Annotated in this window: 34 protein-coding genes, 1 tRNA gene and 1 pseudogene; 8 read left to right on the forward strand and 28 right to left on the reverse strand. The window is 44.1% G+C overall.

What is annotated here, in order from left to right; all coding sequences use genetic code 11:
• Window positions 1–514: 514 nt before the first annotated feature.
• From HF992_RS09480 to HF992_RS09560, 17 genes are all read right to left on the reverse strand, one after another.
• Complete coding sequence (locus HF992_RS09480; RefSeq protein ID WP_168549795.1) at window positions 515–1,855, reverse strand: APC family permease; 1,341 nt, start codon at window positions 1,853–1,855, stop codon at window positions 515–517.
• 196 nt (window positions 1,856–2,051) lie between these two features.
• Window positions 2,052–3,245, reverse strand: coding sequence for an acetate kinase (locus tag HF992_RS09485; RefSeq protein WP_168549796.1), 1,194 nt, complete (start codon window positions 3,243–3,245; stop codon window positions 2,052–2,054).
• A gap of 57 nt (window positions 3,246–3,302) precedes the next feature.
• Window positions 3,303–4,259, reverse strand: coding sequence for a class I SAM-dependent methyltransferase (locus HF992_RS09490; RefSeq protein ID WP_168549797.1), 957 nt, complete (start codon window positions 4,257–4,259; stop codon window positions 3,303–3,305).
• A gap of 19 nt (window positions 4,260–4,278) precedes the next feature.
• Window positions 4,279–4,785 carry a competence type IV pilus minor pilin ComGG gene (gene comGG, locus HF992_RS09495; protein ID WP_168549798.1) on the reverse strand — a complete coding sequence of 169 codons (507 nt, stop codon included), beginning with the start codon at window positions 4,783–4,785 and terminating at the stop codon, window positions 4,279–4,281.
• A gap of 10 nt (window positions 4,786–4,795) precedes the next feature.
• Window positions 4,796–5,257: a competence type IV pilus minor pilin ComGF gene (gene comGF / locus HF992_RS09500; RefSeq protein ID WP_168549799.1), complete on the reverse strand. Its 462-nt coding sequence runs from the start codon at window positions 5,255–5,257 to the stop codon at window positions 4,796–4,798.
• A complete protein-coding gene (gene comGE, locus HF992_RS09505; protein ID WP_168549800.1) occupies window positions 5,217–5,510 on the reverse strand; it encodes a competence type IV pilus minor pilin ComGE in 294 nt (97 codons plus the stop codon). Before comGE ends, comGF begins: the two co-directional genes overlap by 41 nt.
• Window positions 5,482–5,922 (reverse strand): competence type IV pilus minor pilin ComGD, encoded by a 441-nt coding sequence (comGD, locus tag HF992_RS09510; protein WP_168549801.1) that lies wholly within the window; start codon window positions 5,920–5,922, stop codon window positions 5,482–5,484. Before comGD ends, comGE begins: the two co-directional genes overlap by 29 nt.
• On the reverse strand, window positions 5,882–6,208 hold the full coding sequence (gene comGC, locus HF992_RS09515; RefSeq protein WP_168549802.1) for a competence type IV pilus major pilin ComGC: 327 nt from the start codon (window positions 6,206–6,208) through the stop codon (window positions 5,882–5,884). The genes comGD and comGC overlap by 41 nt, the downstream gene beginning before the upstream one ends.
• A complete protein-coding gene (gene comGB, locus HF992_RS09520) occupies window positions 6,205–7,275 on the reverse strand; it encodes a competence type IV pilus assembly protein ComGB (protein ID WP_281346981.1) in 1,071 nt (356 codons plus the stop codon). Before comGB ends, comGC begins: the two co-directional genes overlap by 4 nt.
• On the reverse strand, window positions 7,169–8,110 hold the full coding sequence (gene comGA, locus HF992_RS09525; protein WP_168549803.1) for a competence type IV pilus ATPase ComGA: 942 nt from the start codon (window positions 8,108–8,110) through the stop codon (window positions 7,169–7,171). Before comGA ends, comGB begins: the two co-directional genes overlap by 107 nt.
• A 240-nt stretch (window positions 8,111–8,350) precedes the next feature.
• Window positions 8,351–8,704 carry a DUF1033 family protein gene (locus HF992_RS09530; RefSeq protein WP_168549804.1) on the reverse strand — a complete coding sequence of 118 codons (354 nt, stop codon included), beginning with the start codon at window positions 8,702–8,704 and terminating at the stop codon, window positions 8,351–8,353.
• 253 nt (window positions 8,705–8,957) lie between these two features.
• On the reverse strand, window positions 8,958–9,794 hold the full coding sequence (locus HF992_RS09535) for an amino acid ABC transporter substrate-binding protein (protein WP_168549805.1): 837 nt from the start codon (window positions 9,792–9,794) through the stop codon (window positions 8,958–8,960).
• A gap of 144 nt (window positions 9,795–9,938) precedes the next feature.
• Window positions 9,939–10,571, reverse strand: coding sequence for an amino acid ABC transporter ATP-binding protein (locus tag HF992_RS09540; RefSeq protein ID WP_168549806.1), 633 nt, complete (start codon window positions 10,569–10,571; stop codon window positions 9,939–9,941).
• An 8-nt stretch (window positions 10,572–10,579) separates the two neighbouring features.
• On the reverse strand, window positions 10,580–11,221 hold the full coding sequence (locus HF992_RS09545; RefSeq protein ID WP_168549807.1) for an ABC transporter permease subunit: 642 nt from the start codon (window positions 11,219–11,221) through the stop codon (window positions 10,580–10,582).
• Between the two features lie 184 nt (window positions 11,222–11,405).
• Window positions 11,406–15,035 (reverse strand): DNA-directed RNA polymerase subunit beta', encoded by a 3,630-nt coding sequence (gene rpoC, locus HF992_RS09550; RefSeq protein WP_168549808.1) that lies wholly within the window; start codon window positions 15,033–15,035, stop codon window positions 11,406–11,408.
• A 285-nt stretch (window positions 15,036–15,320) separates the two neighbouring features.
• Window positions 15,321–18,887 (reverse strand): DNA-directed RNA polymerase subunit beta, encoded by a 3,567-nt coding sequence (rpoB, locus tag HF992_RS09555; protein WP_168549809.1) that lies wholly within the window; start codon window positions 18,885–18,887, stop codon window positions 15,321–15,323.
• 303 nt (window positions 18,888–19,190) lie between these two features.
• Complete coding sequence (locus HF992_RS09560) at window positions 19,191–21,668, reverse strand: transglycosylase domain-containing protein (protein WP_168549810.1); 2,478 nt, start codon at window positions 21,666–21,668, stop codon at window positions 19,191–19,193.
• Window positions 21,669–21,774: 106 nt separating this feature from the next.
• On the opposite strand from HF992_RS09560, the gene tyrS reads away from it, so the two are divergent.
• Window positions 21,775–23,031 carry a tyrosine--tRNA ligase gene (gene tyrS / locus HF992_RS09565; RefSeq protein ID WP_168549811.1) on the forward strand — a complete coding sequence of 419 codons (1,257 nt, stop codon included), beginning with the start codon at window positions 21,775–21,777 and terminating at the stop codon, window positions 23,029–23,031.
• Between the two features lie 76 nt (window positions 23,032–23,107).
• Here the strand turns inward: tyrS and HF992_RS09570 are convergent, their stop codons facing one another.
• The 5 genes from HF992_RS09570 to rpsB form a co-directional block, all read right to left on the reverse strand.
• A complete protein-coding gene (locus HF992_RS09570) occupies window positions 23,108–25,540 on the reverse strand; it encodes an ATP-dependent Clp protease ATP-binding subunit (RefSeq protein WP_168549812.1) in 2,433 nt (810 codons plus the stop codon).
• A gap of 2 nt (window positions 25,541–25,542) precedes the next feature.
• The gene (locus tag HF992_RS09575) at window positions 25,543–25,998 is read right to left on the reverse strand and encodes a CtsR family transcriptional regulator (protein WP_168549813.1); all 456 of its coding nucleotides are present in this window, start codon (window positions 25,996–25,998) and stop codon (window positions 25,543–25,545) included.
• Window positions 25,999–26,372: 374 nt separating this feature from the next.
• Window positions 26,373–27,815 (reverse strand): FAD/NAD(P)-binding protein, encoded by a 1,443-nt coding sequence (locus tag HF992_RS09580; RefSeq protein ID WP_168549814.1) that lies wholly within the window; start codon window positions 27,813–27,815, stop codon window positions 26,373–26,375.
• A gap of 215 nt (window positions 27,816–28,030) precedes the next feature.
• Complete coding sequence (tsf, locus tag HF992_RS09585) at window positions 28,031–29,071, reverse strand: translation elongation factor Ts (RefSeq protein ID WP_168549815.1); 1,041 nt, start codon at window positions 29,069–29,071, stop codon at window positions 28,031–28,033.
• 67 nt (window positions 29,072–29,138) lie between these two features.
• The gene (gene rpsB / locus HF992_RS09590) at window positions 29,139–29,921 is read right to left on the reverse strand and encodes a 30S ribosomal protein S2 (protein WP_168549816.1); all 783 of its coding nucleotides are present in this window, start codon (window positions 29,919–29,921) and stop codon (window positions 29,139–29,141) included.
• 1,065 nt (window positions 29,922–30,986) lie between these two features.
• Here rpsB and HF992_RS09595 point away from each other — a divergent pair.
• Window positions 30,987–31,472, forward strand: coding sequence for a hypothetical protein (locus tag HF992_RS09595; protein WP_168549817.1), 486 nt, complete (start codon window positions 30,987–30,989; stop codon window positions 31,470–31,472).
• Between the two features lie 175 nt (window positions 31,473–31,647).
• On the opposite strand, the gene HF992_RS09600 is transcribed toward HF992_RS09595, so the two are convergent.
• Window positions 31,648–31,920 (reverse strand): YiaA/YiaB family inner membrane protein, encoded by a 273-nt coding sequence (locus tag HF992_RS09600; protein WP_168549818.1) that lies wholly within the window; start codon window positions 31,918–31,920, stop codon window positions 31,648–31,650.
• Between the two features lie 267 nt (window positions 31,921–32,187).
• Here HF992_RS09600 and HF992_RS09605 point away from each other — a divergent pair.
• Window positions 32,188–32,258, forward strand: a tRNA-Cys gene (locus HF992_RS09605).
• 206 nt (window positions 32,259–32,464) lie between these two features.
• Complete coding sequence (locus tag HF992_RS09610; RefSeq protein ID WP_168549819.1) at window positions 32,465–33,424, forward strand: S66 family peptidase; 960 nt, start codon at window positions 32,465–32,467, stop codon at window positions 33,422–33,424.
• Between the two features lie 60 nt (window positions 33,425–33,484).
• Here HF992_RS09610 and nusG read toward each other — a convergent pair whose 3' ends face one another.
• The 4 genes from nusG to pbp2a all read right to left on the reverse strand — a co-directional run bounded on the left by nusG (window position 33,485) and on the right by pbp2a (window position 36,731).
• Window positions 33,485–34,021: a transcription termination/antitermination protein NusG gene (gene nusG / locus HF992_RS09615; protein WP_168549820.1), complete on the reverse strand. Its 537-nt coding sequence runs from the start codon at window positions 34,019–34,021 to the stop codon at window positions 33,485–33,487.
• Between the two features lie 82 nt (window positions 34,022–34,103).
• Window positions 34,104–34,280, reverse strand: coding sequence for a preprotein translocase subunit SecE (secE, locus tag HF992_RS09620; RefSeq protein ID WP_168549821.1), 177 nt, complete (start codon window positions 34,278–34,280; stop codon window positions 34,104–34,106).
• Window positions 34,281–34,288: 8 nt separating this feature from the next.
• Window positions 34,289–34,441, reverse strand: a complete 153-nt coding sequence (rpmG, locus tag HF992_RS09625) for a 50S ribosomal protein L33 (protein ID WP_168549822.1) — start codon at window positions 34,439–34,441, stop codon at window positions 34,289–34,291.
• A 52-nt stretch (window positions 34,442–34,493) separates the two neighbouring features.
• Window positions 34,494–36,731 carry a penicillin-binding protein PBP2A gene (gene pbp2a / locus HF992_RS09630; protein ID WP_246201286.1) on the reverse strand — a complete coding sequence of 746 codons (2,238 nt, stop codon included), beginning with the start codon at window positions 36,729–36,731 and terminating at the stop codon, window positions 34,494–34,496.
• 164 nt (window positions 36,732–36,895) lie between these two features.
• Here pbp2a and HF992_RS09635 point away from each other — a divergent pair, with 164 nt between their 5' ends.
• From HF992_RS09635 to dusB, 4 genes are all read left to right on the forward strand, one after another.
• The gene (locus HF992_RS09635) at window positions 36,896–37,870 is read left to right on the forward strand and encodes an NAD(P)/FAD-dependent oxidoreductase (RefSeq protein WP_168549823.1); all 975 of its coding nucleotides are present in this window, start codon (window positions 36,896–36,898) and stop codon (window positions 37,868–37,870) included.
• A 23-nt stretch (window positions 37,871–37,893) separates the two neighbouring features.
• Complete coding sequence (locus HF992_RS09640) at window positions 37,894–38,403, forward strand: phosphatidylglycerophosphatase A family protein (protein ID WP_168549824.1); 510 nt, start codon at window positions 37,894–37,896, stop codon at window positions 38,401–38,403.
• 545 nt (window positions 38,404–38,948) lie between these two features.
• A complete protein-coding gene (gene hslO / locus HF992_RS09645; protein ID WP_281346979.1) occupies window positions 38,949–39,821 on the forward strand; it encodes an Hsp33 family molecular chaperone HslO in 873 nt (290 codons plus the stop codon).
• Entirely contained in the window at window positions 39,808–40,818 is a 1,011-nt protein-coding gene (dusB, locus tag HF992_RS09650) for a tRNA dihydrouridine synthase DusB (protein ID WP_168549826.1), read from the forward strand. The genes hslO and dusB overlap by 14 nt, the downstream gene beginning before the upstream one ends.
• On the opposite strand, the pseudogene HF992_RS09655 reads toward dusB, so the two are convergent.
• Window positions 40,807–40,913: pseudogene (locus HF992_RS09655) on the reverse strand (IS30 family transposase); the annotation flags it as partial. The gene dusB and the pseudogene HF992_RS09655 overlap by 12 nt on opposite strands.

Consider the following 40,913-nt stretch of genomic DNA (forward strand, 5'->3'; position numbering starts at 1 on the left):
AGAGGCGAGTGACGAGTCAAAAGCGGTTAGGCTTGAACAAAGTGAAAGAGAGCAGCATAGGCGCTGGCTGGTGTCGTGGGCTTATAGCCCTTATTCAAACCACCCGTTTGACGGGTGGTCATGATTTTGGCTTAATGCGTTTATTCTTGTAGTAAAAAGATATAATCACTGATTGCTTATTCCTGAGGGTGACCAGGTGTTGGATCATAGAACTGTCAATATCATAGAGTCATATCACTCCCTTTTTTCTCAACTTATACATCTTTTATCTATCTTCATAACTTAATTTCATACAAAAAGCACCCCAATTGTTAGATTTTGTGCCTAACTTTTGGGGTCAGTACAGAAAAATCTAACTTTAGGGGCTTTTCTTATGAGAAGGCGATTTTTTCTTTCCAGTTGTCTATTAGTTACATTCCAAATCTGCGCCTAATGGCCACTTCAACAATTTTGGGGTTGCTATATCACTCAAAATCGTTACTCGATGACCAGCAACTGACTCCGATTTTGATTGTCATTTCGTTTTACGATAGAGCCAATAGCCCCAGGCACAAAAGAGCAGGCAAAACAGTTGGAAACAGGCTACCCTTACAAAATGATGGGTCAGACTGCCAATCAGAATCATCAAAGATCCCGCCATAGCCAGCACAGGCGCTAGCAAGCCTGTCAATTTATTCGTAATTTTTCCTTTTAAATAGTGCCTGAGGACCGCCAAATGAAGGAGGTTTAAGGTAACATTGTTGAAGACCAAGGTAATTTCACTGATGTCACTTCCTGGTAACAGATTGAATTTCTGGACCAGATAGTGAATAAAAAGATAGGCAAGCGTCACGATTATCACAGACACCGCGGCAGGAATCGATAGCTGATACTTGAGGTTGAGCTTAGCCATAGCAGGTGATGGTATCCAGCCTCGCTCCGCAAAAGCTTGGGGCAAGCGCATGGTCGCTAAAATCAAACCATTAACCACACCCAGAACCGAAAGCAAGACCACAAGTAGCAAGAGTTTTCCAATCCCTGCTCCAAAGAGCTGAACCCCCGCAAAAGTAATCGCCTTATCCCCCGTAGACATGATAAAGCTTGGACCTAAGAGATTGTTCATCCCATAGAAAAAGAGAAGATAGATACCAAGGATACTCATGGGTCCAATAATAAAGGCGCGTGCTAAATTTTTCTTGGGATTTTTAATTTCTGGCGCAATATTAGCAACAGCTGTCCAACCTTCAAAAGCAAAAGCCAGAGGAACGAGTCCTGCCATCCATCCAATCCCAACAGCATGGGGCTCTACTATCGTCACTGTAGCAGGGATTTCTGGAGTAGGCGTCTGATGAAATAGACCAAGAAATCCAATAAGAATCAGAGGGATCACCTTGATCATGGTTGATAAGGTCTGGAAATATCCCCCTAAATGCCTAGAGTAGATATTCAAGCTTCCAAAAACAATAACATAGGCAGCTCCTAAAAGAATCTGTCCTCCTAACGAAGCATCGATTCCCAAAAATAAAAAGGTATAGATACCCGCTACCCAAGCTACAACGGCTATAACCGTTGGAAAATATAGATAGGCTGTAAAAAAACCAAGTGCTGCGGCAAGACCAGGATTAACATAGGCTTCAAAATAACTCGATAAGCCCCCACTGCCACTATTGCGCTGGGCTAGTTCAGAAAGCGACAAGCTTCCAAATGTCACAGACAAGGAGCCTAAGACAAGAACCAGAATTCCCAAACCCACATGGCCTCCTGTAAACGTCAAGATATCATCTGCCTTAAAGTAAATCCCCGATCCAATAACCACACCGACAATCAGAGCAATCGCCGTCCAGAGGTTATAGGCCTGCTTTGTAATCTTTTCCATAGTGCCCACACTTATTATTCGCTCCATATTATTTGTTAAATTATACACTATTTCGACCCCAAAAGCTAGGCCTTCTAAATATGTAGAACACTCTCACTCCACTAAGGATTTTAAGTTATCCAGTTTACAGATCATCAAAAAGAGACTCTAAACGACTGTGTAACCGTAGAGTCTCTGTTTCAGTTATAATTACCTATTATTGAGCCTTTAAGGCTTCAACATCACGTGCAATGACCAATTCTTCATCGGTTGGAACAACAATAACTTTAACTTTGGCGTCAGCTGTAGAGATAATGCCACTGTTGCCAAAAACATTCTTAGCTGGATCAATATCCAGACCAAACCAGCTCAACTCCTTCACGATTTTTTCGCGGAGTAAGGCATCGTTCTCACCGATACCGGCTGTGAAGATCAGAGCATCTGCACCATTTAACACAGCAAAATATTGGCCGATATATTTCTTCAAACGATCTGCGAACATATCAAAAGCCAATTGCGCTTTTGGATTACCATCTTTCATTGCGGCTTCCAAGTCACGCATGTCATTTGTCAACCCAGAAACACCTAGGATACCTGATTCTTTGTTGAGGGCATTGACAACAGCTGCCGCATCTTCCAAGCCAGGCACATGCTCCACCAAGTATGGGATAATGGCTGGGTCAATATCCCCAGAGCGAGTTCCCATCATAGGACCTGCAAGCGGTGTGAAGCCCATAGAAGTATCCACAGATTTGCCACCAGCAATGGCTGAGAGCGAAACTCCGTTTCCGATGTGGGCTGTAATCAACTTCAACTCTTCAATCGGTTTGTTCAGAATTCTAGCGGCTTCTTGAGACACATAGTAATGGCTGGTCCCGTGAGCTCCGTACTTACGCACTTGATAATCTGTGTAGTATTTATCTGCTAGTGGGTAACGGTAGGCAACTTCTGGAAGGCTAGTATGGAAAGCTGTATCAAAAACGGCCACGCTCACAATATCAGGCAGAATTTCCTTAAAAGCACGAATACCCGCAGCATTAGCTGGGTTATGAAGGGGCGCTAAACTAGATAGTTCTTCAATTTTTGCTAAAACAGCCTCATCAACCAAAACAGAGTTTTTGAAAACCTCACCGCCGGCAACAACGCGGTGCCCAACTCCTGTAATCTCAGAAAAATCAGTAATGATTTCAAAGCGTTTCAAATCATCCAAAAGCAGTTTTACTGCAACCGTATGGTCCTTAATTGATAACGTCTGAGATTCAGCACGGCCATTAAATTTCACAGTTGAGATCGCATCATCAAGACCGATACGTTCTACAATCCCCTTGGCCAATACTGTTTCTTCAGGCATTTGGTATAGTTGCCATTTCAGACTTGATGAACCAGCATTGATTGCAATTGTTTTTGACATATTGTTTCGTCCCCTTCTTCATTTAAAACGTTTGCATCTATTATACCAAAATTTTAGCTATTTTGCACCTTCTCTGCTCCATTTTTTAAAAGCTTCCATAAAGGCCTGCAAAGCCTCCCGATCCTGCAAACTATGCAAAGGATAGACAAAGGTTTCCTGCGCTTTACCAGTCTGTTTTTGGAGGATAAAGAGGGACTTCGCTAGTTCTTTCTTTCCGAAAAAGCCTTCTGGGAGACTAATGACTGCCACAAGCTGGGCTTCGGTCCCCAACCATTGTTTGAACAAGTAACTCTGTGGACTAGTCAAGAGGTCATTAGGCGCCAAAAAGATGCCATAACCATCCGCTTTGAGGTACTTGATTCCCTGAGCCATGAGTAAATGATGGGCGTAAGTATGCCCCTCTGGCGCAGCTAGACGAAAGCGGCTAGCAATCACATCATCAGGATAGTAGCCGATCGGAAGATCAGATAAAATGACATCGGAGGTTTTTAGCAAGTGTGGGCGAATCGCATCCCCTTGAACCAAGCGGAGATCAATCGCCATCACGTCCGCCATACTGGCAGATAAATCAATCAGAAGGTCATCCAGCTCAATCCCTAGATAATCCAAGGTCTTGGAACTATGATTAACCATGGTAAAGGCCAGATTCCCTGTTCCAGAACCAATTTCAATCACCTCCAACTTATCCTTCTCAAAGAGACAATCCAGGATAAAGACCAAAAGTAAACCAATGCTATCTGGTGTGAATTGGTGGTTGTACTGGAGAGGTTCTGACTGATTAAGCTTGATGAATAAAAACTGATAAACCCTGCGCCACTCTTCCTGAGTCAGCTTCAGTTGCCGCAACTTGTCATTATTGGCATTGAGGCCACCATCCTCCAGAAGGGCCTGCTTAGTGTAAGCCATGTTTTGCTCGATCAAGGCGTCGTAGCTGTTGGTCATCAGCTGGTTTTGCAGAGTCTGCACATTTTCCAACAAAAGCTCGTAAGCTTCTTCAATCTTTTCAAAATTCATGACTCTATCATATCAAAAATCACCTCATTTGGCTATTGATAGAAAAGGTGTATTGAAATGCCAAACCTGTTGTTAACTTAACCTCTATCGTCAATTGTTCCCCCTCCAGCAGGTATGCCGCCACCCCTTTATCGAACAACAGCTCCCCTTGCTGCTTATCCTGCTTGGCGTTTTTTAATGGCTTACTCAGGAGCAATTCTTTCCCAGCTGCTAAACCCGTTTCCCCCTTTTCGCGTTCGATCCCAGCTGTTTTGCCTTCAGATACTACTTGTTCCGTGAAATCTTTCTCGGCATCCACCTCCCCTGTTTGTGCTTGCTTCTTGGTCTCACTTGACACCTGCTCTTTGCGGTCTTGCTCTTTTAAGCGTAACTCTTCTTCGACCTTGTCTTTGGTCCAAATGGCTAGCGCGTAAGCTGTTAACGATTGCTGGCTAGCTTGATTGGTCTGAGCCATTGCTAATTGCCGATTCAGGTAGAATTGAAGCAAGAGTCCAAATAGGGAAAACAGAAGCAGGGCATATAACATAACCCCTCCCTTAATCCTCTTGGTCAAAACCATAGATAAAGGTCCTTTCTAAGCCGTTATTGAACTGGACATTGAGCTCGATGACATCCCCTGACTGGCTAATTTGAGAGTCTTTCAAATCTTGAAGCATGGGTTGGTAGCCTTGCAAGGACCAATTGGTTTTTCTGAAGTCGTCCTTCTTAGATTGCCCAAAGGCCAACTCCTGGCCAAATTTGGTAACATAGAGGCGATTGTTCTCCACCTTGACCAGACGACTCTGATCCAATTCTCGCTGTAGCTGGTCCGAAAAGACTAGCCAGTCCTTTCTGGTATCGCGACTTTGGTAAGCCATATCATAGGCTAGATTTTTACTCAAACTTTGAATAACCAAGAGGCTACTTGCAATGACTAGTAGGGCCACCAAAGCCTCCAATAGGGTAAAAGCCGATAATCTATTTTTGAGCAATTGCAAGTATCTCTTCTCCTTTCGCATAAATCTGTAAACCTGTTTCTGTCTTAGAGACCTGAATTTCCTGACCATTCCCTGTCAGATGAGATTGCCCTGCCTGTAGGGCCATCTTGGCCAGTTGGTAACCTTCTTCGCGCTCAAGCGCTTCTTGATGGTATTTGCGACTACTTGAAATCCCTCCTAAGACCAAGCTGACCAAAAGTGCTAGCAAACCTGTTGTGATTAATGATTCTAGGAGAATGTAAGCCTTAATCTCTCGTTTTTTTATATTTCCCACTCCCTAAATACAATTGATAACTGACCTGTTTCTGATCAGTTTGAAAAACCACCTTGCTCAAGGAATGATTCCCCCCATCCCGATCAAATTCAATCACCTGCGGTGACACTTGAAGGTCTGGTGGTAGGTCAACTTCCTGTAAGCCATTACTGATGGTGTCCTGATTAATCGTTACACTGATTTTTTGTCCCTTAGACTGACTGAGTCTTTGACTTTCTTTATAGAGATGCTCAAACTCCAGAAAAAAGAGTTCCTGTCTGACCTGGGAAAAGATGGGTTTCACCTGCCCAGAAAGGCTCATCACCAAGCCCGTCACCAAGGTCAAAACCAGTAAGCCTTCTAGCAAAGTGAACCCTCTGACAAACAGCCGATTAAGGGGCAACCGTTGGGGTCTTATCCGTATTTTTAGCATAATAGTCCTGATAAGCTTTGACTTGTTCCTGGGTGATGCTTCCTGAATTAACCAACTTAGACAGACTAGCTTCCTCAGTGTTTGACAGCTCATAGAGTTCCGCCTGACTCTCAACCACCTTAACCACAGCCGCTTTTCCAGTATTGGACACGGCCTCTTTTTGCTGACTTAAATTAGGCACAAACAAGAGCAATAAAACACTGATAACGAGTAATACAATCAACATCTCCACGAGTGTGAACCCAGAAACTAGTGTCTTTTTAATGTTTTGTAATTGTTTTTTCACAAATGAACCTCCATATTATGATAAATAGGTAAAAGCATGGCTGCATAAATCAGCACAATGACAAGGGCAACAAAGATAAAAATCAAGGGTTGGATCAACTGCATCCGCTTATTAATCGAGAAAAAGAAGCGATCCCAGCAGTCACTAGCATAAATCTCCAATTCTTGACCCAGTTTAGACTTCGCCTCACCATATTCAATAATCAAACTAAGCTCCGTCTCAAAAAAGGGATAGTCTTGTACTTTTTGATGGAATTGCTGTCCTTGAGACAAACTTTCCAGCATGTCCTGACCAATCTCTGCAAACAATCTTGATGGTTGATCCACCATAATCTGCAAAATTTGGGTCATTTCTAAGCCTTGTCCAATCAGATTGCCCCATTCTCTGGCATAATAGCCCGTCAAATAGAGCCGCAACAAACTCCCAAAACCAGGAATGCGTGTCATTTTACTATAAACGGGCAGTTGTCTGGTTCTTTTCAACCAAGATCGAAAACCGATAGTCGCTAAAAGCGTCACGCAAAAGAATCCGAGAAAAAGAACTGGGAAGTAACCGATCAGAACAGTTGCTAGATTTCCCTGCGTCAACTGCGGGAGCAAATAATTCTTCAGCCCCACCATCAACAGAACTAAAAAACCCACTAAAATCAACGGATAGGTAGCTACTTCAATCAGCTTCTTCTTAACCTTAAGGACCTGTTCTAGATAAGTTTCCACCTTGGCTAAGCAGAGGGATAGATTGCCATGCATCTCTGCTAGACTCAGTTGAGTGACTACTTGATCCGAAAACCCTAGTTGTTTCATAATCATGGCAAAAGATTGCCCTTTCAATAGGCCATCCTGCATTGATTGCGTATAGGAGTCTCCCAAAAGCTGGCTCCTCCTTAAAAAACTGATAATCTCTGTCAGATTAAAACCCGATGAGAACAGATTATTAAAAAGGGCAATGATTTTCTTTTGTTTAAGCAAGCCTAATTTTTTCGGTTTCCCTTTGGATTTCAGTGAGATGTCCTGCTTCAAAAAGCTGATCCATCTTTTGGTTCCACCGATCTGGCTGGTAGGCTTCAAAGTTTCTGTTTTCAAAATCGACAACACCTCCTCCTGCTAGCAAACGCTGGTAGTAAATCCCCTGTAAACTATTTTTCAACTCTTCTGGGCTAACGCCTAATTCTAAGAGACGGTCATAGACGCCTCTGATGGACCTGGCATGAATTGTAGAAAAAACCGTTGCACCGGTCAAACTGGCTCGCATAACTGCACGCGCTGTCTGACTGTCTCTTATCTCTCCGATAATCAGTAAGTCTGGACGATGGCGTAAGGATAATTTTATCAAGTCATCGTAAGTTGATCCTATCGCCTCATTGAGTTGGAGTTGGAGCATATCTCCCTGTTTGATCTCGACAGGATCTTCAATAGTAATAACCTGACGACCAGCAAAATGGTGCCTAGCTAAATGGTACATGAGAGAGGTTTTGCCACTCCCTACTGGTCCCGAAAAAAGGTAAAGCCCCCTTCCCTTGACTTCTTCAGCTAAAGATCGAATCGTCTCAAACCAAAAATCCAAGTCCTGATCCAAGTCATAGAGCAAACGAATAACTAAGCTCTCCTGACCTTGGTAGTCTCCAACCGTTGACAGCCGTATGGCAATCTGTCCCGTCCCATAATCATAGGTACAAGACCCGAGTTGACTCCTCCTCTTCTCACCGACATTCATCCCAGCGATAAACTTAAAATGTCCAATAACTGCTGACATCTTTTCCGCATCATAACTAGCAATAAAACGCCTCTCATCTCCCAGGCGAAAATAAAGCTCAAAGATAGCTCCTTTAGGCAAAATATAAATATCACTTACCCTTTCTTCGCTGGCTTGAGCTATTAACTTCCTGGCCAATTCTTGCGCCATAGTCACTCCCCTTTCCTCATTTTTTATAATGATGAATCCCTTGCAAACAGTCTATTTTCTTTAAAGCTGTGTAGGAAAGCTGTTAAATCAGCTTTTTAGCCACGGATGCTCTTCCGTCACTCAAAACTGTCGCCAAACCTAGCCAAAATCACTTATCTAGACTATCTAATGTTTCCACGTTTAAGATTCTTCTCCTATCAATTCGTAAGAATACAAAAAAAGTTGACCTGGGCCAACTTTTTATTCTGCTTTCCTTAAATGGCAAGCCTTGACACGTTTAGAAGTGACTACTGCTTGTTGCGGCAGCCAAGCCACTAGCTCTTGCTCCAATATTAACAAGGAATGGTACTGCTGTAAAAATTCATCACACTCCTCACACCACCGTTGCTCTTTGGGATCCCAAAAAACAGACATCTTATCTGTCCGATTTTCATACTGAGGCAAAATCTGAAAGAGTTTCTGCCATTCCTGTTGATAGAACCGCTCAGCTTGAGTGTAATCCTCAAAGTTCTGACACATCACAATATCTTCCTGCCAGCCCTCTAAAAACCACCAGGGTTCAAAATCTCCGTATAATTTAATTACTTGATACATAGCTTACTTCCTTGATTGGTATTATAGCCTAAATTTCATAAAATAGGAAAGAATTTGCTCAATTTTCACAATAAATCCCTTAATTCCTAACAATAAACTTTACTATCCTGTCAATTCGTGCCAATACAAAAGAGGCTAAGACATCGCCTTAACCTCATAATTGTAAACTCTTTCGATAAGCAACCCCAAAGGAAACGGCATTAAATTCCACCGCTTTCGCTTCCCTCTCAAGCTTTCATGGTCTCATCCTTAATTATTTGATGGCATCTGCAGCGACATCTTCACCAAACCACTTGTCAGAAATCTCACCAAATGCTCCATCAGCGTAAAGTTCCTTGAGAGCCTTGTTGATGTTATCCACCAAAGCCTTATCCGATTTGCGTGCACCGACTGCAAAAGCTTCTTCCTTGTAACCTGGTACCAATACATTATAGTCTGCAAGAATCCCTTCTTGAGCCAAATAATAGTTAGCATACACACGGTCAATCAAGAGACCATCGATACGATCATTTTTCAAATCAATTAACGCTTCGTTAAAGGTAGCATACTGAGTCGCATCTGCACCATCCACCAAATCCTTGAGAATTTCAGGATTCTCAGTGAAAACATGGTAGCCAGATGAACCAGCTTGAGCTCCTAATTTCTTACCAGCCATGCCTTTTGCAGTATCAATCCCTGAGGACTTCTTCGTTACCAAGACCTGCTCATTAGCCATGTATGGTTCTGTAAAGAGGACCAATTCCCGACGCGCATCGGTTGCAGTGTAGCCATTCCAGATCAAGTCAATGTTGCCATTGTTAAGCTCTTTTTCTTTCAGATCCCAGTCAATTGGTTGCCATTCGATTGTAATATCATATTTGTCAAAGACTGCAGTTGCTAAATCAATATCAAAACCAACGTTTTTACCCGAACTATCTTCAAACCCCATTGGTACAAAGGTATTGTCAAAGCCAATGGTAATTTTACCTTCTTTTTCAATGCTTGCCCAAGCATCCGTTGCCGCTTCTTTAGAAGCTGATTGACCACAGCCAACTAATGCCACACTCGCTACTAAACCAAGAGCACCTGCTAACCATTTCTTCATTTTCATATGTCTCCTCCTTTTTTGATGACCCTGCCATCAAAATTTAGTTCCCCCATTATATCTTTTTTTTTGCAAATTGTCACCGTTTTAAAAAATAATTATCAAAAACGTTCGTTTTTTCCTTCGCATTATCTGGACTTCTGCGCTTGTTTAATGCTTAGGCTCAATTTTAATGATTTGATCCGCAATATTCTCAGCAAACTGCATATCGTGGGTAACCACAATCTGCGTAATCCCAGAAGCCTTGTTTTCTAAAATCAGCTTTTCGACTTCCAAGCGCAACTCAGGGTCAAGTGCAGAAGTTGGTTCGTCAAACCCGATGATTTCTGGTGAAATCATCATGGCTCTAGCTAGAGCAACCCGCTGTTTCTGTCCACCAGATAACGAATAGGGATAGACTTTAGCATGGGCGGATAACCCAAGAGCTGTTAACAACTTCCCCGCCTTTTCTTCTGCTTCTTGCTTTGAAAGATTCATCGTCTTGATGGGAGATAGGGTCAAGTTTTCCATCACCGATAAGTGAGGAAAGAGTTGGAAGTCTTGGAACACAAAGCCCAGAAGATTACGTTGTTCTAGATGGTCCAAAGGAAGGGACTGGCCATTGTAGATTACTTCGCCAGAATCAATGGATTCCAAGCCAGCCAACATTCTCAATAAAGTCGTCTTGCCCCCACCCGATTGCCCAACAATCGCAATGATTTCTCCTTCTGGTATCACGAGGCTATAATTGCTAAAAATGGGTTTGTCTCCAAAGGATTTAGATATATTTCGTAATTCTAACATGCCTTCTCCTATCTGTAGTAATCAAATTTCTTCTCTACCTGTTTAGAAATAAGGGTGACAAGACCTATCATGAGTAGGTAAATGGCACCGGCAATGAACATAGGGGCTAGGCTAGCATCACGATTGGCAGCCGTTCGACTAGCCAATAGCAAATCCCCAACGCCAAGCGCATAAACCAAGGCTGTATCCTTTACTAACGTGATAATCTCATTAAAAATACTTGGCAATACAATCTTAACCACCTGCGGAAGGACAATATAGCGTACCGTCTGAACATGGCTTAACTTTAAAACCTTAGCCGCTTCGTATTGGCCTGAAGGAATAGCTTCGATTCCCCCTCGGAAAATTTCTGAAAAATAGGCCGCATAATTCAAAGTAAAAGCTATAATAACTGCCGGCATTCGGTCAAATACAATCCCTACACTCGGAAGCACATAATAGAAAAAGATCAATTGCAACAGAAGTGGCGTCCCTCTCATTATGAGGACGTAACTATCTAAGAACCACCGTAAGGGCTTGAACTTAATCTGCATCAAAAAAGCAACTAGGATTCCCAAGGGAATAGATAATACTAAAACAAGCACAAAAATATATAGTGTAGTCGTTGCTCCTCTAAGTAAACTGGGTAAGACTTCTAATATGTAAGACACTGATGTACCTCCTGTTAAACGACAAACACCCTAGTCAAAGAGGTAAGCCTTGAACCTTCCTCACACAGAGACGTTTTATCTTAAATATAATTAGATGTTTCTATATTATACCATAGTTCTTAAGATTTGCTAGCTCTTGCATGAAGAAAAGTCAGAAAATAAGGATTTTCTGACTTTTGATAACTTATTCAGTTTCAAGAACTTCTGCTACCACTTCATCTGGTTCAATGGTTTCAACTTCGTTAATAGCCTGAGGTTCAATGTTACGGTAACGTGCCATACCGGTACCAGCTGGAATAATCTTACCAATGATAACATTTTCCTTGAGGCCAAGAAGGTGATCGCGTTTGCCACGAATAGCCGCATCTGTGAGAACACGGGTCGTTTCTTGGAAGGAAGCTGCTGATAAGAAGGAATTCGTTTCTAAGGAAGCCTTGGTAATTCCCATCAAGACTGGACGTGCTGTCGCAGGAACACCACCTGAAATAACGACTTGGGCATTGGCATCCGTGAAGTCAGTAATGTCCATCAGAGTTCCCATGAGGAGATCGGTATCCCCTGGATCCATAACGCGAACCTTGCGAAGCATTTGGCGAACCATTACTTCGATGTGCTTATCACCGATTTCTACCCCTTGGCTACGGTAAACTTTTTGAACTTCCGAAAGGAGATAGGTTTCAACAGACAAGACATCGCGAACTTCCAAGAGACGTTTTGGCTGGATAGACCCTTCTGTCAAGGCTTGTCCACGGTTAACACTGTCACCCACTTCAACACGCATACGAGCGGTGTAAGGCACAATGTATTCACCATCGCCGGTTTGCCCTGAGACAAAGACTTTCTTGGTTCTTGTTGCCGCGTCTTCCTCGATGGCTGTGACTGTTCCTTTAATTTCTGTGATGACCGCTTCCCCCTTAGGATTGCGGGCTTCAAAGATTTCCTGAACACGTGGGAGACCTTGCGTGATATCAGTGTTTGAAGCAACCCCACCCGTGTGGAAGGTACGCATCGTCAACTGGGTACCAGGTTCACCGATAGATTGGGCAGCTACTGTACCAACTGCTTCCCCTACCTCAACAGCATCGCCGGTTGCTAGGTTTATTCCGTAACAATGACGGCAGACCCCATGGCGGGTGTTACATGTGAAGACAGATCGAATCGTCACTTGTTCTACGCCAGCTTCAACGATTTGACGGGCTGTATCTTCAGTGATTAGCTTATTGGCTCCAATGATGATTTCACCTGTCTCAGGATGTTTAACGGTTTTCTTCGTGTAGCGTCCTTGGAGGCGTTCTTCGAGTGGCTCGATCATCTCTTTACCATCTGTAATAGAGGTAATGTCCAAACCACGGTCTGTACCGCAGTCATCCTCGCGGATAATCACGTCTTGAGCAACGTCAACCAAACGGCGTGTCAAGTAACCTGAGTCAGCAGTCTTAAGGGCTGTGTCCGTCATCCCCTTACGGGCACCGTGAGTGGAGAAGAACATTTCGAGAACGGACAGACCTTCACGGAAGTTAGAGAGAATTGGCAATTCCATGATACGTCCATTCGGTGCAGACATCAGTCCACGCATCCCCGCAAGCTGGGAGAAGTTAGAAATGTTACCCCGGGCACCGGAATCCATCATCATAACGATTGGATTCTTCGGATCTTGTTTTTCGATCAAACGTTTCTCAAGAATTTCCTTGGTTTCACGCCACGTATTGGTAACAGCATTATAGCGCTCTTCGTCACTAATCAAACCACGACGGAACTGCTTGGTGATCAAGTCAACCTTGTCGTGAGCTTCTTCGATGACACTTTCCTTATCATCAATAACAGGAATATCTGCGATACCTACGGTCAAGCCAGCTAAGGTTGAATGGTAGTAACCTAAATCTTTCAAGCGGTCAAGAAGTGCTGAAGTTTCTGTTGTGCGGAAACGTTTAAAGATTTCAGCGATGATATTCCCCAAATTTTTCTTCTTAAATGGTGGATTAATCTCCAACTGAGCAATCTCAGCCTTGATATCTTGACCTGGTGTCAAGAAATACTTAGCAGGAACACCGTCCGTCAGATTCGCATTATTAGGTTCTTGCAGGTATGGTAATTCTGCAGGCATAATGGCATTGAAGAGGATCTTACCGATAGTTGTCATTAAGATCTTATGCTTTTGATCTTCAAGCCAAGGCTTATCCAGACTATCCGTCGCAATTCCCACACGTGTATGGAGGTGAACATAGCCATTACGGTAGGCCATGACTGCTTCATTAGCATCCTTGAAGACCATACCTTCGCCTTCACGCCCAGCGTCTTCCATGGTCAAGTAATAGTTCCCCAAAACCATATCTTGAGATGGGGTTACAACTGGCTTACCATCTTTCGGGTTAAGAATGTGCTCCGCAGCCAGCATGAGGATACGCGCTTCTGCTTGCGCTTCTTCAGACAATGGCACGTGAATGGCCATCTGGTCCCCATCAAAGTCAGCGTTGTAGGCTTCACAAACGAGCGGGTGAAGACGAAGTGCCTTACCATCAATCAAGACTGGTTCAAAAGCCTGAATCCCCAAACGGTGAAGGGTCGGTGCGCGGTTAAGCAGTACTGGGTGCTCTTTAATCACTTCTTCCAAGATATCCCAGATTCGCTCATCGCCACGCTCCACCATGCGTTTAGCCGCCTTCACGTTTTGAGCGTAGTCACGCGCAACAATCTCACGCATCACAAACGGTTTGAAGAGTTCAATAGCCATTTCGCGCGGCACACCACATTGGTACATTTTAAGAGTTGGCCCGACAGCGATAACTGAACGCCCTGAGAAGTCAACCCGCTTACCAAGCAAGTTTTGACGGAAACGGCCCTGCTTCCCTTTTAGCATGTGGCTGAGAGACTTAAGCGGACGGCTACCTGGACCTGTGATTGGACGACCACGGCGGCCGTTATCAATCAAAGCATCAACGGCTTCTTGCAGCATCCGCTTTTCGTTTTGCACGATAATCCCTGGCGCATTAAGCTCCAAGAGGCGAGCCAGACGGTTATTCCGGTTAATGACACGGCGGTAGAGGTCATTCAAGTCAGAAGCAGCAAAACGGCCACCATCTAACTGAACCATCGGACGCAGGTCCGGTGGAATAACTGGCAAGATGTTGAGAATCATCCATTCTGGCTTGTTGCCTGATTTATAGAAGGCATCCAAAACATCCAGACGACGAATGGCTTTGATGCGTTTTTGACCTGTTGCTGTTTTTAATTCTTCTTTAAGTGCAGCAATTTCAGTTGGAAGATCAACCTGTTTCAAGAGGTCTTGAATGGCTTCCGCACCCATTTTGGCAACGAAGGAACCTTGTCCGTATTCACGTAAACGCTCACGGTATTCACGTTCTGTCATGATGGACTTGTGCTCCAGCGGTGTCTCTTTGGGATCAATCACCACATAGGCCGCAAAGTAAATAACTTCTTCAAGAGCTCTAGGACTCATATCAAGGGTCAGCCCCATGCGAGATGGAATTCCTTTGAAGTACCAGATGTGAGAAATCGGAGCTTTCAGCTCAATGTGTCCCATCCGCTCACGGCGAACCTTGGCACGAGTCACTTCGACACCACAACGGTCGCAGACGATACCCTTGTAACGGATACGTTTGTATTTTCCACACGAACATTCCCAGTCTTTGGTAGGCCCAAAGATGACTTCATCAAAAAGGCCTTCCCGTTCTGGTTTCAATGTACGGTAGTTGATGGTTTCAGGTTTCTTAACTTCCCCATAAGACCATGACCGGACCTTGCTGGGTGAAGCTAGAGTGATTTGCATACTTTTAAATCGATTTACGTCAACCACTTAATATCCCTTTCTTATACTGTTTCAGCTAGTCGTGTTAGGACTAAACTGATGACTTGGATAGGCAACAAACTGGGGTATCCCCAGCTGCCTAAACGCACTCATGGTGTTGTGTTTAAAGATTATGTTTTGCTTTCTAAGAACTCAGAAGTAGCAAACTCTGTTATAGCATTTAGAAGGCGAGACACTCACACCATGAGGTTTTTAACTACGGTCAAACAGTCCACTGGACTTGCCCTGCTTCTTTATTTTCCGGCAGGGGTTAAAACAGTCCACTGGACTGTTTTAATCATCTGATTCTGCAGCGAAGGCAGCAGCAGCTTCAGCAGCGGCTTTTTGACGGGCTTTTTCAAGATCATCTACGTGAATGATATCGTCATCTTCGCCTTCATCCAAGTCACGGAGTTCTACTTCATTGTCATCTTCATCAAGGACTCGCATGTCAAGACCAAGCGATTGCAATTCTTTCACCAGTACGCGGAAAGATTCTGGAACACCTGGCTTAGGAATCGGATTGCCCTTAGTAATAGCTTCATAAGCTTTGAGACGACCGGTCACATCATCTGACTTGTAAGTTAAGATTTCTTGAAGGACGTTTGATGCACCGTAAGCTTCCAAGGCCCAAACCTCCATCTCCCCGAAACGCTGACCACCAAACTGGGCTTTACCCCCGAGTGGCTGCTGGGTAACAAGAGAATAAGGTCCGGTTGAACGAGCATGGAGCTTGTCATCCACCATATGGTGGAGTTTGATCATGTACATGACCCCAACAGACACACGGTTATCAAATGGCTCACCAGTTCGTCCATCATAGAGAATAGTCTTGGCATCTGAGTTCATTCCAGCTTCCTTAACAGTCGCCCAGAGGTCTTCTGAAGACGCACCGTCAAAGACTGGGGTTGCGATATGGATTCCCAAATTGCGAGCCGCCATACCAAGGTGAAGTTCCATAACCTGACCGATATTCATCCGAGATGGTACCCCAAGTGGGTTCAACATGATATCAACCGGTGTACCATCAGGAAGGTACGGCATGTCCTCCACAGGAACGATACGGGATACGACACCCTTGTTACCGTGGCGGCCGGCCATTTTATCGCCGACCTTGATCTTGCGTTTTTGAGCGATGTAGACACGCACCAGCATATTAACGCCTGATTGGAGCTCATCCCCATTTGCACGGGTAAAGATTTTCACATCACGGACAACACCATCGGCACCGTGTGGCACACGAAGAGAGGTGTCACGCACTTCACGTGATTTGTCCCCAAAGATCGCATGGAGGAGTCGTTCCTCAGCTGACAGATCTTTTTCACCCTTAGGAGTAACCTTACCTACCAGGATGTCGCCTTCTTTGACTTCAGCACCAATACGGATAATCCCCATTTCATCTAACTGACGAAGGGCATCCTCACCGACGTTTGGAATTTCACGGGTAATTTCTTCAGGGCCTAACTTGGTATCGCGAGTTTCTGATTCGTATTCTTCCAAGTGGACAGAGGTATACACATCCTCTTTCACAAGGCGCTCACTCATGATGACCGCATCCTCGAAGTTATACCCTTCCCAAGTCATGTAGGCAACGATTGGGTTTTGACCAAGAGCCATTTCCCCGCGTTCCATAGATGGACCATCTGCGATAAAGTCACCTTTTTCAATCTTGTCACCAACTTTGACTAGGGTACGTTGGTTATAGGCTGTCCCTGAGTTGGAACGGCGGAACTTCGTCACTTTATAAATATCAAGCGAGCCATCTTCACGACGAACTTCAACCTTATCAGCATCTGCATAGGTAACCGTTCCATCATGCTGAGCAATAACTGCCGCACCAGAGTCATGGGCTGCTTGGTACTCCATACCCGTTCCCACATAAGGTGCTTTTGGATCAATCAATGGTACAGCCTGACGTTGCATGTTGGCTCCCATCAAGGCACGGTTGGAGTCATCGTTTTCCAAGAACGGAATACATGCTGTCGCAACGGCAACTACCTGCTTAGGAGAAACATCCATGAAATCCGCTTGGTTAGCTGGAAATTCTTGGTTATTCCCTTGATGACGTCCCATAACGATATCACTAGCAAATGTACGGTCTTCGTTAAGCGGTGAATTAGCCTGAGCGACAATATATTCGTCTTCCTCATCCGCTGTCAACCAGACGATTTCATCTGTTACCTTACCTGTTTCACGATCAATCTTGCGATAAGGTGTCTGGATAAAGCCGTATTGGTTAAGATGACCATAGGACGACAAGTTGTTAATCAAACCAATGTTGGGGCCTTCTGGTGTTTCAATCGGACACATGCGCCCATAGTGAGTGTAGTGAACGTCACGCACCTCATAACCAGCGCGGTCACGTGTCAAACCACCAGGACCAAGGGCTGATAGACGGCGTTTGTGGGACAGCTCAGACAGTGGGTTATGTTGGTCCATGAACTGAGACAACTGTGAAGAACCAAAGAATTCTTTCACCGCAGCAGTCACTGGTCGGATGTTAATGATGCTTTGCGGTGTCAAGACCTCGTTATCTTGAACAGACATTCGCTCACGTAAATTACGTTCCATACGGGTCAAACCGATGCGGACCTGATTGGCCAAAAGTTCACCAACCGCACGGATACGGCGGTTCCCCAAGTGGTCAATATCATCCACTTTTCCTAAACCTTCAGCAAGATTGAGGAAATAGTTCATCTCTGCCAAGATATCTGCCGGCGTAATCGTACGGATACGTTCGCTAGGATTGGCATTACCGATAACATGAATCACACGATCTGGGTCTGTTGGAGCGACGATCTTGAACCGTTGAAGCTCAACTGGCTCTGTCAAAACAGCCGAATCATTAGGGATATAAGTGATTTTGTTGAGGTCACCGTCCAAATGCTCTGCAATCGAATCGATCACTTGGCGAGTCAACACTGTTCCAGCTTCAACTAGAATTTCACCAGTCTCGGGATCAACAAGAGCTTCTGCGATGGTTTGGTTCAGAAGACGAGTCTTAATGTTCAGTTTTTTATTAATTTTATAGCGACCAACCGCAGCAAGGTCGTAACGACGACGGTCGAAGAAGCGTGCGTTCAAAAGGCTACGAGAAGAATCTGCCGTCTTTGGTTCACCCGGACGCAAACGTTCATAAATTTCCTTCAGCGCCTCATCTGTCCTTGAATCCGCAGGGTTCTTATGGAGGTCTTTTTCAATGGTGTTGCGAACAATTTCGCTGTCACCGAAAATATCAAAAATCTCATCATCCCCTGAAAAACCTAGGGCACGCACCAAGGTAGTGAAAGGAATCTTACGTGTCCGGTCGATCCGAGCATAACCAATGTCTTTTGAGTCGCTTTCCAGTTCCAACCAAGCGCCACGATTGGGGATAACGGTTGAGCCATAGCCCACTTTTCCGTTCTTATCCACCTTATCGTTGAAATAAACTCCCGGTGATCTCACCAATTGCGAAACGATAATCCGCTCCGCACCGTTAATGATGAACGTCCCCATTTCCGTCATCATTGGAAAATCGCCAAAGAAAACTTCTTGGGTCTTGATTTCACCCGTCTCTTTATTAATCAAGCGGAAAGTGACAAAAATCGGTGCAGAATAGTTGGCATCATGGGCACGCGCCTCTTCTAAGGTGTACTTAGGTTCGCGCATTTCATAACCAACAAACTCCAACTCCATCGTGTCTGTAAAGTTGGACACTGGAAGCACATCTTCAAACACTTCCTTCAACTCGCGGTCCAAAAATTCTTTGTAGGAATCCGTTTGGATCTCAATCAAGTTTGGTAAATCAAGAACTTCTTTAATCCTTGAAAAACTGCGACGGGTCCGATGTTTCCCGTACTGAACGTCATGTCCTGCCAAGTCGTTAACTCCTTTTCTAAGATGGCACCGAGAAAGCTAATCCTCTCTAGCACCTGACTCAAGGCTAATTGCCTTCACTCCATTCATTTGTCCTTTTTATATCATTTTCAGAATCTTTAAGTTTATGTAACAAACCTAAAAAATCCTAAAAATAGGCACAAAAAGAGCAGCTAAATCTTCCTTTTATCAGTTGATTTAACTGCTGTTAGTCTTATTTGGACAATATTTCAAACAAAACTACGACAAATCGTTCTTATTATTATAGCTCATTTTGTCTTGTTTTGCAAGTTTTTATGTCTGGTTTTATGGTTCAGATTCCGCGACAGTTTCTTCACGAGTCTCACTATCTGCTTCTTGATTGTCTCCTCGCCTTGAACTACTTGCAGATGTCTCTTTCTCTTTCTCTTTCTCTTTCTCTTTCTCTTCTTCTTTGTCTTTCGGCTCCTCTTCTTCTCTATCCTTTAGCTCTTCTTCGGCAGTAACATTTCCTAAAATCCTATCCCAGGCCTTAGCATAGTCACTATCTGTTCCACCAATCGCAAAACGATAATTAGTTACTGGCGCTCCATTTTTTGCCCAATAGCTAGTTGTAGTTTCCCCACCAAGGGTAATTTGACGTCCATTAATATGAAGCGTCCCTGGGCGCTGCCCAGTCATTTTTAAGACGGTTGAGGCTATAACACTATCATCTAATTGGAAGCGAGCGGATAAATCCCCAAAGACATTGGGATCCGCTGCATAAATAGCTGCCGCCATCAAAGCCATGTAACGTGAATTTCGGTTGTACCCCGCATCATCTGGCATGCCCGTATTATCATCGTGCCCTGCCCAACCGGTGAGCGTAATAGTCGGTGTACTGATGCTCAACCAGACATCCTTATAATAGTCTGTAGAGCCCGTTTTGCCAATCCAATCGGCACCTGCCAAATGACCGTTAGCCGAACGTAGATTTGACAAATAATAAGTTGTCGCTCCTGAAGTAATAGGACCTCTTAGGAGCTGTTGCATAATCGTTGCTGCCGCTGGTGAAAAGACCTGAATCGGTTCCGCTTGATGCTGGTAAACAGCTTCTCCTCTTTCATCAACTATACTTTCCACCATATGGTACTTCTGATAGACGCCATTATTTGCCAAGGTTTGATAAGCATTAGCCAACTGTGCAACAGTTACTTCCGCCCCAGAACCTAAGGGAAGACTCTCAATCCCATACTCTGGAATATGGATGTTCATCCCTTCCATATAACTTTTGACATCTACACCTGTGTTACGCAAAAGGCTGTAGGTCCAGTAAGCGGGGATATTCTGAGACTGATTCAAAGCATTTTGGAGAGGTTCCATTTGGGTCCCTGAACTCACCCCATGCATAATTTTCTGGCCACTGGCATAGGTCGCTGGGTAATTTGACAGAAGTGAAGCTGAACCAAGTAAACCTTGATCCACCGCAATCGCATAAGGCAAAATCGGTTTGATACTGGAACCTGGTGATCGGTAGGTCGTTAAAGCATGATTGACCTGATTGGCGCCATAATTATAGCCGCCCACAAAGGCAATAACAGCCCCTGTCTTATTATCCAAGAGAACATTCCCTACCTCAACAGGAGAGGTACCATCTTGCAAGATTCCTGAGTTAGCCACGGCCGCCGCCTGCATGGCATTATAAACGGTCTGATTAATGGTCGTCTTAACTGTATAACCACCCAAACTCAGCTCCTGCGCAGCCATTTCCTTGTAGGTCGCCACTTTTTCAGCATTTTGCAAATCCGCTTCCGTCAATTTATCCCTTGCGACCAAAAGATTATAAATAATGTCTTGAGCTTCTTCAACGACCGCATAATAAAGATAGTCTCCACTATCTGTCACAATCGGCTCCCCAGGTAAAAAGTCTTGGGTGATATCATAAGCGGTGTAGATCTCATAGTCATCCTTACTTAGGGCACCCGTCCGATACAAATTGTAAAGGACATCGTGAGCTCTTCCCAACCCATAGGCTAAATTTTCAGGGGACTTCAGAGTGCCGTCCGCCGCGTATGGCGAATACACAATCGGACTCTGCGGGAGCCCAGCAATGAAGGCTGCTTGAGGAATTGATAATTCAGCTGCAGAGACCCCAAAGATACCGCGTGCCGCCTCTTCGACACCAGCAATATTTTGACCATGATGATTGCGACCAAAGGAAGAGACATTGAGGTAAAGTGTCAAGATTTCATCCTTAGTAAGATGCCTCTCAAGCTCTAGCGCATAGACGATTTCAGACGCTTTTCGAGAATAAGTCAACTCATTGCCGACGACCTGCTGCTTAATTAATTGTTGAGTCAAGGTAGACCCACCACTAGATGATCCAACCCCTAAAGACCCTAAGGCCGCCCTGAAAATCGCTTTGGGAACGACACCCTTATGGTTCTGAAAATTCTCATCTTCTGTTGCAATTACTGCTTGCTTGACATAGTCAGAAATAGCCTCGCTAGGAACTTCTTTACGCAGTAGATCTGATTTAACTTCCGAAATCATCGTCCCATCTGCGTATTGCAACTGCGAGATGCCTGTAACTTGGCTAGCACGACTGACTAAGGTTTCCTTATCCATCGGCTCAACAACTTCAAACAAACTACCAATATACCCCAGGGCTACCCCTGACCCAAACATACCAACCAGGAGTCCTAGCACAAACAAAATATTAAAACCGATTTTAAACCATCCCAAAAACTTGCCCCCAAATTCCCTGATTGGATGTGGCTGTCCCACCTTTATTTTCTTTAGCTTTTCAAAATCAAACTTAGCCATAGTAACTCCTTATACTCGTCCCATTATAACAAATTTACTAAAAGTTTTCCATTCCTACATGAATTGTGTTATAATGTGACCATTACTGAAAAAAGGAGAATAGCCGATGAATATCTTTGATGAACTCAAAGCCCGTGGCCTCGTCTTTCAGACGACAGACGAAGACGCCCTCAAAAAAGCCCTAGCAGAAGGGACTGTGGCCTATTATTCGGGCTATGATCCGACAGCCGACAGTCTTCACCTCGGACACTTGGTGCCAATTTTGGTCTGTCGTCACCTGCAATTAGCGGGACATAAGCCTTATCCGCTGGTGGGCGGAGCGACTGGTCTCATCGGCGACCCATCCTTTAAGGATGCGGAGCGGAGCTTGCAAACCAAAGAAACCGTCGACGGTTGGGTGCAAAAAATCCAAGGGCAGCTCTCGCGCTTTCTTGATTTTGAAAACGGAGCAAATAAGGCTGTTATGACCAACAACTACGACTGGTTTGGCAGCATTAGCTTCATTGATTTTCTGCGTGATGTCGGCAAGTACTTTACCGTCAACTACATGATGGGCAAGGAATCCGTAAAAAAACGCATTGAAACAGGCATTTCCTACACCGAATTTGCCTACCAAATCATGCAGGGATATGATTTTTACGAGCTCAACCGCCTCTACGATGTGACCCTACAAATCGGCGGCTCCGACCAGTGGGGCAACATGACCGCAGGTACCGAATTGCTTCGCCGAAAGGGCGATAAGACAGGACACGTCATCACTGTTCCCCTCATCACCGATAGCACTGGCAAAAAATTTGGCAAGTCCGAGGGTAACGCTATCTGGTTGGACGCGGACAAGACCAGCCCTTACGAGATGTACCAGTTCTGGCTCAATGTTATGGATGCCGACGCTATCCGTTTCCTCAAGATTTTTACCTTCCTGTCTTTGGAAGAAATCGCTGAGCTGGAAAGCCAGTTCCTCGCAGCACCACATGAACGCCTTGCCCAGAAAGTTCTAGCAAAAGAAGTCGTGACCTTAGTACACGGTGAAGAAGCCTACCAGCAAGCCCTCAAGATTACCGAGCAACTCTTTGCAGGCAACATCAAAGAACTCTCTGCTAAAGAGCTCAAGCAAGGACTCAGCAACGTACCAAACTATACCGTTAAAACCGATGACAGCCACAACATCGTAGAACTGCTCGTCACCTCAGGTATTGTCAACTCAAAACGCCAAGCCCGTGAGGATGTCCAAAATGGTGCCATCTCCCTCAACGGCGACCGCATCCAAGACCTCGATTACCAACTGACTGATACAGACAAAATCGACGGAGAACTGACCGTTATCCGCCGCGGCAAGAAAAAATACTTTGTTTTGACTTATTAAACCGACTAACCAAAAACCTGCTAGAGTCTAAAGTGTAGACCCTAGCAGGTTTTTTCAATTATCTTTTTAAGAATCGTTAATCACTTGAAATCGTCAAGTGGAGTTTATCATTTTTTACGCCCACTTTCAGCAGACTTCCTGCTGATAGTTGACCACCTAATAGCTTTTCGGCCAACGGATCTTCCAAATGGGTCTGAATCACCCGGCGCAAGGGCCTTGCCCCCATTTCTGGATCATAACCTAATTTAGCCAATACTTTCAAAGCGGATGGCTGAATCTTCGTTTCAATGCCTTTTTCTTCTAGACTAGCAAGCAGAGGCTTGATCATTACCTTAACGACTTCCTGCATGTGCTCCTGACTCAAACTGTGGAAGACGATTTTTTCATCAATTCGGTTGATAAATTCTGGCCGATAGTATTTTTTCAACTCCTCGAAAATACGTTTTTCCATATTTTGGTGATCAAAACTGATATCCTTGGCCCCAAAACCAACCGTCTTATCATCCCGAAGCGCTGTTGCTCCAAGATTGGACGTCATGATAATCAAGGTATTTGAAAAATCCACTTTACGCCCACGACTATCAGTTAATTGCCCATCATCCAAAACTTGAAGTAAAATGTTAAACGTATCCGGATGAGCCTTTTCCACCTCATCAAAGAGAAGAACAGCGTATGGCTTGTTGCGAACTTTCTCCGTCAACTCACCGCCTTCTTCATAACCTACATAGCCTGGGGGGGCACCGTTAAGGCGACTGGCGGCAAATTTTTCCATATACTCACTCATATCAAACCGAATCAAAGCTTCCTCATCATCAAAAAGCACCTCTGCTAAGGCTTTAGCCAGCTCCGTCTTGCCGACCCCTGTCGGACCTAGGAACATAAAGGAACCAATAGGTCGTTTGGCTTGACGGATTCCTGATTGATTCCGACGGATTGCACGACTGACTGCTGAAACAGCTGAATCTTGACCAATAACGCGTTTGTGCAGTTCTGATTCCAAGTTAAGGTAGCGTTTGGCATCTGTTTTCGTTAACTTAGTCACGGGAATGCCAGATAAGCGGCTCAATGTTTCTAAGATATCTTCTGAACGCACCTCAATAAGGGATTGGTTTGTATCTTTATCTAGTAATTTTGAAGCAGCAGCCCATTTTCCAGCCATCAAGGCCTGGTCAAGCGCATCCAATTCAGGCCGAACACCGACAAACCCCGCTCGGTTCTGGGCAGTAGCTGCCGCCTCATCCAAGAGATCTATGGCTGAATCAGGAAGATTTTTGCTCGTCAAATAACGCTTGGCATAGCGAACCGCAACATCAACGGCTTGGTCAGTGATTGCAACCCCGTGGTAGGCCTCATAGGCCGGGCGCAAGCCCAGCAAAATAGATTTAGCATCTGCCTCAGATGGTGCCTCTACGACAATTTTGGCAAACCGTCGGGATAAGGCCGAATCCTTTTCAATATGTTTCTGAAATTCCTCTTGGGTCGTCGCACCAATCATGTGTAAGGTCCCACGCGAAAGAGCCGGTTTCAAGATATTGGCAGCATCCATGGTACTGTCAATCCCACTGCCACTCCCCATAATAGTGTGTAGCTCATCTACAAACAGAATCACGTGACCATCTTCTTCTATGTCTTCAATGATATTATTCATCCGCTCTTCAAAGTCACCCCTGAAGCGGGTCCCCGCAAGCACTGCCATCAATTCCAACTCTAAGACCCGCATCTTAGCCAAGGTCTCAGGAACTTCTCCTTTGGCAATACGCTGGGCAAGACCAAGGGCTAGAGCTGTTTTACCAACCCCAGCAGCACCGACTAACACGGGATTATTCTTGGTTTTTCGACTCAAAACTTGAATCATCCGAGAGATTTCGTCATCTCGGCCAATCACAGGTTCCATTAGCCCCTGCCTTGCTGCTTCTGTCAAGTCCTTAGTATAATCTTCTAGACCACCGCTAGGGGTGTTAGGCATGCCCATCATATTGGCAGTCTGATTTCTGTTACTCACCTGCCCCTTCATCATGGCACGAATAGCCTTAATCTCTGCCTTACCAATACCAGCTTTTTGCTCCAAATTCTTGCGGAGGTCGATCAAAGAAGGCTCGTTCTCCGCCTGACCAGCTCTAAAACCAACCTCTTCCAGTACACGACTAGCTACAGAAGAGCCGTCTAAAATAATCGCCAAAAGCAGATGTTCCGTCCCAAGCTCCTTGGCTTTGAGGCTTTGGGCAATGGACTCAGCAAATGTTGTCAAAGCCATCAAACGTTTAGAATGAGGGAGGAGGTCAAAGTCTCCTACCTCTTCTCGCATCTCTTTTTCAGTGATTTTATAGATCGCACGCTCATAATCATCAAAGTCAAAGTCAAAATCCATCAAACTAGCACCTGCAATTGACTCCAGATTTCCGATAAAGCTCAACAAAACATGCCAGGATTCAACCGCCTGGCAACCGTAACGCTGGGCAAGAATTTGACCATCTTCCCAAGCGACTCTCATACCATGTGATAACTTCATACTTACTCTTTCCTATCTAGTTGTCGTATAATCTTTCTAAGGGATCGCGCTCGAATCGCAGGCGCATCCTCACCTAGAACGTCATCTGTATTAACCGCTAAGATTAAATTACCTTCTCTCTCCGTCATCAACCCTTGCTCATAAAGCATTTGTACAATATCCGCAAACACTTGTTGGCTCAATTGTTCCCCAAGACTTAATCTAAGCCCCTCTAAGCGATGATGATGATCTGAAAAATCAATCTTATCAATCCTTATGTAGCCTCCACCACCACGCTTACTTTCTACAATATATCCTCGGCTCTGAGTAAAACGCGTTTTAATGACATAATTAATCTGGCTCGGTACCACCTGAAAAGAAGCTGCGATCTCACTACGTTTAAGTTCAACAAACCCAGCCTTAGCTAACAGACCTTTAATGTAAACCTCGATACTGTCCGTCGTATTTTTCGGCTCCATAGGTTACCTCCTCTGACTATCTTTGACTATTATTATATCGAAAACACAGCTGTTTGAAAAGGAAAAAGACATACGATCTAAAGGGAAGCCTCCTCATGTCATGCTCAGGTACCTTAATCTCCTCACATCCGAAATGCCCTCCTCTCAAGAGAAGAGTCTCGACTTATTACCAACTGCTACCCCAAAAGGTTTCCTAGCGAGTGATTGCTAAACACATAGCCGCCAAAACACCTGCCATGGTTTCAAGCAGCATATGAACAGCTAGGCACACTTTGATTGATAGCCCGTTAAATAACGACCAAGCGCCTAATGACTAGCCTAAACGCATCTCGTCCATTTATCTAAGCATTAGAAGCTGGCAAAGACCAAGCCTATTATCTCCGAGACGCTTTAATAGCTCGTTCAGCAATTTTTTGAATTTTGATTGTGGAATTATTCTGGTAAATAACCCCATTGATCAATTCTCCGTGAGCAAAAAGGGTTGGTAAAAGGCCAAAGCGTGGCGAGATGACCTGAGCGGTTTCAGCTAGAACGCTGAGTCCTCCCTGCTCATCTATTTGAATCAATCGGTGATTGAGTAGATTCTTCAATAAAACTGTGGCCTTATCTTGATTCTCTAGAGTCAGATGGTAGCCGGTAGCATTAACGACCTGCCTTACATGATAGGATTTTCCGTCTTCAACCGTTATCGCAAACCCATCCTCTATCGCCACCACATTCGTCACCTGATCCAAGAGCTGCAAACGCCCACTCCGACCAGCCTCTAGGATTGTCCTAGCAGAGACTTCAGGCATAGGATTACGCAGATTAATGATCTTTTTTTCATAACGAACTTGGTAGTTTTTTTGATCGGATCTGGTCATTAAAGGCCATAAGTCCGTCAACCAATCCGCCACACGTGATGCCAATTGTTGCAATTGATAAAGCTGTTCAGGATAATTTTTAGCCAAATTTATCCCACTTATACCTGGGGCTAAATACGTTCCACAGACGCTTGCCCAATCTTCGAAACCAAGCGCCTGCAGCTCCGCTTCAAAAAGTGCCTCAAAATCACTGAATGAAAAATACTCTTTTTGGCATAATTCCTTAAACTTAGCATCTGTCATAACCTCCCAATGAAGAGGCTTATCAGCCAAGATGCGGACCGTTGGAAAGGCATTCGACCGAGAAAAAGCCAATACCGTTGTCTCAGGCTGGCTCAGTAGACATTTCAACACATCCACTGCTGCAAGACCAGTACCTATAAGCCCAACCTCCCTAGCTTCCGATCGAGCCTGTCCAAGATTCTTAAGAGGATAGGGATCACCTATGTAGTTGGAGTATCCTTCCAGTCGGTAAGGATCAATGGGTGGCAAATCGCCACAGGCCAAGTGAATCTCATCAAATATGACACCATAAACTTGCCCATCAACTGTCACTTGCCATCGCTGTGTCTTTGGCAGGTAGGTCAGACCATCCACTCGTCTTAGGACAAGGTCTACCCCTAGCTGGTCGATCAATGCTCGCCCTCTTTCAGACATGTATCGCCCGTAGAGAGCACGACTGACATAGTCCCGATCTGTTGCGTAGCCATTCTCTTTTAGCCAAGCCAAAAAATCAGTCATTTCCCGATAATCAAAGGAAATATCATCAATAGGTGAATTAATCAGAGCCAAATCCACATCCTCTTGAAAGGGAATCCCACGGCCGAAATGTAACTGATCCTCAAAGCAGACAATGGTCAGTTTTTCTTGTTCCACTCTCTCTAATCTAGATAAGGCCAGCAAAACACCAAACCCACTAACCCCCATTCCAATAATCCCAATTGTTCTTCTCATTACCGTATCCCCCTCAAGTTATCTTATCATAATCTACCTTATCTGTCCGCAAAAGAATAGGCTCATTTTCTGCCTCCGTCATGTTTTAGTGACTCTTGACTATTGGTCTAACCTCTGTCTCTAACAAAGAAAAAGAACCTGACTCCTAGTTTATTGGGAATCAGGTCCTCTTTCAAATGCTTTTATTATTTATGGTAACAATGATTCTAGAGCTATTATTTACCAAGAGCAGCAGCCATTGTTGCAGCTACTTCCGCTTCAAAATCATTTGAGCTTTTTTCGATACCATCACCCACTTCAAAACGTTTGAAGTCAACTACTTTAGCACCTACGCTATCAAGGTAAGCTTCAACAGTCTTGCTGTCATCCATGATGTAAACTTGAGCAAGAAGGGTGTAGGCTTGGTCAACTTGGGTGTTGTCAAGCAAGAAACGATCTAATTTACCAGGCAAAATTTTGCCCCAGATTTGTTCTGGTTTGCCTTCTGCTGCCAATTCAGCCTTGATGTCTTCCTCTGCTTGAGCTAAAACATCCTCTGTCAACTGCGCTTTTGAACCATACTTCAAGAGTGGAAGAGCTGGTTTATCAACCATAGCACGGCTTTCATTGTCTTGTTCGATCTTGTGGTTCAATTGAGCCAATTCATCCTTAACGAATTGTGGATCCAATTCAGTGTAAGACAAAACAGTTGGTTTCATAGCAGCGATATGCATAGATACTTGCTTAGCAAGCGCTTCGTCGCCACCTTCGATTACTGAGATAACACCGATACGACCACCATTATGTTGGTAAGCACCGAAGACTTGGTCATCCGTCTTTTCAATCAAAGCAAAACGACGGAAGGAAATCTTTTCACCAATAGTTGCGGTTGCTGATACAAAAGCCGCTTCCAAAGATTCACCAGAGGCAGTTGTCAAAGCAAGAGCTTCTGCATCAGTCGCCGGACGGCCTTTAGCAATCACTTCTGCCGCTTCTTTAACCAAGCTAACGAATTGATCGTTTTTAGCTACAAAGTCTGTTTCAGAGTTGACTTCAACAACAGCTGCGAAGTTGCCATCAACATAAACACCTGTCAAGCCTTCTGCGGCAACGCGATCAGCTTTCTTAGCTGCCTTAGCCATCCCTTTTTCACGCAACAGCTCAATCGCCTTGTCGATGTCACCATCAGTTTCAACCAAGGCTTTTTTCGCGTCCATAACGCCAGCACCTGATTTTTCACGCAATTCTTTTACCAAAGCTGCAGTAATTTCTGCCATTATTAGTCCTCCATTTTATAAAAAGGAGAGGGCTGGGCCCGCCCCTTACGTTTTTTTACAATATAAATTATGCGTTGTCGCCTTCAACCACTTCAACGATTTCTTCGATAGACTCTGCTTCACCAGCTGATTCAGCCAATTCTGCTTCTACCGCTACAACGCTATCTTCACCTTGACGACCTTCGATAATAGCATCAGCCATCTTAGCAGTGATTAATTTCACCGCACGGATCGCGTCATCGTTAGATGGAATGATCACATCGATATCGTCTGGATCAGTGTTGGTATCAACCATAGCAACTACTGGGATACCCAATTTCTTAGCTTCTTTAACAGCGATTTGCTCTTTGTGTGGGTCAACCACGTACATCACATCTGGAATACGAGGCATATCTTCGATACCACCCAAGAATTTTTCAAGACGAGCCAATTGCTTATTCAACAAAGCAACTTCTTTCTTAGGCAATACTTCAAAAGTACCGTTTGCTTCCATTTCTTTAATCTCTTTGAAACGACGGATACGTTTTTGGATCGTGTCCCAGTTAGTCAGGGTTCCACCCAACCAACGGTGGTTGATGTAGTATTGACCAGCGCGCTCAGCTTCTTCTTTGATCGCTTCAGAAGCTTGTTTCTTAGTCCCTACGAACAACACAATCGCATCGTTAGCTGCTGCATCGCGCACAAAGTCGTAAGCTTGGTCAGCCAATTTTACGGTTTGTTGAAGATCAATCACGTGGATGCCGTTACGCTCTGTGAAGATGTACTTAGCCATCTTAGGGTTCCAGCGACGCGTTTGGTGACCAAAATGTACACCAGCCTCAAGTAATTGTTTCATTGAAATAACTGCCATGAGTATTTCTCCTTTTTGTTTTTTCTACCTCTCCAAGATTTCAACTCGCAATACCACCACACGGGCAACAGCACCACGATTCATCTCAGATGAGTATTTGTTGCTTTTCACAACTTATTGAGTATATCAAAAAAAGCTATCTTTTGCAAGGGATTTTATCTTTAAAATACGTCGCACACATGAAGAAAATGCATGCAAGCATTTTCTAGCTACATGCATTTTTCAAAAAAATCTTGAAAACATTCCGATAATCTGTACCATTCTGCTCATCCCACAGAAACTACACCCCAACTTTCATCTAAAAAGTGGAGTACTTATCTAAGAAATCACTTTCTGAAATCGTCTTTTCTTCATGCATTTCCCCTGGGCACTGTAATCATAATTTTTATTGACAAAGCAATAATTTTTAGGGATAATAAAAATATATAAGTAAGCGCTTTCTTTCTATTTAAAAAGTTCTTGCTAAATATTTATGATTCGTGATGATGTTGTCTATTACAGTTGGTTTTATAAATATTTGCGATTTGAAACAAGGTGATTCATTTGAAATTATTGTTCAATCAAATGAAGATTCAAAAGGGCTAGATCTAGGTAAAGCTCATTAAAAACTATAATTTTCTACTCATTAGGTATGTCGCATTTAAAATTATGAAAACTAAATGAGGTTTAAGGTTAAATCCAAATTATTTTATAAATTGAGAGGAGGAGTTATGTGAAACGAAATAAGCCTAGAGCTTTTATTATTATTCTGTTCTTATTTGCGACTTTTTTAAATCTATATCTCATTTTTGGTAAGGATAAACCCATATATTACTTGGTTGAGATTTTCTATATCTTTTTGTTATTAGTAGGCATTTATCGGACATCTAAAAAAAGGAGAAAATACTGAAAAAAGTTACTTATCTTCTAACTGCTATATTATTTATATTAAGCACACTGAGTTTTCCAGTCCAGACGTTATAGGCTAATACAATTAGTTACTCTGATAATAATGTTCAATTCTTATCTGATGCTGAAGAGGGGTTACAAATTACCATAGAAGAGAAATCGACAGGCTTATCGAACGTGATACATTATGATAATTCTTCCAAGACATCAGGTGTGATATATGACAATTTTGGAGGGGGACATAATTTCTTAGTTGATTCTTCGGGAGTTTGGATCGATGGTTTATTAATCATTGAAAGGATATCTGTTACTTCAAATGAAGAGGAAGTACATTCAGTTGAGTATGCAATGCCTTTTGCAGAAAGATGGACAAAATTTAACGTTTTTAGAACTAGACAGTCTTACTACGATGCAATCGCCGGAATTGGCCTTAGTGCTATATTAGCCTTGATTCCAGGGTGGCAAGGAGCGCCTATTGGCTTTGTAGCGGGTGCTGCACACACACTATATACAACTTTCGGTAAAACAGAGTTATACTTAGAAATCGTTCAATATCACAATTCAAACTATACGTTAATTAAGGAAGTTATAAACGCATATCATAACTCAGACTATACTGGGTTAGTTAGCACTACAAGCCACACTTTCAGACCATTTAGTTAAAATCTATAATTAAGTTTACGAATTTGGGGGTCTTTGCCAGCTGTAATGGGTTAACGAAAACGTCGCACATATGAAGAAAATGCATGTAACCTTTTTCTAGCTACATGCATTTTCTTTTCATGCGTTTGGCATGACTTTAAAAGAAGGAAAAGTAGAGTTCCCTCTACCTTTGCCCCTAATCTTGAGTTGTGTTTTGCGTGCTAACTTCTTCTTTCCAATTGTTGAAATCATCCTCATCTTCTTGGTTGTCACGCACAACTTTTGCCACAGTAAAAGACGATGAAATCAATCCAATGGAAGCCATGAGGTAGTAGCCCTTAACCATCAATGGCTCCTTCAGAGTGTACAAGCCAATCAACATCATGCCTACGAAAAGCAAGAATGACGACCAAGCCATCATGGTAAATGCTGGGGTGTTACGATAAAATTTGCGTTTAACTTTGTTCATCAGAATTCCCTCCTAAAACTTATTGGTTCTGAATATATTCATTATAGCATAATTTCTATCCTTGTAAACAATCACCTATCCCTCTAATGTGACATCCCTAAACATTAGTCCAGTCTATTAGCGCTATAATTTTGAGCTGATTACTTGTTTTTGAAATTAGCTTTCAGAAAACATCTCTCTCAAATAAAACGATTTCTCTTCTTCCACGGATTCCTCACAATTTTTCTTGACAAGAGGCCCTTTTTACGGTAGAATGTTATCTGTTACGGCGGTATAGCCAAGTGGTAAGGCACGGCTCTGCAAAAGCTTGATCGTCGGTTCAAATCCGTCTACCGCCTTAAAGATAAGAATCTTTCTTGCTTTTACAACGCGAAAAGCCCCCAAAATGGGGGTTTTTGATTTTTTATCAGGTTAACGTTAAAAATAATTTGAGGTGGTACCCGACTAAAACATCATACTCAGAATTTTTCTCTCGAAAACTAACTTTAGCTTGAATGAAGCGCTATTTTCTGCTATACTGGGTAAAATTTCGGGAGGTGCCTCTATGCAAAAACTTCAAACAGGTAATCACATCCGCATTGTCAGCCCATCTAGTTCTATTGAGCGCTTGGGTGGTTTTGAGGCTAATCTGTCTGCCAAGGAAGCCCTGGAAAAACTGGGTTTTATAGTATCCTTCTCCAGCAATTACTTTGAGAATGACATGTTTTACTCGGCCAGCATTGCTAGCCGGGTGGCTGACTTGCACGAGGCCTTTGCAGACAAGTCTGTCGATGCCATCCTGACCACCATCGGTGGCTTCAACTGCAACGAGCTCTTGCCCTATCTGGACTATGACCTGATTGCCCAGAATCCCAAGATCTTCTGCGGTTATTCAGACACAACAGCTCTGCTTAATGCTATTTATGCCAAAACTGGGATCGTGACCTATATGGGGCCGAGCTACTCCAGCTTTAAAATGGTGGAAGGACAAACCTATCAAACACAGTCTTGGTTAAGAGCCGTTACTCAAAACAGCTATGATCTTGTGCCTAGTCCAGAATGGTCTAGCGATGCTTGGTATGATCCAAACCTACCACGGACTTTTTTTCCAACCCAATGGAAAGTTTATAACCACGGTCAAGCAGAAGGTATCGCGATCGGTGGTAACATTTCTACCCTTAACCTGCTAACAGGAACAGAGTTTGCGCCTAAGCCAGATCAATATGTCTTGTTTTTGGAAGAGTGCGAAGGCGACCCCTATATGATTATAGGCCGTCATCTGACTGCTCTCCTGCAAGCCTATCCAAATCCCCAGGCGATTTTGTTAGGGCGTTTCCCAAAGGAAACCGAGATGACACAGGAGCTCTTGTTGGCTATGCTAGACAAGCATCCTGTACTTAAGACTATCCCAGTCCTCTATGACCTCGACTTCGCCCATACCCAACCTCTCTTTACCCTAACCATTGGTGGAAAATGCAGGATTGATACCCGCACCCTGTCCATCCACCTGACAGAAGAAACCTAAAAAAGGGGCAGTCTGATAAAACGTCAGGCGACCCCTTTTTTATAATAATCTGAGCAGCTTTTATAGCTCTGCGATTTGACTCATATTCACTTCTGCAACCGTATCATTGCCAAACATGGAAATAATCATCTTAACCTTGTTGTTGTCAATTTCGGAAACCTTACCTTCGTAGCCAGAAAAAGCTCCATCAATGATCCGCACTGTGTCTCCCACACGGACATCAATAGCAAATTCTTGAACGCTTTGTCCCATAGAAGCCAAAATCGCACGAATCTCTTCTTCCAAAAGTGGTGTTGGTTTGGAACGGTTCCCGTGAGAGCCAACAAACCCTGTAACGTTCGGCGTGTTACGCACCACAAACCAAGCCTCATCGGTCATGACCATCTCAACTAGCACATAACCAGGGAAGCGATTTTCTTCGACTTCCTTCATCTGTCCTTTTTTCTCAACCTGAACGGTTTGGGTTGGGATTTCCACGCGTAAGATATTTTCCAGCATATTATAGGTTTGTGCCCGCTGCAAAAGGTTTTCCTTAACCTTATTCTCATAGCCTGAGTAGGTTTGCAAAACAAACCAGCCCTTATCAAAACTATCCATCTGATTTTTCCTTTCAAAAAAGAGCCTAATGGCTCCTTTATTTGTATCTATTATATCATAAAACTAAAGCTTGCCAACATTTTTAGAATAAATTTATCAAGCTCAGAACACCACGCGAAATGAATAGGTCGTAGAGGTAGATAACTGCCACGAAAAAGGCGGTGTACTCTAAAACCGATAAAAAATCTGACCAACGTTGTTGGTTATCTGGCCAAGTCGTATCGGCCAAGATTTGAAGGGTATCACTAATGAATTTCATATCTTCTCCTATCTCGTTTCCTTGTGGGAAGTATAACCACCACAATGTTTACAAAATTTATTAACTTCTAGACGTACAGGCTTGGGGTTACTGCTGAGTTTGATGGAATAATTTCTCGAACCACAGGTTGTACAGGCTAGACTTCCTTTTTTTAATGCCATTTCAAGCCTCCATATCTTTGCCATTATAGCATTTAAAAGCCGATTTGACAAGTTATTGGAACAAACTCACAACGGTTTCCCAAAGATTTTGAGCTTTTTCAGGAATGTTGGCGTCTTCAATAGCCTGCTTAGCCTGTTCCATCAGGTTTTGGGCATGGTCTCGAATGGTCTCTAAGATTTGACCAGCTGTGTCTTCTTGTCCCGCACTGTTTACTGGAGCTATTCCGTTTTCTGCATAGGTATTTTCTGCTGTGAAGCTCGTTCCTGCCGTATAAGGGAGAATACTATTAGCAACCGTTTGGAAAATGGCTGATGCTTGATTCGAGGAAGATCCTTCGAGATAGTGGCTCTCATCTGTTTTTGAAAAACCTAGCCAAGAGCTGATCACAATATCTGGTGTATAACCGATAACCCACTGATCACTGGCGACATTAGGGTCAAAACTGGTCTCTGTCGTTCCAGTCTTACCAGCCATGATATAGTTATAGGGAGCTGCATAAACTCCAGTACCATTTGAGAAGGTTCCTAACATCATGCTGGTCATTTTTTGGGCAACACTGCTGTCCATGACCTTTGTCTTGGTTGATTGGTGGTTTTTTAAAACCTTGCCATTAGCTGTCTCAATGCGAACAATTAAGTGAGCGTCTTGCATGACTCCTTGATTGGCAAAAGCAGAATATGCCTGAGCCATCTCAAGGGGATTGGTGACAACACCGCTCCCTAAAGCGACACCCAAAACTTCCGGGACATTGTCCATTTTGAGGCCAAACTTCTTACCGTAACTAAAGGCCTTATCAATTCCTAATTGGTTAAGAGCGGCCACTGCTGGAAGATTGAGCGACTGAGCCAGTGCCTGATACATGGGAGCCGTTCCTGTTTCAGTTCGGGAGCCAGCATAGTTATCCAAGCTATAATCACCATAGGTAGTTGTTGTATTATCCAGCTCTTTTTCCGTTGACCAACCTGCAGCAATAGCTGGTGTGTAGACCACTAAAGGCTTGATGGTAGAACCTGGACTGCGTTCGGACTGGGTTGCGTAGTTGAAGCTTCGGTAAACAAAGTTTTCACTGGAATTAACTCGACCCACCAAAGCTCTCACCGCACCTGTCTTTGGATCTAGCGCTACCGAAGCTGACTGAGCCATTTCTCCATCACTGTAAGCCACTGGAAAAAGACTATCTTCGTTATAAACAGCTTGCATGTTAGCCTGATAATTCTGGTCAAGGGCGGTGTAGATTCGATAACCACTATTAACGATATCGCTCTCTTTGAGCCCGTAGCGGGAAATGGCCTCGTTGATCACCGCGTCAAAATAAGATGGGTAAACATACTTGCTGCTACGGCCAGTATAGGCATCCTGTAATTGGCTAGACATATCAACGGCAGTGGATTCGTCGGCTGTTGCTTGATCAATATAGCCAGCGTCAACCATGACCTGGATGACCGTGTCCCGGCGGTTGATGGCATTCTGGAGGGAATAATAAGGGTTATAAATCTCAGGCCCCTTGAGCATACCGGCCAAGGTCGCTGCCTGTGACAGGCTTAATTGGCTAGCCGATATCCCAAAGTATTTGAGACTAGCGTCCTCCACTCCCCACACTCCGCTACCAAAGTAGGCGTTGTTGAGATACATGGCAAGAATTTCATCCTTGCTGTATTTTTTGGTTAATTCTAAGGCTAAAAAGAATTCCTTGGCCTTACGAGTCACCGTCTGTTCCTGAGTCAGATAAGCATTCTTAGCCAACTGCTGGGTGATGGTCGAGCCACCACCAGACTTACCAAAGGTCAGAAGGGCCAGAGCAAAGCGGGAGAAATTGATTCCCGAATTCTGGTAGAAGGTCCTGTCCTCCGTCGCAATTACAGCCTGCTCCATATAATCAGAAATGGCATCCAGTTCAACATAGGTCCCTTTCTGACCAGAAAGACTCCCTGCTTCCACCGAGTCCTTGTCATAGATAATGGTTGTCGCTTGAAGGGCTGCCTGAAGATCCTCGACATTGGCTGTCTTAGCTAGGAAGAAAAGCCACCCTCCCAACGTAACCCCAATGGTTGCCATCACGATCACTAAAATTTTGGTTAGGTGGTAACGCCGCCAAAATCTCCTGAAAGGGGATTGGCCTTTTTTATTGGCAGATTGCCCCTTTGTTCCAGCTCTACTCAGACGAGATGGCCCTGCTTGATCAGGGGAACCATCCTGCTCTAAGCGAGCTTCAGCCACTTCCTGATTTTCAACCTCTTCCTCCATAAAATATTTCTGTAAAACGTGGTCAAATTTCTTCTTTTCTGTCATGGAAACTCTCTCACCAGAAGAACTTATCTGGTGATCTCCTTTCTTGAAAACTGATTCTATTATACTACAAGCTCAAATTTTCGTCTCTCCCGAACCCTTTTAAGGTCTTCTCACCATAATTTATGGTAGAATAGGAGAGAAATTCGAAAGAAAGAGGACCTGATATGTCAGACCTGTTTGATATTACCATTATTGGTGGAGGACCAGTCGGTCTTTTTGCTGCTTTCTATGCTCACTTACGACAGGCCAAGGTCAAAATCATCGATTCCTTGCCCCAGCTCGGAGGACAGCCTGCCATTCTTTATCCTGAAAAAACTATCTTAGATGTGGCAGGTTTCACCCAAGTAACCGGAGAGAGCTTAACCCTACGTCTCCTAGAGCAACTGGATGCCTTTGACACGACCATTTGCCTCAATGAGACCGTTCTGGAAATCGAAAAATCAGAGAGTCACTTTACCCTAACCACCAATAAGGACAAGCACTTAACCAAGACAGTGCTCATCGCTATGGGAGGCGGAGCCTTTAAACCACGGCCGTTAGAAATTGAAGGAGCGGATGCCTTTGACAACATCCATTACCACGTTTCACAAATCAACCAGTATCAAGACAAGGAAATAGTTGTACTTGGTGGCGGAGATTCTGCGGTCGATTGGTCCCTGGCCTTTGAAAAAATTGCCAAACAGGTAACCATCGTCCACCGTAGAGATAATTTTAGAGCGTTGGAGCACAGCGTTGAAGCGTTAAAGACCTCTCAAGTTAATATCAAAACCCCCTACGTCCCAAGTAGCCTTATTGTCCAAGATGGACAGGTGTCCGGTCTTGAAATCACTAAGGTCAAGTCAGATGAAAGCCAGATTATCCCACTAGACCATCTCTTTGTCAATTACGGCTTTAAATCTTCCGTCGGCAACCTCAAAGCTTGGGGACTGGACCTCAACCGGCATAAGATCGTGGTTAACAGCCGACAGGCCACTTCCATCCCAGGCATTTTCGCTGCAGGAGACTGTTGCTACTACGAAGGGAAGATTGATTTGATTGCGACAGGCTTCGGTGAGGCTCCAACAGCTGTCAATAACGCTATCGCCTATATCAATCCGGCAGAAAAGGTTCAACCCAAACACTCAACCAGTCTGCATTAATTCATATCCTAAAGGAGAAACTCATGAAATCTACGGAAGAATTAAAAAACCGTGCTCTCGCCCTTCTTGAAGAGCGTGGCATTTGCCTCAATGACCTCGCCGAGCTAGTGCTCTACCTGCAAAATAAATATATTCCAGATCTAAAAATCGAGGACTGCCTTCCTCATGTCAAGGCAGTCTTGGAAAAACGCGAAGTCCAAAACACCATTATCACTGGTATTGAGATTGACAAGCTCGCTGAAGCCGGCAAACTCTCTCAGCCACTCAACGACATCCTCATGTCTGATGAGGGCCTCTATGGAATTGACGAGATTATGGCCCTGTCCATCGTCAATGTCTATGGTTCTATAGGCTTCACCAACTACGGTTACATCGATAAGGTTAAACCTGGTATCATCAAACAGCTTGACACCAAAAAAGATGGGCAATGCCATACCTTCTTGGACGATATCGCTGGTGCCATTGCGGCTGCCGCTGCTAGCCGTTTAGCACATTCTGACCCAAGCAAGAGCGCCATCACGAACCGTCTTTAAACAGGCTTAACAGCGGTTAAATACCAAAACACATAAAATCGTGCCCTTGGTCACTGATTTCATGTGTTTTTTGTTACTCATTTTTCGTTGAAGGCCATAGGGCATGAGCCCATGCTAAAATAGTGTCACTGCCATCACCTTATCATCCCACTAAAAATTAGGAGAAACCATTTTTTAGCCAGTCATCATAGGTAGGTGATGATAATGCTACGAGCATTGATTGGATCGTTATTTCTCCGCTAAAAATTGTCTTTGCTTGTGCCATCTGAAAAGCACATCCAACTTTGAAGTCCCTTCGCCAGTTAAACTTCTAATGGAAAGTCTTGAAGTAGGGCAAGCCTAAAATCTGCTCTTGACACTACTAGGTCAATACCGCAACTCTGCGTCTCACTATTTCGTGAATGACTAAATTCAGGACCGCAAAGGATAACCAACTTCGCCACCTCAGACTTTTTCGGTAGTTAATCCTATGGCATCATCTTATTCTAATGCGACACAATCCTTTCTTCTTCATCTTCTGCCTTCTTTATGTTACAATAATCGGTATGGACAAAATCATTAAAACAATTTCAGAAAACGGAGCTTTTCGAGCTTTTATCTTAGATAGCACAGAAACTGTCAGAACGGCTCAAGACTTTCATCAGACTCTTAGTTCTTCCACTGTTGCTTTAGGGCGAACCCTCATTGCCAACCAAATTCTGGCCGCCAATGAAAAAGGGCAAACCAAAGTCACGGTCAAAGTGCTTGGCGACAGCTCTTTTGGTGCCATCATCTCTGTTGCCAATACGGATGGCCAAGTCAAAGGTTACGTGCAAAATCGTGGCGTTGATATCAAAAAAACAGCTACTGGAGAAGTGGTTGTCGGTCCTTTTGTCGGGCAAGGGGAATTTCTCGTCATCGTTGACTATGGCACTGGCCAACCCTATACCTCTATGACACCTATCGTTACAGGAGAAATCGGTGAAGATCTGGCCTATTTCTTGACGGATAGTCAACAGACTCCGTCAGCAGTCGGCCTTAATGTTCTCTTAGACGATCAGGACCAAGTAAGCGTCGCAGGTGGGTTTTTAGTACAGGCTCTCCCAGGAGCAACACAAGCCGACATTGAACGCTTTGTAGGGCGTATTGAAGCCATGCCTGCTATCTCTAGTCTTCTGATGACCGAAAAGCCCTTGGAGGCGCTTTTAGAAGCCATCTATGGCTCAGAACCTTACAAGATCCTAGAAGAGAGCCCTCTTGCCTTTCATTGTGACTGTAGTAAAGAACGGTTTAGCACTGCCTTAGCTAGCCTCCCAAAAGAAGAGCTAATCGCCATGAAAGACGAAGACCAAGGGGCTGAAATTATTTGCCAATTTTGCCAGACCCCCTATCACTTTAGTGCTGATGATTTAGAGGAGATTATTCATGAAAAACCTTAACACCCCATTTATGATTGGCGATGTCGAAATTCCAAATCGCACTGTCCTTGCTCCTATGGCAGGCGTCACCAATTCCGCCTTTCGAACCATCGCTAAAGAGCTAGGAGCCGGACTGGTCGTCATGGAAATGGTCTCCGACAAGGGGATCCAATACAACAACGAAAAAACCCTCCACATGCTTCACATTGATGAGAATGAAGCCCCCATGTCCATCCAACTTTTCGGTAGCGATGCAGACTCCCTAGCACGCGCTGCTGTCTTTATTCAAGAAAATACTCGGGCCAATATCCTTGACATTAACATGGGGTGTCCGGTCAATAAAGTGGTCAAAAATGAAGCTGGTGCCAAATGGCTTAAAGACCCTGATAAGATCTACCATATCGTCAAGACCGTCACTTCCCATCTCAGCATTCCTCTCACTGTTAAAATGCGGACAGGTTGGGCAGATAGCTCCTTAGCTGTCGAAAATGCCCTCGCAGCAGAAAGCGCAGGTGTCTCTGCCCTAGCCATGCATGGACGGACGCGAGAACAAATGTATACCGGTCACTGCGACCATGAGACATTAGCTCGCGTTGCCAAAGCTATTACCAAGGTCCCCTTTATCGGCAACGGCGATATCAAGACTGTCCACGACGCTAAATTTATGATCGAAGAACTCGGAACAGATGGGGTCATGATTGGACGCACAGCCATGGCCAATCCTTATATCTTCACCCAGATTAACCATTACTTAGAAACTGGAGAAGTCTTACCCGACCTCTCCTTTGAAGATAAAATGAAAATCGCCTACGAGCATTTGACACGCCTTATCGCTCTTAAAGGAGAATATGTCGCTGTCCGAGAATTTCGTGGCCTAGCTCCCCACTACCTGCGTGGCACTTCTGGGGCAGCTAAACTTCGTGGCAAAATTGCTCGTGCGGAAAGTCTAGCCGAAATTGACAGCATCTTAGCTGAAACAAGAGCGATGCTAAATTTCAAGTCCAAGTTAGGCATTTAGTAAAAATTGTCTAGGAGATAAATAGTTCAAACATTTCTTTGGATAGTTGTTAATCCAATTTTCGATGAAGGCGACCATTCTTGTGGTCGTTTTCT

This window comes from Streptococcus ovuberis (assembly GCF_012396585.1).
GTDB lineage: Bacteria > Bacillota > Bacilli > Lactobacillales > Streptococcaceae > Streptococcus > Streptococcus ovuberis.

Bases quoted from the DNA above. Each gene is read 5' to 3' on its own strand.
- HF992_RS09485 (WP_168549796.1), bottom strand. From the start codon at position 3,245: ATGTCAAAAACAATTGCAATCAATGCTGGTTCATCAAGTCTGAAATGG.
- HF992_RS09635 (WP_168549823.1), top strand. From the start codon at position 36,896: ATGTCAGACCTGTTTGATATTACCATTATTGGTGGAGGACCAGTCGGT.
- tsf (WP_168549815.1), bottom strand. From the start codon at position 29,071: ATGGCAGAAATTACTGCAGCTTTGGTAAAAGAATTGCGTGAAAAATCA.
- HF992_RS09560 (WP_168549810.1), bottom strand. From the start codon at position 21,668: ATGGCTAAGTTTGATTTTGAAAAGCTAAAGAAAATAAAGGTGGGACAG.
- dusB (WP_168549826.1), top strand. From the start codon at position 39,808: ATGAAAAACCTTAACACCCCATTTATGATTGGCGATGTCGAAATTCCA.
- HF992_RS09580 (WP_168549814.1), bottom strand. From the start codon at position 27,815: ATGAGAAGAACAATTGGGATTATTGGAATGGGGGTTAGTGGGTTTGGT.
- HF992_RS09490 (WP_168549797.1), bottom strand. From the start codon at position 4,259: ATGAATTTTGAAAAGATTGAAGAAGCTTACGAGCTTTTGTTGGAAAAT.
- comGA (WP_168549803.1), bottom strand. From the start codon at position 8,110: ATGGCGCAAGAATTGGCCAGGAAGTTAATAGCTCAAGCCAGCGAAGAA.
- HF992_RS09600 (WP_168549818.1), bottom strand. From the start codon at position 31,920: ATGAACAAAGTTAAACGCAAATTTTATCGTAACACCCCAGCATTTACC.
- rpmG (WP_168549822.1), bottom strand. From the start codon at position 34,441: ATGGCATTAAAAAAAGGAAGTCTAGCCTGTACAACCTGTGGTTCGAGA.
- HF992_RS09480 (WP_168549795.1), bottom strand. From the start codon at position 1,855: ATGGAAAAGATTACAAAGCAGGCCTATAACCTCTGGACGGCGATTGCT.
- rpsB (WP_168549816.1), bottom strand. From the start codon at position 29,921: ATGGCAGTTATTTCAATGAAACAATTACTTGAGGCTGGTGTACATTTT.
- tyrS (WP_168549811.1), top strand. From the start codon at position 21,775: ATGAATATCTTTGATGAACTCAAAGCCCGTGGCCTCGTCTTTCAGACG.
- comGG (WP_168549798.1), bottom strand. From the start codon at position 4,785: ATGTTATATGCCCTGCTTCTGTTTTCCCTATTTGGACTCTTGCTTCAA.
- HF992_RS09540 (WP_168549806.1), bottom strand. From the start codon at position 10,571: ATGTTAGAATTACGAAATATATCTAAATCCTTTGGAGACAAACCCATT.
- HF992_RS09640 (WP_168549824.1), top strand. From the start codon at position 37,894: ATGAAATCTACGGAAGAATTAAAAAACCGTGCTCTCGCCCTTCTTGAA.
- comGD (WP_168549801.1), bottom strand. From the start codon at position 5,922: ATGCTAAAAATACGGATAAGACCCCAACGGTTGCCCCTTAATCGGCTG.
- hslO (WP_281346979.1), top strand. From the start codon at position 38,949: ATGGACAAAATCATTAAAACAATTTCAGAAAACGGAGCTTTTCGAGCT.
- HF992_RS09570 (WP_168549812.1), bottom strand. From the start codon at position 25,540: ATGAAGTTATCACATGGTATGAGAGTCGCTTGGGAAGATGGTCAAATT.
- comGF (WP_168549799.1), bottom strand. From the start codon at position 5,257: ATGCGAAAGGAGAAGAGATACTTGCAATTGCTCAAAAATAGATTATCG.
- secE (WP_168549821.1), bottom strand. From the start codon at position 34,280: ATGAAATTCATTAGTGATACCCTTCAAATCTTGGCCGATACGACTTGG.
- HF992_RS09530 (WP_168549804.1), bottom strand. From the start codon at position 8,704: ATGTATCAAGTAATTAAATTATACGGAGATTTTGAACCCTGGTGGTTT.
- nusG (WP_168549820.1), bottom strand. From the start codon at position 34,021: ATGGATAGTTTTGATAAGGGCTGGTTTGTTTTGCAAACCTACTCAGGC.
- pbp2a (WP_246201286.1), bottom strand. From the start codon at position 36,731: ATGACAGAAAAGAAGAAATTTGACCACGTTTTACAGAAATATTTTATG.
- HF992_RS09610 (WP_168549819.1), top strand. From the start codon at position 32,465: ATGCAAAAACTTCAAACAGGTAATCACATCCGCATTGTCAGCCCATCT.
- HF992_RS09535 (WP_168549805.1), bottom strand. From the start codon at position 9,794: ATGAAAATGAAGAAATGGTTAGCAGGTGCTCTTGGTTTAGTAGCGAGT.
- HF992_RS09575 (WP_168549813.1), bottom strand. From the start codon at position 25,998: ATGGAGCCGAAAAATACGACGGACAGTATCGAGGTTTACATTAAAGGT.